The sequence below is a fragment of the Nocardia halotolerans genome (genome assembly GCF_042650145.1).
GTDB lineage: Bacteria > Actinomycetota > Actinomycetes > Mycobacteriales > Mycobacteriaceae > Nocardia > Nocardia halotolerans.
This window is the reverse complement of sequence record NZ_JBHSDL010000030.1, coordinates 225,330-278,170: the sequence shown is the minus strand read 5'-3', so window position 1 is coordinate 278,170 and position 52,841 is coordinate 225,330. Positions and strand designations below refer to the sequence as shown.

Annotated in this window: 53 protein-coding genes and 1 pseudogene; 31 read left to right on the top strand and 23 right to left on the bottom strand. The window is 68.7% G+C overall.

Translation table 11 applies throughout. The features are described from left to right. Positions 1-367: 367 nt before the first annotated feature. The 3 genes from ACFO5K_RS24725 to ACFO5K_RS24715 all read left to right on the top strand — a co-directional run bounded on the left by ACFO5K_RS24725 (position 368) and on the right by ACFO5K_RS24715 (position 4,066). Positions 368-2,476 (top strand): ABC transporter ATP-binding protein, encoded by a 2,109-nt coding sequence (locus tag ACFO5K_RS24725; RefSeq protein ID WP_378567713.1) that lies wholly within the window; start codon positions 368-370, stop codon positions 2,474-2,476. Next, positions 2,473-3,219, top strand: a complete 747-nt coding sequence (locus ACFO5K_RS24720) for a CbiQ family ECF transporter T component (RefSeq protein WP_378567710.1) — start codon at positions 2,473-2,475, stop codon at positions 3,217-3,219. Before ACFO5K_RS24725 ends, ACFO5K_RS24720 begins: the two co-directional genes overlap by 4 nt. Positions 3,220-3,430: 211 nt before the next feature. After that, on the top strand, positions 3,431-4,066 hold the full coding sequence (locus ACFO5K_RS24715; protein WP_378567708.1) for an ammonium transporter: 636 nt from the start codon (positions 3,431-3,433) through the stop codon (positions 4,064-4,066). Between the two features lie 74 nt (positions 4,067-4,140). On the opposite strand, the gene ACFO5K_RS24710 is transcribed toward ACFO5K_RS24715, so the two are convergent. From ACFO5K_RS24710 to ACFO5K_RS24690, 5 genes are all read right to left on the bottom strand, one after another. Continuing rightward, positions 4,141-4,320: an antitoxin gene (locus ACFO5K_RS24710; protein ID WP_378567705.1), complete on the bottom strand. Its 180-nt coding sequence runs from the start codon at positions 4,318-4,320 to the stop codon at positions 4,141-4,143. 75 nt (positions 4,321-4,395) lie between these two features. Further along, positions 4,396-6,660, bottom strand: coding sequence for an ATP-dependent DNA ligase (locus ACFO5K_RS24705; RefSeq protein WP_378567702.1), 2,265 nt, complete (start codon positions 6,658-6,660; stop codon positions 4,396-4,398). 51 nt (positions 6,661-6,711) lie between these two features. Beyond that, positions 6,712-7,002: an antitoxin gene (locus ACFO5K_RS24700; RefSeq protein WP_378567699.1), complete on the bottom strand. Its 291-nt coding sequence runs from the start codon at positions 7,000-7,002 to the stop codon at positions 6,712-6,714. A 60-nt stretch (positions 7,003-7,062) separates the two neighbouring features. Next, entirely contained in the window at positions 7,063-8,196 is a 1,134-nt protein-coding gene (locus ACFO5K_RS24695) for an MBL fold metallo-hydrolase (RefSeq protein WP_378567697.1), read from the bottom strand. Continuing rightward, complete coding sequence (locus ACFO5K_RS24690) at positions 8,196-8,924, bottom strand: enoyl-CoA hydratase (protein ID WP_378567694.1); 729 nt, start codon at positions 8,922-8,924, stop codon at positions 8,196-8,198. Before ACFO5K_RS24690 ends, ACFO5K_RS24695 begins: the two co-directional genes overlap by 1 nt. Positions 8,925-9,015: 91 nt before the next feature. Between ACFO5K_RS24690 and ACFO5K_RS24685 the strand changes: the two genes are divergently transcribed. Continuing rightward, a complete protein-coding gene (locus tag ACFO5K_RS24685) occupies positions 9,016-10,134 on the top strand; it encodes an NAD(P)-binding domain-containing protein (RefSeq protein WP_378567691.1) in 1,119 nt (372 codons plus the stop codon). On the opposite strand, the gene ACFO5K_RS24680 is transcribed toward ACFO5K_RS24685, so the two are convergent. The 6 genes from ACFO5K_RS24680 to ACFO5K_RS24655 form a co-directional block, all read right to left on the bottom strand. Continuing rightward, on the bottom strand, positions 10,115-10,969 hold the full coding sequence (locus ACFO5K_RS24680; RefSeq protein ID WP_378567688.1) for an aldo/keto reductase: 855 nt from the start codon (positions 10,967-10,969) through the stop codon (positions 10,115-10,117). The two genes, ACFO5K_RS24685 and ACFO5K_RS24680, sit on opposite strands and share 20 nt — an antisense overlap. 79 nt (positions 10,970-11,048) lie before the next feature. Next, positions 11,049-12,560 carry a carboxyl transferase domain-containing protein gene (locus ACFO5K_RS24675; protein WP_378568315.1) on the bottom strand — a complete coding sequence of 504 codons (1,512 nt, stop codon included), beginning with the start codon at positions 12,558-12,560 and terminating at the stop codon, positions 11,049-11,051. A gap of 97 nt (positions 12,561-12,657) precedes the next feature. After that, positions 12,658-13,260, bottom strand: a complete 603-nt coding sequence (locus ACFO5K_RS24670) for a GTP-binding protein (RefSeq protein WP_378567685.1) — start codon at positions 13,258-13,260, stop codon at positions 12,658-12,660. Next, positions 13,241-13,615, bottom strand: a complete 375-nt coding sequence (locus ACFO5K_RS24665) for a DUF742 domain-containing protein (protein ID WP_378567682.1) — start codon at positions 13,613-13,615, stop codon at positions 13,241-13,243. The genes ACFO5K_RS24670 and ACFO5K_RS24665 overlap by 20 nt, the downstream gene beginning before the upstream one ends. Before the next feature lie 7 nt (positions 13,616-13,622). Next, a complete protein-coding gene (locus tag ACFO5K_RS24660) occupies positions 13,623-14,036 on the bottom strand; it encodes a roadblock/LC7 domain-containing protein (RefSeq protein ID WP_011207200.1) in 414 nt (137 codons plus the stop codon). Continuing rightward, positions 14,033-17,959 carry an ATP-binding protein gene (locus tag ACFO5K_RS24655; protein ID WP_378567679.1) on the bottom strand — a complete coding sequence of 1,309 codons (3,927 nt, stop codon included), beginning with the start codon at positions 17,957-17,959 and terminating at the stop codon, positions 14,033-14,035. The genes ACFO5K_RS24660 and ACFO5K_RS24655 overlap by 4 nt, the downstream gene beginning before the upstream one ends. A 318-nt stretch (positions 17,960-18,277) precedes the next feature. On the opposite strand from ACFO5K_RS24655, the gene ACFO5K_RS24650 reads away from it, so the two are divergent. From ACFO5K_RS24650 to ACFO5K_RS24595, 12 genes are all read left to right on the top strand, one after another. Further along, positions 18,278-20,329 carry an AMP-binding protein gene (locus tag ACFO5K_RS24650; protein WP_378567676.1) on the top strand — a complete coding sequence of 684 codons (2,052 nt, stop codon included), beginning with the start codon at positions 18,278-18,280 and terminating at the stop codon, positions 20,327-20,329. A gap of 36 nt (positions 20,330-20,365) precedes the next feature. Next, on the top strand, positions 20,366-21,064 hold the full coding sequence (locus tag ACFO5K_RS24645) for a response regulator transcription factor (protein ID WP_378567673.1): 699 nt from the start codon (positions 20,366-20,368) through the stop codon (positions 21,062-21,064). Continuing rightward, positions 21,061-22,428: a sensor histidine kinase gene (locus ACFO5K_RS24640; protein WP_378567670.1), complete on the top strand. Its 1,368-nt coding sequence runs from the start codon at positions 21,061-21,063 to the stop codon at positions 22,426-22,428. The genes ACFO5K_RS24645 and ACFO5K_RS24640 overlap by 4 nt, the downstream gene beginning before the upstream one ends. Positions 22,429-22,546: 118 nt before the next feature. Then, positions 22,547-23,113 carry an RNA polymerase sigma factor gene (locus ACFO5K_RS24635; RefSeq protein ID WP_378567667.1) on the top strand — a complete coding sequence of 189 codons (567 nt, stop codon included), beginning with the start codon at positions 22,547-22,549 and terminating at the stop codon, positions 23,111-23,113. Further along, positions 23,104-23,682 carry an Asp23/Gls24 family envelope stress response protein gene (locus tag ACFO5K_RS24630; RefSeq protein ID WP_378567664.1) on the top strand — a complete coding sequence of 193 codons (579 nt, stop codon included), beginning with the start codon at positions 23,104-23,106 and terminating at the stop codon, positions 23,680-23,682. Before ACFO5K_RS24635 ends, ACFO5K_RS24630 begins: the two co-directional genes overlap by 10 nt. Next, the gene (locus ACFO5K_RS24625; RefSeq protein WP_378567661.1) at positions 23,679-24,044 is read left to right on the top strand and encodes an Asp23/Gls24 family envelope stress response protein; all 366 of its coding nucleotides are present in this window, start codon (positions 23,679-23,681) and stop codon (positions 24,042-24,044) included. The genes ACFO5K_RS24630 and ACFO5K_RS24625 overlap by 4 nt, the downstream gene beginning before the upstream one ends. Continuing rightward, positions 24,041-24,367, top strand: a complete 327-nt coding sequence (locus ACFO5K_RS24620; RefSeq protein ID WP_378567658.1) for a hypothetical protein — start codon at positions 24,041-24,043, stop codon at positions 24,365-24,367. Before ACFO5K_RS24625 ends, ACFO5K_RS24620 begins: the two co-directional genes overlap by 4 nt. 77 nt (positions 24,368-24,444) lie before the next feature. After that, positions 24,445-24,918: an Asp23/Gls24 family envelope stress response protein gene (locus ACFO5K_RS24615; protein WP_378567655.1), complete on the top strand. Its 474-nt coding sequence runs from the start codon at positions 24,445-24,447 to the stop codon at positions 24,916-24,918. 1 nt (position 24,919) lies between these two features. Further along, on the top strand, positions 24,920-25,108 hold the full coding sequence (locus ACFO5K_RS24610) for a hypothetical protein (RefSeq protein ID WP_378567652.1): 189 nt from the start codon (positions 24,920-24,922) through the stop codon (positions 25,106-25,108). Continuing rightward, positions 25,105-25,440, top strand: coding sequence for an Asp23/Gls24 family envelope stress response protein (locus ACFO5K_RS24605; protein ID WP_378567649.1), 336 nt, complete (start codon positions 25,105-25,107; stop codon positions 25,438-25,440). The genes ACFO5K_RS24610 and ACFO5K_RS24605 overlap by 4 nt, the downstream gene beginning before the upstream one ends. Further along, positions 25,437-25,973, top strand: coding sequence for a DUF6286 domain-containing protein (locus tag ACFO5K_RS24600; RefSeq protein ID WP_378567646.1), 537 nt, complete (start codon positions 25,437-25,439; stop codon positions 25,971-25,973). Before ACFO5K_RS24605 ends, ACFO5K_RS24600 begins: the two co-directional genes overlap by 4 nt. Next, complete coding sequence (locus ACFO5K_RS24595) at positions 25,970-26,545, top strand: alkaline shock response membrane anchor protein AmaP (protein ID WP_378567643.1); 576 nt, start codon at positions 25,970-25,972, stop codon at positions 26,543-26,545. The genes ACFO5K_RS24600 and ACFO5K_RS24595 overlap by 4 nt, the downstream gene beginning before the upstream one ends. A gap of 66 nt (positions 26,546-26,611) precedes the next feature. Here the strand turns inward: ACFO5K_RS24595 and ACFO5K_RS24590 are convergent, their stop codons facing one another. Further along, positions 26,612-27,274: a hypothetical protein gene (locus ACFO5K_RS24590; RefSeq protein WP_378567640.1), complete on the bottom strand. Its 663-nt coding sequence runs from the start codon at positions 27,272-27,274 to the stop codon at positions 26,612-26,614. Positions 27,275-27,552: 278 nt separating this feature from the next. Here ACFO5K_RS24590 and ACFO5K_RS24585 point away from each other — a divergent pair, with 278 nt between their 5' ends. Then, on the top strand, positions 27,553-28,713 hold the full coding sequence (locus ACFO5K_RS24585) for a hypothetical protein (protein WP_378567637.1): 1,161 nt from the start codon (positions 27,553-27,555) through the stop codon (positions 28,711-28,713). Between the two features lie 224 nt (positions 28,714-28,937). Then, positions 28,938-29,669, top strand: coding sequence for a dienelactone hydrolase family protein (locus ACFO5K_RS24580; RefSeq protein WP_378567634.1), 732 nt, complete (start codon positions 28,938-28,940; stop codon positions 29,667-29,669). Between the two features lie 64 nt (positions 29,670-29,733). Here the strand turns inward: ACFO5K_RS24580 and ACFO5K_RS24575 are convergent, their stop codons facing one another. From ACFO5K_RS24575 to pdxH, 4 genes are all read right to left on the bottom strand, one after another. Then, positions 29,734-30,360 carry a hypothetical protein gene (locus ACFO5K_RS24575; RefSeq protein ID WP_378567631.1) on the bottom strand — a complete coding sequence of 209 codons (627 nt, stop codon included), beginning with the start codon at positions 30,358-30,360 and terminating at the stop codon, positions 29,734-29,736. A gap of 260 nt (positions 30,361-30,620) precedes the next feature. Continuing rightward, positions 30,621-30,980: an FKBP-type peptidyl-prolyl cis-trans isomerase gene (locus ACFO5K_RS24570; RefSeq protein WP_378567628.1), complete on the bottom strand. Its 360-nt coding sequence runs from the start codon at positions 30,978-30,980 to the stop codon at positions 30,621-30,623. A gap of 76 nt (positions 30,981-31,056) precedes the next feature. Next, positions 31,057-32,373: a citrate synthase gene (locus ACFO5K_RS24565; RefSeq protein WP_378567624.1), complete on the bottom strand. Its 1,317-nt coding sequence runs from the start codon at positions 32,371-32,373 to the stop codon at positions 31,057-31,059. Positions 32,374-32,666: 293 nt separating this feature from the next. Continuing rightward, complete coding sequence (gene pdxH, locus ACFO5K_RS24560) at positions 32,667-33,371, bottom strand: pyridoxamine 5'-phosphate oxidase (protein WP_378567621.1); 705 nt, start codon at positions 33,369-33,371, stop codon at positions 32,667-32,669. 75 nt (positions 33,372-33,446) lie between these two features. On the opposite strand from pdxH, the gene ACFO5K_RS24555 reads away from it, so the two are divergent. The 6 genes from ACFO5K_RS24555 (at position 33,447) to ACFO5K_RS24530 (ending at position 38,180) form a co-directional block, all read left to right on the top strand. Continuing rightward, complete coding sequence (locus ACFO5K_RS24555; RefSeq protein WP_378567618.1) at positions 33,447-34,571, top strand: citrate synthase 2; 1,125 nt, start codon at positions 33,447-33,449, stop codon at positions 34,569-34,571. Positions 34,572-34,972: 401 nt separating this feature from the next. Continuing rightward, the gene (locus tag ACFO5K_RS24550) at positions 34,973-35,605 is read left to right on the top strand and encodes a polysaccharide deacetylase family protein (protein WP_378567615.1); all 633 of its coding nucleotides are present in this window, start codon (positions 34,973-34,975) and stop codon (positions 35,603-35,605) included. A 276-nt stretch (positions 35,606-35,881) separates the two neighbouring features. After that, the gene (locus ACFO5K_RS24545; RefSeq protein ID WP_378567612.1) at positions 35,882-36,220 is read left to right on the top strand and encodes a WXG100 family type VII secretion target; all 339 of its coding nucleotides are present in this window, start codon (positions 35,882-35,884) and stop codon (positions 36,218-36,220) included. A gap of 1 nt (position 36,221) precedes the next feature. Then, complete coding sequence (locus tag ACFO5K_RS24540) at positions 36,222-36,521, top strand: WXG100 family type VII secretion target (RefSeq protein ID WP_378567609.1); 300 nt, start codon at positions 36,222-36,224, stop codon at positions 36,519-36,521. After that, a complete protein-coding gene (locus tag ACFO5K_RS24535; RefSeq protein WP_378567606.1) occupies positions 36,522-37,868 on the top strand; it encodes a hypothetical protein in 1,347 nt (448 codons plus the stop codon). A gap of 15 nt (positions 37,869-37,883) precedes the next feature. Beyond that, a complete protein-coding gene (locus tag ACFO5K_RS24530) occupies positions 37,884-38,180 on the top strand; it encodes a hypothetical protein (RefSeq protein ID WP_378567603.1) in 297 nt (98 codons plus the stop codon). A gap of 52 nt (positions 38,181-38,232) precedes the next feature. Here the strand turns inward: ACFO5K_RS24530 and ACFO5K_RS24525 are convergent, their stop codons facing one another. Next, a complete protein-coding gene (locus ACFO5K_RS24525) occupies positions 38,233-38,868 on the bottom strand; it encodes a hypothetical protein (protein WP_378567600.1) in 636 nt (211 codons plus the stop codon). Positions 38,869-39,005: 137 nt separating this feature from the next. On the opposite strand from ACFO5K_RS24525, the gene serC reads away from it, so the two are divergent. From serC to ACFO5K_RS24510, 3 genes are all read left to right on the top strand, one after another. Next, positions 39,006-40,127: a phosphoserine transaminase gene (gene serC, locus ACFO5K_RS24520; protein WP_378567597.1), complete on the top strand. Its 1,122-nt coding sequence runs from the start codon at positions 39,006-39,008 to the stop codon at positions 40,125-40,127. 301 nt (positions 40,128-40,428) lie between these two features. Continuing rightward, positions 40,429-41,472, top strand: coding sequence for a septation protein SepH (sepH, locus tag ACFO5K_RS24515; protein WP_378567594.1), 1,044 nt, complete (start codon positions 40,429-40,431; stop codon positions 41,470-41,472). An 81-nt stretch (positions 41,473-41,553) separates the two neighbouring features. Beyond that, positions 41,554-42,273, top strand: a complete 720-nt coding sequence (locus ACFO5K_RS24510) for a DUF6928 family protein (protein WP_378567592.1) — start codon at positions 41,554-41,556, stop codon at positions 42,271-42,273. Positions 42,274-42,281: 8 nt separating this feature from the next. Here the strand turns inward: ACFO5K_RS24510 and ACFO5K_RS24505 are convergent, their stop codons facing one another. Then, entirely contained in the window at positions 42,282-42,584 is a 303-nt protein-coding gene (locus ACFO5K_RS24505) for a DUF2537 domain-containing protein (RefSeq protein ID WP_378567589.1), read from the bottom strand. Beyond that, a complete protein-coding gene (locus ACFO5K_RS24500; RefSeq protein ID WP_378567586.1) occupies positions 42,581-43,384 on the bottom strand; it encodes a TrmH family RNA methyltransferase in 804 nt (267 codons plus the stop codon). The genes ACFO5K_RS24505 and ACFO5K_RS24500 overlap by 4 nt, the downstream gene beginning before the upstream one ends. A gap of 25 nt (positions 43,385-43,409) precedes the next feature. On the opposite strand from ACFO5K_RS24500, the gene ACFO5K_RS24495 reads away from it, so the two are divergent. Further along, positions 43,410-43,817 carry a YccF domain-containing protein gene (locus ACFO5K_RS24495; protein WP_378567583.1) on the top strand — a complete coding sequence of 136 codons (408 nt, stop codon included), beginning with the start codon at positions 43,410-43,412 and terminating at the stop codon, positions 43,815-43,817. Here the strand turns inward: ACFO5K_RS24495 and ACFO5K_RS24490 are convergent, their stop codons facing one another. Next, positions 43,818-44,255, bottom strand: a complete 438-nt coding sequence (locus tag ACFO5K_RS24490) for a MarR family winged helix-turn-helix transcriptional regulator (RefSeq protein WP_378567580.1) — start codon at positions 44,253-44,255, stop codon at positions 43,818-43,820. A 62-nt stretch (positions 44,256-44,317) separates the two neighbouring features. On the opposite strand from ACFO5K_RS24490, the gene ACFO5K_RS24485 reads away from it, so the two are divergent. Further along, positions 44,318-44,578 (top strand): DUF2530 domain-containing protein, encoded by a 261-nt coding sequence (locus ACFO5K_RS24485; protein ID WP_378567577.1) that lies wholly within the window; start codon positions 44,318-44,320, stop codon positions 44,576-44,578. Here ACFO5K_RS24485 and ACFO5K_RS24480 read toward each other — a convergent pair. Continuing rightward, a complete protein-coding gene (locus ACFO5K_RS24480) occupies positions 44,575-46,623 on the bottom strand; it encodes a neutral/alkaline non-lysosomal ceramidase N-terminal domain-containing protein (RefSeq protein WP_378567574.1) in 2,049 nt (682 codons plus the stop codon). The genes ACFO5K_RS24485 and ACFO5K_RS24480 overlap by 4 nt on opposite strands. A 118-nt stretch (positions 46,624-46,741) precedes the next feature. Here ACFO5K_RS24480 and ACFO5K_RS24475 point away from each other — a divergent pair, with 118 nt between their 5' ends. Beyond that, positions 46,742-47,374, top strand: a complete 633-nt coding sequence (locus ACFO5K_RS24475) for a TetR/AcrR family transcriptional regulator (protein ID WP_378567571.1) — start codon at positions 46,742-46,744, stop codon at positions 47,372-47,374. Positions 47,375-47,377: 3 nt separating this feature from the next. Here the strand turns inward: ACFO5K_RS24475 and ACFO5K_RS24470 are convergent, their stop codons facing one another. Both ACFO5K_RS24470 and ACFO5K_RS24465 read right to left on the bottom strand, forming a co-directional pair. Beyond that, positions 47,378-50,458 carry a sacsin N-terminal ATP-binding-like domain-containing protein gene (locus tag ACFO5K_RS24470; RefSeq protein WP_378568313.1) on the bottom strand — a complete coding sequence of 1,027 codons (3,081 nt, stop codon included), beginning with the start codon at positions 50,456-50,458 and terminating at the stop codon, positions 47,378-47,380. Between the two features lie 344 nt (positions 50,459-50,802). Continuing rightward, positions 50,803-51,756, bottom strand: a pseudogene (locus tag ACFO5K_RS24465) (DUF3027 domain-containing protein); the annotation flags it as partial. An 8-nt stretch (positions 51,757-51,764) separates the two neighbouring features. Here ACFO5K_RS24465 and ACFO5K_RS24460 point away from each other — a divergent pair. Beyond that, complete coding sequence (locus ACFO5K_RS24460) at positions 51,765-52,541, top strand: glutaminyl-peptide cyclotransferase (protein ID WP_378567569.1); 777 nt, start codon at positions 51,765-51,767, stop codon at positions 52,539-52,541. Positions 52,542-52,841 lie beyond the last annotated feature (300 nt).

Genomic DNA, 52,841 nt, shown 5'->3' with positions numbered 1-52,841 from the left:
CTCGAGGAGGGTCCGCCGCGAAGCGGCGTAGCGGCCCGGCCGCGAGTTAGCCGCCGTTGCGTCCGCGGCGCAGCCGCCAGCAACGGCGGCTAACTCGCGGCCCTTGGGGCCGCGCTCGAGCGCGCCAGCGCTCCAACAAACACAGCCCACACCGTTTCCCAACACCACACCAACCGCCGCACCGCCCCACCGCGCACCCCACCCAACCCCCACACCACCCAACCCCCACACCAGCTTCAAGCCCCCACACCAGCCTCAAGCCCTCCCACACCAGCCTCAAGCCCTCCCACACCAGCTTCAAGCCCCCCACCCGGACAACAACCCGCCACCGATCCAACCCACCAGCAACCACTGGCAGACTGGACGTGTGAAACACAAGCCCGCGGATCTCCCTCGCGGACCCCTGCGCCCCATCGAGTTGGCGACCGGCGCGGTCATGGCCGGCTTGACCGTCGGCCTCATCACGGTCGGCTCCCTGGTTCCCATGGCCGCGGCCCTTCAGCTGGTGGCCGCGGTCCCGCTGGGTTTGCTGGCGCACCGCTACCGCTTGCGCGCGCTGGTGACCGCCACCATCGCGGCGGGCTTGGTGACGTTCGTCGCCGCGGGCATCATGCCCGCGTTGGGGGTGTTGGGTGCTGCCACCCTGGCCGGCATCATCGGCATCGTCAAACGGCGTGGTGGTGGGTTGCCCACGGTGCTGGCGCTGGCGCTGGTGGCGGGGTTGGGCTGGGCATTGTTCTCGGTCGGCATGCTGCTGCTGTTCGCCCGGACCAGGCAGTTGTTCTTCGATGCGATCAACAACACCGCCGAGGGCATCCAGAATTTGGCCGCCAAGCAGGCTCAGCTCGAGCCGCTGGGCCGGGCGGCGGCCGAGGCGACCGATGCCGTGTTGCGCTGGTGGTGGCTTTATATCGGCGGGTCGGTGGCCTTGGGTGTGCTGGTGAGCGCGATCGTGTCGTGGTTCGTGCTGGGTTCGGTGCTCGACCGGTTGGCGTGGTTGCCCGGCAGTGACCGTCTCGATGCCCCCGCCGACGACCGCCCGGTGGGCCCGCTGCCGGTTTCCCTGCACGGTGTCGGCTACCGGTATTCCGGTGCCGATGCCGATGCTCTCGCCGATATCGATCTCACGATCCACGCCGGTGAGTTCGTGGCCGTGGTCGGCCACAACGGCTCGGGCAAGTCGACGCTCACCCGGGTACTGGCCGGTCGGCCGCCGACGACCGGTGCGGTGGATCGTCCCGGTTCGGCGGGGCTGGGCAGGTTGGGCGGCACCGCGCTGGTGTTGCAGCGCCCGGAGAGCCAGACCCTTGGTGTGTCGGTCGCCGACGACGTGGTGTGGGGTCTGTCGCCGGAGTTGGCCGCCGAGGTGCGGGTCGACGAGCTGCTCGCCGAGGTGGGTCTGGACGGTATGGGCCGCCGCGAAACGGCCACCCTGTCCGGTGGGCAGCAGCAGCGTTTGGCTGTGGCCGCCGCCTTGGCGCGGCGCCCGGCCTTGCTGATCGCCGACGAAGCCACCTCGATGATCGACCCCGACGGGCGCCGCGATCTGGTGGCGTTGCTGGCCGCGCTGCCACGCAGGCACGGCACCGCGGTGGTGCTGGTGACCCACCACGAGGCCGACGCCGTGGCGGCCGACCGGGTGATCCATCTCGCGAACGGCCGAATGGTCGACCGGCTGGCGAGCTGGCCGCAGCCGGCGGGCGACCGGCGCCGCAGTCCCATGGGCGCCCCGATCCTCGAACTCACCGAGGTGCGCCACACCTACAACCGCGGCACCCCGTGGGAGGCGCCCGCTCTGCACGGTGTGGACCTGTCGGTGCGCCAGGGTGAGGCGCTGCTGGTGGTCGGCGGCAACGGGTCGGGTAAGTCGACGCTGGCCTGGATCATCGCGGGCTTGATTCCGCCGAGTTCGGGTCGGTGCGAATTGCGTGGCAGGCCCGTCGACAAGCAGATCGGCCGGGTGACGCTGGCCTTCCAGCATTCGCGGCTGCAGTTGCAGAAGCAGACCGTGGGCGCCGAGATCGCCGACTGGGGTGGGCGCGCGACCGGCTCCGGCGCGGTCGGGCAGGCCCTGGACGCGGTGGGTCTGGACCGTCGCCTGGCCGCGCGTTCGGTGGAGGAACTCAGCGGCGGGCAGGCCAGGCGGGTGGTGCTGGCGGCCATGGTGGCCAGTCATCCACAGGTGGTGGTGCTCGATGAACCGCTGGCCGGCCTGGACCCGCAGGGTCGCGCCGAGATCGTGGATCTGCTTGCCCGGCTGCGGGATTCGGGTCTGACGTTGATCGTGATCTCTCATGACGTTTCCGATGTGGCCGCGGTGTGTGATCGCACGGTGCACCTGGATTCCGGGGTGGTCGCCGAGACCGCGGGCGCCCGGCGCCCGGTGGGCGCGCACGCGGCGACGACAGCCCGCACCGAGCCCGTGTGGCGCTTGGACAAGCCACGCAACGAACCGGGAAACGGAGTCGCCCGATGAGCACTGTCCTTTTGCGCGAAGTACCGGTCGACAGTGTGGTGCACCGGCTGTGGGCCGGCACCAAGATGATCGCCGCGTTCGCGATCAGTGTGCTGCTGATGTTTCTGCCCACCTGGCCCGTGCTCGGCGTGATCATCGCGTTCCTGATCGTCATCTGGGTGGCGGCCCGGCTACCGCTGGGCACCCTGCCGCGACTGCCTTTCTGGTTCTGGGGCCTGGTCGGGCTGGGTGCGTTGATCAACGCGCCGATGGGGATGCACGCGGTACTGGTCTACACACAGGTCTTCGTGTTCAGCATGACGTTGGTGGCCGCTTCGTTCCTGATCGCGTTCACCACCCCGATGGGTGAGGTGGCGCCCGCGTTGGCGAAACTCGGTGCGCCACTGCGCAAATTTAAGCTGCCGGTGGACGAGTGGGCGGTGGTCGTCGCGCTGACCCTGCGCGGACTGCCGCTGCTGCTCGACGAGATCCGGGTGCTGCGCGCGGCCCGCAAGCTGCGCCCGAAGGAGAGCTTGCTGCACCGCGCGGCCGACGCCAATCCGCTCATCGACATCCTCACCGCGTGCATGGCGGTGTCGAGCAGGCGAGCCGGTGAGCTGGGCGAGGCGATCACCGCCCGCGGCGGCACCGGCATGCTCACTGCCCAGCCGAGCAGCCCCGCCCGGCGCGACGCGGTGGCACTGGGGGTCGTCCTCGTGGTGTGCGTGGGCGCGGTGGTGTTGAGCACGGTGCTCGGTTCCTGAGTCACCCGCCGGACAGACATAGCTGATAACTATGAAAGAAATCCGGTTTAAAACTGGAATTCACTGAACAGCAGGTGGCGGCAGTACTAGAGTTCAGACCGTATCGAGCTGAACCGCATCACAGGTGCCGTTGGGGAGCTTCTCGGGGGAGCGATGATCACGGCGCATTCGTTTGGCATATCACCTGATGAACCCAGATGGGAATGTTCACATGATCATCCGCAAGATCGCCGCCGCCGCGATTCCGCTGCTCGCGGTCGCGCTCGTCGGCACCGGTGTGGCCAAGGCCGAGCCGGTCACTCCGAACGTGGAATACCGCACCGAACTCGTCGGCAATACGGTCGTCACCACCCTCACCAATGGCAGCTTCGCCCTCACCGGCGGCGCGGTCGACATCCGCGACGCGACGGGCGCGACGCTGGTCTCCCTGCCGCTGTCGGTACGCGACGGCAGCTTCGAATACTCACTGCCGCACGCGGTCAGCCAGGACAACCGAGTGCTCGAACTGACAGCGGTGAAGGACCTCGCCACCGCGCGACCCAACTTGACGCCGGTGGCTTCGCCCGCGGAAAACTATGCCGCACAGGCTAATTTCGCCACGACATTCGGAATGGCCACCGCCATCGGCAGCTTCGTCGGCATGGCCATCGGCGCGGTGATCGGCTTCGTGATCGGTGCGGCAGCCGGCGGGGTGAACGCGCTGCCCGGCCTCATCACCGGCGCTTCCGTCGGCGCGATCATCGGCACCCTGGTCGCGGGCGGCCCCACCCTGATCATCGCCGGCATGGACCTGATCCAGACCTGGCACGCCCCGCCCGGTACCACCCAGTGGGCCCAGTCCAACTGAGCCGGAAACTCAGCAAACCCCCAGCGTGACAATCGGCGGACCGGTGACAACCGGTCCGCCGCACGCACCTCAGCTCAGGCCTTGTCGCGCAGGGCCTGCTTGGCCGCTTCCTGAGCGGAATCCACCTGACCCGCGAACTTGTCGCCGGTCTTGGCGTCGACCACGTCACCGGCCTTGTCGATCACATTGTCGACCTTGTCGGCATGCTGAGAGGCCAGGTCCATCGCCTTGCCTGCCAGGTTCTTGAAATCCACCGCGCACTCCTCGTTGATTCGAAACCGGGTACAACGCGATCACCCTAGCAACGTCACAGCTTTCGCGCGTGGGCGTCATCGTGGTGAACGCGTCACACCGTCCCACACCGGGTGCCAGAGCCGCCCGGTGTCGGTCCAGGCCTGGAATCGCACCGTGCCGTGCACACTCGGCGTGACCCAGCGGGCATCCTTGCGCTCCTCGGCGGTCATTTCACTGGTGAACGGGGATGTCTTGCGGCCCAGGCGATGTAGCTCCTCGGCGATGCGGCGCTGCTGGTTGGTGTCGAAGCCGGTGCCGACCCGGCCGACGTAGACCAGTTCGTCTTCGTGCGGGATGCCGAGCAACAGCGACTTGAACGGGCGCGCGGTGCTGGGCCGCCAGCCGCCGATCACCACTTCCCTGGATCGCCAGTTGCGCTGCTTGATCCAGGTCTGGGCGCGTTTGCCCGGCTGATACACCGAGTCGACACGTTTGGCGATCACGCCTTCCTGCCCCTGCTCCCGGCTGAGTTCCATGGCCGCGCCGCCCGGCCCCTCCAGCAGTGCCGACACATTCATCGACGGGGCGAGTTCGCCGAGCGCCTCGAGCACCGCCCGCCGATCGGTGTACTTCTTGCGCAGCAGCGAGGTGCCGTCGAGGTAGAGGACGTCGAAGGCGATGAAGACCGCGCGGGCCGAATCCGCTTGCAACGCCGAGATATCCGACAGACCCGCCGCGTCGAGTACCACCGCTTCGCCGTCGAGCACCACGCGGTGCCCGGCCAGTTCCTCGGCCAGTGCGGCGAAACGCGGGTAGCGGGCGGTCACGAGGTTGCCCGCGCGACTGCGCACGGTGACCGCATCGTCGACCTCGACGATCACCCGGAACCCGTCCCATTTCGTTTCGAACGCCCAGTCGGGGGGTCGCAGCGGTTCCACTTCACCGGCGGTGGCCAGCATCGGCGAAAGGCCACGCGGAAACGATCGGGAACCGGTGTCGGAGACGGGTTCTCGCTTCACCTGGTCGCGCATGTAGTGCATCAGCCACTGGTCGCCCTTGGTCTGGATGAAGGCGTAGCGGCCCTGTAGACGTTTGCCGTCGAATTCGACGATCACCTCGTCGTCGCGCCACTTCTCGCTGCGGTAGGTGCCCGAATCCCAGATGCTCATCTCCCCCGCGCCGTACTCGCCCTTGGGGATGGTGCCGTGGAAGTCCAGGTATTCGAGGGGATGGTCCTCGGTGCGGACGGCGAGACGGTTGTGTTTGGGCTCGGTCGGCGGGCCCTTCGGCACGGCCCAGGAGGCCAGCACACCGTCGCGCTCCAGCCGCACATCCCAGTGCAGACGCCGGGCATGATGCTCCTGCACGACATAGCGGTCACCCGGGCCGGGCGGGGGCCGGTCGGCGGGCACCGGTTCGGGTGTGCGACGCGCGTCGCGCATGCTGCGGTACTTCGTCAGCGAATCGGGGTGCGCGGGCAGTGGTGGGTCGAGGTCGGCCAACAGGTCGCCGCCGGTCTGGCAGCGGGCCAGCACCTCGTCGAACCGTAACTGGCGCAAGTCTTTCGCGTTCTCGATCTCGGACCAGTCGCGCGGTGCGGCGACATTGGGTTCGGCGCGTCCGCGCAGCGAGTACGGGGCGATGGTGGTCTTGGCGGCGTTGTTCTGGCTCCAATCCAGGAACACCTTGTCGGCGCGGGCGGATTTGGCCATCGTCGCTGTCACCAGGTCGGGATGCAGCTTCTCCAGATTGGTGGCCACCTGCTTGGCCACGGTGGAGGCACCACGCGAGCTCACCGGCCGGTCGAGCGGCACGTAGACGTGAATTCCCTTGCTGCCGCTGGTCACCGGGAACGCCCGCATGCCGATGTCGGCGACCATGTCGCGCACGGCGAGCGCGACGCGCGCGCATTCGGCCAGCCCCGCACCGGGACCGGGGTCGAGATCGAAGACGATGCGGGTGGCCGGGCCACGCTCGGCACCGTCGAAACGCCATTGCGGCACATGGATTTCCAGCGCCGCCTGCTGACCCAGCCACGCCATCCCCGCCTCGGAGCCGATCAGCGGGTACACCACCCGGCGGCTGGAATGTTGGATCGCGGCGCGGTGAATCCAGGCAGGGGCGTGCTCGGGCAGGTTCTTCTCGAAGAAGTCGGGGTGATCGACCCCGTTCGGCCACCGTTTCCTGGTGACCGGGCGACCCGCGATATGCGGACCGATGGCCTCGGTGATCGCCGAATAGTAGGCGATCACCTCACCCTTGGTGGTTCCGGTGTCGGGGTACAGGATCTTGTCGAGGTTGCTGAGCTCAACCTCGATATCCGGTTCACCCGGTGCGCCCCGGAACTCCCGGCGGACCATCGACGCTCTCCGGCAGCGGGGACCGATGCCAGCCGGTCCCCGCGCACCGAATCAGGCCTTCGGTCCCGGATCGGTCGGGGTGGGACCGCCCGGAGCGGTGCCGGGATCGGTGGGCTTGGGGCCGCCGGTGGGGCCACCGGAACCGGTGCCCGGCTCCTGCGGCGGGACGGCCTTCTTCGCCGCTTCGGTGCCCTTCGCGATCTTGTCGCTGTACTTGCCGCCGGTCTTGCCGTCGACGAAGGAACCGGCCTTGTCCACCGCGTCATGGATCTTGTCCGCGTTCTGCGCGGCCGCCTCCTTGCCCTTACCGAGCAAGCCTTTCAAACTGTTCACGAGACTCATCGAACGATGTTCCTTCCCGTATTGGCGCATTTACCCGGTCGCTGGACGAAGCCGAGCGGGTCACTCCACATCTTCCCACCACGAAACCCGTGGTGGGAGGTCATTCGGAACCACCCGCTGGCCCGGCTTGGGCACCACCGTTCGGGTACCCGTTTCCGCGGCGGCCGACACCAGCCGCCGTACCGGCTCCGACCACCCGTGGAAGGCCAGGTTGAACGTGGCCCAGTGGATCGGCACCAGCACGCCGTAGCCGGGATCGCCGAGGCACAGGTCGGCGTGCGCGCGCACCGCCTCCTCGGGATTCATGTGCACATCGGCCCAGCGTGGGTCATAGGCGCCGATCGGCAGCAGCGTGAGATCGAAGGGCCCCAGCACGGCCCCGGCCTGCGCGAATGCCTTCGTGTAGCCGGTGTCGCCGCCGAAGTACACGCGGTTGGCCGGGCCCGCCAGGGCCCAGGACGCCCACAATGTGGTGTTGCGCCGCAGACCGCGACCGGAGAAGTGCCTGGCCTCGGCGCAGGTGATGGTGAGACCGCGATCGCCGGCGTCGTGGCCCAGCGACACCGAACCACCCCAGTCCAGCTCCACGATCCGGTCCGCCGGCACACCCCAGTGCCGCAAGTGGGCGCCGATGCCGGTGGGCACGACGAACGGGGCGAGCTGGGCGCGCACCAGTTCGTCGACGGTGGCCTTGTCGAGGTGGTCGTAGTGATCGTGGGAGATGATCACCGCGTCGACGACGGGCAGCTCCGACAGCGCGCCGGGCACCGGATGCAACCGGGCCGGGCCGACCAGCCCCGACGGCGAGACCCGTTCGCTCCACACCGGGTCGGCCAGCACCCGGTAGCCGTCGACTTCGATCAGGGCGCTGGCGTGCCCGTACCAGGTGACGGCCAGCGACGCGGCCTCGGCGGGCACGGCGGGCGCGACCAGCGGGACCGGGCCCGCCGGGCGACCGACCCGTCCCTTGGTGATTCCCGACCACAGCAGCGACGGCGCGGCACCCGGCTCGATCATCGCGCTGGGCTCGGTGTTGTGAAAGCGCCCGTCCCGGTAGGAGGACTTGCCCAGCGCGCCCGCCTCGATCGCCGACGCACCGGCGCCCAGGGCGGTGGGCAGGCCCCACACCGCACGCGCCACCCAGGCGAGCCCGAGGGTGCTCGCCACCGACCCCGCAACGCGTGCCAGGCCCATCAGCGGCCCACGAACTTCGCCGGTCGCTTCTCCTGCCGGGCCAGCCGGCCTTCCTTGGCGTCATCGCTGCTCCACGCAGCTTCCAGCGCGGCCCGCTGCTGTGCGCTGGCCGGGGTGCGGGTGCCGTCGTCGTTGAGCATCAGCTTCATCGCCTGCAGCGACAGCGGTGCCAGCGCGGCGATCGACTTCGCCCAGTCCTTGGCGTCGTCGACGGTACCGATCCGGTTGGCGAAACCGAAGGCGTAAGCGTCGGCGGCCGAGACGGTTTCGGCGCCGAGCAGGATGGTGCGGGCCGGGCCGCCACCGATCAGCGAGGCCAGCCGGGCCACGGTCCAGCGGTCCACCGAGATACCCAGCTTGGCGGCGGGCACCGCGATGTAGGCGTCGGGGTCCATCACCCGCAGATCCGAGGCCAGCGCCAACTGCACACCCGCGCCGAGCGCACCACCGTTGATCGCCGAGATCACCGGCACCGGCAGCGATTCGATGGTGTGCAACATGTCGAGCAGGCCGGTGAGGAACGACTCGGAGTACACACCGGACAGGTCGGCGCCCGCGCTGAAGACCGTCCCACGGCCGGTGAGCACGATGGCCCTGGCGCCCTGGTCCACCGCATCGAGCATCGCGGCCCGCAGGTGGCCCACCAGTTCCTCGTTGAGCGCGTTGCGCCGTTGTTCGCGCTGCAATTCGATGGTGATCACGTCACCATCGCGGGTCACGCCGAGCATGCATCCTCCACAGAAGTACCGGATCACGTGGTTGTCTTCACTCTGCCACAGCCAGCCCCCGACCTCCGGTAAGGCGATAGCATCGGCGGCTGTGGCGACCGACTTCGACATCGTGGTGATCGGCGCGGGCCAAGCGGGGCTCTCGGCGGGCTATCACCTGCGGCGGTTGGGGTTGACGCCCGAACGCGACTTCCTGATCGTCGACCACGCGCCCGGGCCGGGTGGGGCATGGCAGTTCCGGTGGCCGTCGCTGACCTTGACCACGGTGAACCGGGTGCACGATCTGCCGGGGATGTCGTTCGCCGAAACGCTGCCACCCGGCTCGGCTTCGGCACCGGCCGCCACCGCGGTGCCGCACTACTACGAGCTCTACGAGAAACGCTTCGACCTGCGGGTGCACCGGCCGGTCTCGGTGCGGGTGGTCTGCGATCGGACCGCCGACGGGCACAGTTGCGCGGGCCGCGGCGAGGTGCTGCGGATCGAGACAGAGGGTGCGGGTGCCCTGCGCACGCGCGGGCTGATCAACGGCACCGGCACCTGGGAGCACCCCTTCGTCCCCCGCTACCCCGGCGCCGACACCTTCGCCGGTCGTCAACTGCACACCCGCGACTACCGCACGGCCGCGGAGTTCGCCGGCCGGCACGTGGTGGTCGTCGGCGGTGGCATCTCCGCGGTGCAACTGCTCGACGAGATCTCACAGGTGACCTCCACCACATGGGTGACCAGGAGCGAACCCCGCTGGCGGGAGACTCCGTTCGCCGAACAGGACGGACGCGATGCGGTGGCCCTCGTCGAGGACCGGGTGCGGCACGGTCTGCCGCCCGGCTCGGTGGTGTCGGTGACCGGGTTGCCGCTCGACGACCGGTTACGGGCCGCCCGCGCCCGGGGCGCACTGGATCGGCTACCCATGTTCGAACGGATCGAGCGGAACGGGGTGCGCTGGGCCGACGGCAGCTTCCGGGAAGCGCAGGTGATTCTGTGGGCCACGGGCTTCCGCAGCGCCCTGGACCACCTGGCGCCGCTGCGGCTGCGCGGACCCGGCGGCGGCATCACCATGACCGGACAGCTGGCGACGCGGGTGGCCGACGACCCGCGGGTGCACCTGATCGGTTACGGCCCCTCGGCCAGCACGATCGGCGCCAACCGCGCCGGGCGCGCCGCCGCCCGCGAACTGACCGATTACCTCGGGATCAGTCCAGACCGGCGCTGAAAGTGGCCGGGTCGGGGCCGATGCGCGCGCCGGTGTCGAGACGGTTGATCGCCTCCATCGACTGCCCGTCGAGTTCGAAGGTGAACACGTCGAAGTTCTCGGCGATCCGCGTGGAGGTGACCGATTTGGGAATCACGATATTGCCCAGCTGCAGGTGCCACCGGATGATCACCTGTGCCGGGGTGCGGTCGAGTTCCTTCGCGATGGACACGATGGTGGGATTGTCGAGCAGCGTGCCCTGCCCCAGCGGGCTCCACGCCTCGGTGGCGATCGCGTGATTGGCGTCGTAGCCACGCAGATCACGCTGCGACAGGGTGGGATGCAATTCGATCTGGTTCACCGCCGGGATCTCGCCCGCCTCGGCGATCAGGGTCTCCAGGTCGGCGATCCGGAAATTCGAGACCCCGATCGAACGGATCCGGCCCTGGGACTTCAGTGCCTGGAACGCGCGGAACGTGTCGACGAATCGGCCGGCGGCCGGTGCCGGCCAGTGGATCAGATACAGGTCGAGATAGTCCAGGCCCAGCCGCCGCATGCTCTCGTCGAACGCGCGCAACGTGCTGTCGTAACCCTGCTCGCTGTTCCACAGTTTGGTGGTGATGTAGAGCTCGTCACGCGCGATCCCCGACGCACGGAGCGCGCGGCCTACGCCTTCCTCGTTTCCGTAGACCGCGGCCGTGTCGATACTGCGGTAGCCGACTCGCAACGCCTCGGACACCACTGCAGTGACATCTTCCTCGGGCACCTGGAACACACCGAAGCCGAGCTGCGGGATCACGTTCCCGTCATTGAGCACGAAGGTGGGGACAGAGCTGCTCTCACTACGGAAGGTCACCCTCCGACCGTAGAAGTGGTTCGGGGTGGCGTCAACGACAGGACCTGGTGTGTTTCCGGCCGAGGTTGCCTCCGCGGACTCAGTACACGGCTCCGGCGAGTCCGATCCGCCGGTATCGCGCCTGCCGCAGGCCGCGCAGTTCCGCCGGGTCGCAGGCGCGCAGACTTGCCAGTTCGGCGGCGATCGCGAGCACCGTGCGGCGGGCGAAGGCGACCGGCTCGTCGGCGGCGTCGGGGTATTCCTCGACGATCCGGTCGACCACCCCGTCGGCGCGCAGGTCTTGCGAGCGGATGCCCTGTGCGGCGGCCAGCTCCGGCGCGTGGTCGGTGTCGCGGAAGACGATGGCGCTGGCGCCCTCCGGCGGCAGGGGCGCGAGCCAGCCGTGCCGGGCCGCCAGCACACGGTCGGCGGGCAGCAGGGCCAGCGCGCCGCCGCCGGTGCCCTGGCCGAGCAGCACGGACACGGTCGGGGTGTCGAGGGTGACGAGGTCGGCCAGGCAGCGGGCGATCTCCGGGGCCAGCCCACGTTCCTCGGCCTCCTTGGACAGCGCCGCGCCGACGGTGTCGATGACCAGCACCAGCGGCAGTCGCAGCTCGGAGGCCAGCGCCATCGCCCGGCGTGCCTCGCGCAGGGCAGCCGGGCCCATCGTGTGCTCGCCGAACTGGCCCGCCCGGTCGTGGCCGAACACCACACAGGGCTGACCACCGAACCGGGCCAGTGCCAGCAGCACGGTGTGGTCGGTCTCGCCCCGGCCGGTCCCGCTCAGCGGAACCCGTTGCGTCACATGCCGAAGCAGGGCACGGATGCCCGGTCTTTCCGGACGCCGGGTGCTGAGCACCGAATCCCAGGCACCGGCTGCCGAATTCGCCCCGACTGCCGGATTACGCACGGGCGCAGCCCAACCCGGCTCATGTGCGACGGCGAGCACCGCGCCGGTCGCCACACTCAGCGCGCGATGAGCGATGCGGCGGAACACCGCCACCGTCACCACACCATCGATCACGCCGTTGCGGTACAGGTTCTCGGCGGTCTGCACACCGGTCGGAAACGGCTTGCCGTACAACGCTTCATAGACCCGTGGCCCGAGGAACCCGATCATCGCGCCCGGTTCGGCGAAAGTGATGTGCCCGAGCGAACCCCACGACGCGAACACCCCGCCCATCGTCGGATTACGCAGGTACACCAGATACGGATGCCCCGCCGCCTTGTGCACCGCGACCGCACCCGCGATCTTGATCATCTGCACGAAAGCGACTGTGCCCTCCTGCATCCGGGTACCGCCGGAAGTGGGTGAGGCGATCAGCGGCAAGCCCGACTCGGTGGCGCGCTCCACGGCCGAGACGATCCGCTCAGCCGCGGCTACACCGATCGACCCGGCCAGAAACCCGAACTCACAGGCGATCACCGCCACCCGGCGGCCGCGCAACAAACCCTCACCGGTGAGCACCGACTCATCGGCACCCGAACGCTGCGCCGCGGCCACCAGCTCGCGGCGGTACCGCGGCGAAATCGCGGGCTCGACCGGCCGTCGATCCCAACTCACGAACGATCCGGAATCGAGCAACTGGCCGATCAGATCCCGCGCCGACATGTGCACACGACGAGCCTAGTGGGCACACCGCCGAGCCGGGCGACCTCAGTCGGGTGTGCGGGGTTGCGGCCTTCATCGCGGCAACCCCGTCACCGGCTCAGTGGCCCTGCATCACCTTGCGCAGCGCGTACTCGGTCAGCGAGACCAGAGCCTGCTTGGCCGGTTCCCTGCGCCGCGCGTCGAGCGACAGGATCGGCACGTCGGCGGGCACCGCCAGCGCCTGGCGGATGTCTTCGAGGGGGTACTTCGGGGCGTCGTCGAATTCGTTGAGCGCCACCAGGAACGGCAGGCCACGAGCTTCGAAGTAGTCGACCGCCGCGAAGCTGTCCTCGAGCCTGCGGGTGTCGACCAGCACCACCGCGCCGATGGCGCCGCGGATCAGGTCGTCCCACATGAACCAGAACCGGTACTGGCCCGGCGTACCGAACAGGTACAGGACCAAGTCGTCGGCGAGGCTGATCCGGCCGAAGTCCATCGCCACCGTGGTGGTCGACTTCTGCGGGATGCCGGTCAGGTTGTCGATTCCGGTGCTGGCGTTGGTGACCAACGCCTCGGTACGCAGCGGAACGATCTCCGACACCGCGCCGACCATCGTGGTCTTTCCGACACCGAAGCCACCGGCGACAACGATCTTCGCCGAGGTCGGCTTGGTCGTGCGGGTGTCGACCTGCGCCGTCGAATCAAATACGCCGGAGTCCACTGAGAACCCTTTCGATCAGCTCGCGACGTTCATCGTCGCTGGAATCGTCTTTCAAAGTTGCCGAAACCCGGACATGACCGGCTTCGATCAGGTCGGCTACGAGTACCCGAGCCACCCCGATCGGGATGTACAGCTGGGCAGCTATCTCGGCAACGGACGGCGATTGCCTGCACAACTCCACGATGGACGTTTCGAGGTTGTTCAGTTCGAACTGCCGCTCCATGGCGACCGGATGCGATGCGACGAGTGCCTCCAGCGCCAACTCGACCGCCGGCCTGGTACGGCCGGCAGTCAAGGAGTACGGGCGGACGAGACTGGGCTCGGCGCTTCCCATGCGGTGATCGTCTATGTCCATCCCACCATCAGGAACCCATCGTGACGCGTGGCGTGGCCTGAACTGTCTGGCCCACACGCTCGACCAACAAAGCCATTTCGTATCCGACCTGACCGATGTCGCACGACGTGTTGGTCAGGACCGCCAGATACGAGCCGTCGCCCACTGCCATCAGCAATAGGTAACCGTGCTCCATCTCGACGACGGATTGCAGTACCGTACCGCCTTCGAACAGATTCGACACGCCGACGGAAAGACTTGCCAGACCGGCGGTCACAGCGGAGAGCTGTTCTGCGCGGTCCACCGGCAGCTGGGCACTCGCGGCCATCAGCAGGCCGTCGGCCGAAACCAGCACGGCATGGGCTACGCCAGGAACCTCGTTGGCGAAGTTCGAAACCAGCCAATCCAGCTGACGGTTAGTACCACCTAGATCGGGGTTCATCGGTCTCCTTTGTCTCCGGTTAGGTTCATTGCCTTCATTGCGCGGCCATCCCGGACGCCCTGCTGGTGACGACTCAAGCTGGACCTGATCGTGTCGGGATCACGTTGTGGTGTGCGATGGGCCGCGCCGTTCACGCCACCCGGCACGAGCCTTCCGCCCGGATTGCGCTGTGGCAAACCGGCGGCGGTACGTGCCGCGGGCTTGGCTTCGCTGGCCCGGCGCGCAGCCTGCCAACCTTCGTCACCCGGAGATTCGAAGGCGGCGGCCGCCTGGGACCGATCGGAATTCTCATCCGTGAGCCACGCCGACATCATCTCCGCGAAAATCGGCGTTCCGCCCATCACGGAATCGCCTTCCGGTGCCGGCTGCAACCTGGTCTGGAAGAACGACGCAGCCTTGGCCGGATTCGACTTGAAGCTGTGCCGACCCGGATCACGCCCTGCCGACGCAGCGTTCTCCGGCTCCGCAGGATCCCGATCCCGTTGCGGCAGAGCCACTCCTGGCCCGGCGTTCGCCTGCGGTACCACAGTAGCGCCGGGAGCGCGCTGAGGCAGCCCATTCGCCGCACCGGGGCGTTCCGGTGCGGACTGGTTCGGGTCCCGCTGCGGAAGACCGTTCGCGGGGTTGCGCTGCGGCAGACCGTGCGCACCGGAATCACGCTGGGGGGTAGCGGCATTCGGGGCGTCCTGGGGCGGGCGGCCGCTGGGCTGTGCACGCTGGGGCAGGCCGTTGGCGGGATCGCGCTGCGGGAGGCCGCTGGACGGATCACGCTGCGGCAAACCACCAGTGGGCTCACGCTGCGGCAAACCGCCCGACGGGTCGCGCTGCGGCAGACCGCCCGAGGGGTCACGCTGCGGCATGCCACCAGTGGGCTCACGCTGCGGCAGACCGCCCGACGGATCGCGCTGGGGCAAGCCACCGGACTGGTCGCGGTGCGGCAGTCGTGGTGTCGGTTCGCGCTTCGGCAGGCTGCCCGACGGATCACGCTGCGGCAAGCCACCCGAAGGGTCACGCTGCGGCAAGCCGCCCGAGGGATCACGCTGCGGCAAGCCAGTCGAGGGGTCACGCTGCGGCAGACCGCCCGAGGGATCACGCTGCGGCAAGCCAGTCGAGGGGTCACGCTGCGGCATGCCGCCCGACGGATCACGCTGCGGCAAACCACCCGACGGATCACGCTGCGGCAAACCACCCGACGGATCACGCTGCGGCAAGCCAGTCGAGGGGTCACGCTGAACAGCACCCGAGTCTCGCTGTGGACCGCCGCTACCTGCGGCACCGCCACGCTGTGGCAGGCCGGTCGAAGGATCGCGTGGCACATTCCCGGACCCACGCTGCGGCAGACCGGTGGACGGATCGCGCTGCGGCATGCCACCTGAAGGGTCACGCTGCGGCATACCACCCGACGGATCACGCTGCGGCATGCCACCCGACGGATCACGCTGCGGCAAGCCGGTCGACGGATCACGCTGCGGCGCGCCGTTGGCACCCGGCGACCGCTGCGGCAGACCGCCTGCGGCACTCTGCTGCGGCTTCGCCGGATCGCGCGGCGGCTGGGCCGAGTCGCGCGAGGGCGCGCCATTGGCACCGGGCTGCCGCACCGGCAGACCACCGGCCGACTGTTGCGGGCCGGCGGGCTTGGGCTCCCCCTGCTGGGCGGGAGCGGGCGGACGCGGGGTGGCGCCGGATGCGAGGTTGCGCTTGGGCAGCGCGGCCGCGGCGAGCTTGCCGCGCTGGGGCACGTTGCCCTGGCCGGGCACCGGCGGGCGCAGGGTGGGCGAGGACTGCGCGTCCGCGTCCTGACCCTGGGCCATCGCATTGCCCGGCTGACGCTGCGGCAGGCCGCCGGGTCCGGTCGGGAGTGGCCCGCTGCCGGGGTCGACGGTGACCATCACGTTGCCACCCGGGGTGCGGGTGATCGCGCGGGTCTGCATGGTGCTCTGCTGGTTCTGCGGCTGGTTCTGCGGGTTGGGCCGCTGCTGCTGTTGCTGCGGTGCCGGGGTCACCGGCAGCTGCTGCTGTTGCGGTGCCAGCACCGGGCCGCCGCCCGCGCCGGACACGATCAGCCCGACGGGGACGTGCACGGTGACGGTGACGCCGGGGTCGCGCGCGGTGTCGAAGGTCGGTCGCAGCCGTACGACGAGTCCGTGGCGTTCGGCCAGGCGGCCGACCACGAACAGACCCATGTGGCGTGCGGTGTCGGGGCCGGGCTCGGCGGCCTGGCCGAGCCTGCGGTTGATGTCGGCCATCTCCGCGGGCGGCATACCGATGCCGCGGTCGGCGACCTCGATCAGCAGCCCCTGGTCGTGGGCCTGGGCGAAGGTGAACTTGACGTCGGTCTCGGGCGGGGAGGCCCGCAGCGCGTTGTCGAGCAGCTCGGCGAACAGGTGTGCCAGGTCGGAGGCGGCCGGTTCGACCAGTGAGCCGCGCGGGGTGGCGCCGAGCTTGACGCGCTCGTAGTCCTCGACCTCGGAGATCGCGGCACGCAGTACGTCGGCGATCTCGACCGGGGCCGACTTGGACCGGCGCTGTTTGGTGCCGGCGAGGATGAGCAGGTTGTCACCGTTGCGGCGCATACGCGCGGCGAGGTGGTCGAGGCGGAAGAGGTTCTCGAGCAGGCGCGGGTCCTTCTCGTCGTACTCCATCGCCTCGATGAGGGTGAGCTGATGGTCGACGAGCGACTTGGAGCGCCGGGCCAGGGTCTCGAACATGTCGTTGACCTGCGAACGCATCTGCGCCTGATCGCTGGCCAGGCGCAGCGCCTGGCCGTGGATGTCGTCGACGGCGCGGGCCAGCTGGCCGATCTCCTCGTCGGAACGCACCGGCATCGGTTCGAGCGGCACGTCCTCGGGCGAGGCGCCGTTGCGCAGCTGGGCGACCTCGTGCGGCAGGTCGGATTCGGCCACACGCAGTGCGGCCAGACGCAGGCGGTGCAGCGGCACGATCATCGAGCGCGCGACGAACACCGCGAGCAGCAGCGCGGCGAGGATGGTCGCGATCACCACGCCGGTGTAGGTCCAGGCGCCGGTCGCCGCGGCGCTGGTGAGGTCCTCCATGGAGGTTTCGATGGCCTGGGTGGCCAGGTCGACGACGCCCTCGTAGCCGACGAGGCTGGTGTAGAGCGAGGTACGCAGCTCACCGACGGGCAGCTTGCCCGCCTGCACCTCGGGCCCGCTCACCAGGTTCTGGCGTACGTCGGCCTGGGCCTTGAGGTCGGCGATCACCTGGTCGCCGTCGGGGAAGCGGTTGGCGAGCACATCGAGCAGGTGACGCTCGGTGCTGACGCCGGTGAGGAAGGTTTGTGCGCCGGCCAGGTCGCCGCGCAGCAGCTGGGCCAGGCCGGCGAGCTCGTCGACGAGCACCGAGCGGGTGTTGAGCGAGTCGACCAGGCGCAGCTTGGCGGTGTCCATGATCGGGTCGCTCACCTGGGCGACGGTGGTCTCGACGATCGCGACACTGTCGATGCGCATCTGCTCGACGGAAGCGAGCGCGGGTTCGGCCGTGGCGGTGAGGCCCTTGCCCTGTGCGCGCACGTCCTTGGCCTTGGCGATCATCCGGTCCAGGGCCGTGTGGGCCTTGGGCAGGTCGACCAGGCGGGGCAGTGAGCCCTCCGCGGCGGTGATGGCGGTGTCCAGATCGGCGAGGTCCTGGTCGGTGACCAGGGTGACGCCCGGTCCCGCCGGCACCAACTGGCTACCGGTCACCTTCGCCGAGGTGGCACTCAGCGCGGTGACGTTCGGGATCGTGTCTACCTGCTCCTGGATACTGGAGAGCCTGCTGGCCTCCGAGAACTCCGCGGTAATTCTCGACACGCCGAGCCCGACCGCGACCGCGAGTGGCACGGCCAGTACAGCCGTAACCTTCCAACGCAGGTCCCAGTTGCCGAGCGCCCAGCGCTTGCTGCCGGACCTAGCGGCGTCACGCATCTCCCACTCACTTTCCAAACTGGCCTCGTACCGTGCGCCATCACGAACCTCCACAGGCGCAATGGTGGCTCGCCAGTGGGTGCTGGCCGAGAACTGCGGCTGGCCGAGAAATTGCGTCTACGACTGCCCGAATAAGTGACATCAGATTCTAACGGATCAATAACTTCTTGGCCGACACCCGGTAGCGGTCCGTGCGATGACCTGCCCGTTCCAGGCAAAACCAAAGGTCGCGGCACCGCGTCAGGTGTCGCGTGAAGTCTGCCACAATCATCAGGATCTATCGAGCGGACATCGAAGCGAGGCTAGGGAGTCACGGGTTTGGACACCGAACACGAGTACCGGCCGGTCTATCAGACCAGCCTGGTCGACCCGGCTCACTTCTGGTCCGATGCAGCTCAGGGCATCGAGTGGGATGTCGAACCGCAACAGGTGGTCGATGCCGCCGACAAGCGCTCGGCGCGCTGGTTTCCCGACGGCCGGCTCAACACCTGTGTGAACGCGCTCGACCGCCATGTGCGGGCCGGAACCGTGGCCGAAGGTGGGCACGCGGATCAACCCGCTCTCATATATGTCTCGGCTATGACGGAGAAGACCACCGTCTATACCTATGCCGAATTACTCGACGAGGTAGCGCGTTTCGCCGGTGCCATGCGTGAGCTCGGGGTGGGCGCCGGTGATCGGGTGGTGATCTATCTGCCGATGATTCCCGAAGCCGTGATCTCGATGCTGGCGTGCGCGCGTATCGGCGCGGTCCATTCGGTGGTGTTCGGCGGATTCGCGGCCCCCGAGTTGGCCGCCCGCATCGACGACGCCGAGCCGGTACTGGTGATCACCGCGTCGGGCGGGATCGAACCGGGCAGGCGCATCGAGTACCCGCCGATCGTGTTGCAGGCCCTGGAGCTGACCGAGACCACGTCGGTGCGCACGGTGCTGGTGAAGCAGCGACGCCCGTTCCCGACGATCGAGTTCGCCGCCCCGCAGCCCGCCACCGACGTGCTGCCCGCCTCGGAGCAGACCGTGGCCGCCCGCTGGATGGACTGGGACGACACCGTCGCCGGTGCGAACCACGCCGACCCGGTCTCGATGGCCGCGACCGATCCGCTCTACATCCTCTACACCTCCGGCACCACCGGGAAGCCCAAGGGCGTGGTCCGTGACAACGGTGGGCACGCGGTGGCGCTGGCCTGGTCGATGCGCAACATCTACGACGTGGGCCCCGGTCAGGTGTTCTGGGCGGCCTCGGATGTGGGCTGGGTGGTCGGGCACTCCTATATCGTCTACGCGCCCCTGCTAGTCGGTGCCACCACTGTGCTCTACGAGGGCAAACCGGTCGGCACCCCCGACGCGGGTGTGTTCTGGCGCATCGTCGACGAGCACGACGTGCGGGTGCTGTTCACCGCTCCCACCGCGCTGCGCGCGATCCGCCGGGCCGACCCCGAGGCCACCGCCGCGCACCGCCACGACCTGTCGCGGTTGCGCGCGCTGTTCTGCGCCGGCGAGCGCCTCGACCCGGCCACCTTCGAATGGGCCTCCGACACCCTGCTGGCCGAGCATCCCGACACTCCCGTGGTGGATCACTGGTGGCAGACCGAGACCGGCTGGCCGATCTGCGCCGATCCGCTCGGCCTGCAGGAACTACCGGTCAAGTCCGGTTCGGCCGGGGTGCCGGTGCCCGGTTACCGGTTGCGCGTGCTCGATGCGAACGGCAACCCCGTGCCCACCGGAACCGAGGGCAACATCGTGATCGGGCTGCCGCTGCCACCCGGGTGCCTGACCGGGCTGTGGCGCGACCGGGAGCGGTTCATCCGCTCGTACCTGTCGGCGTTCCCCGGGCACTACCTCACCGGCGACTCCGGTTACTTCGACGAGGACGGCTACCTCTACGTGATGGGCCGCAGCGACGACGTGATCAACATCGCCGGGCACCGCCTCTCGGCGGGCAGCATCGAGGCCGCGATCGCCGGGCACGACGCCATCGCCGAGTGCGCGGTGATCGGCATGCCCGACGAGCTCAAGGGCAGCCTGCCGCTGGCCTATGTGGTGCTCAAGCAGGGCGTCGAGATCGATCCGGAACAGTTGCGCGCCGAGCTCATGGACCGGGTCCGCTCCCAGATCGGGGCGATCGCCACCCTGCACGACGCGATCATCGTCTCCGGCCTGCCCAAGACCCGTTCGGGCAAGATCCTGCGCAAGACAATCCGCCAGCTCACCGCGGGCGAGCACGTGGAGACCCCGGCCACCATCGAGGATCCCGCGGTGCTCACCGCGCTGGCCGACCGCATCCTCGCCAATCCCCCACTGGGCAATCCCCCGATCACCGACGCCTCGGCGCCCGATCACGACGGCGACCCGGTGGCACCCGGTTCCTGAACCCGCCCGCCGCCGGGCGCCACCTAGGATTGCCGCGTGACTGCTACCGCAACTGTGCTGGTCGTCGACGACGACGAGGATGTCCTCGCTTCGGTCGAACGTGGCCTGCGTCTGTCCGGCTTCCAGGTGCTGGTGGCCCGCGACGGCGGCGCCGCCCTGCGCGCGGTGTCCGAGCACGCGCCCGACGCGGTGGTTCTCGACATGAACATGCCGGTGCTCGACGGCGCCGGGGTGGTGACGGCGCTGCGGGCGATGGGCAATGACGTCCCGATCTGTGTGCTCAGTGCCCGCGCCTCGGTGGACGACCGGATCTCGGGGCTGGAGTCGGGTGCCGACGACTACCTGGTGAAGCCGTTCGAACTGGCCGAGCTGGTGGCCCGGATCCGCGCCCTGCTGCGCCGCCGCACCGACGCACTCGATTCGGGCACGCCGGGTGCGATCACGGTCGGCCCGTTGCAGGTCGATGTCGCCGGGTATCGCGCACTGTTGCACGGACGCGAAATCGAGCTCACCAAACGGGAATTCGAATTGCTGTCGACGCTGGCCAGGAATGCGGGGGTGGTGCTCACCCGCGAGCGGTTGCTCGAATTGGTGTGGGGATACGATTTCGTCGCCGACACGAATGTGGTCGACGTGTTCGTCGGATACTTGCGGCGCAAGCTCGAAATCGATGACACCCCCAGGCTTTTGCACACGATTCGTGGAGTGGGGTTCGTGCTGCGGGAATCGAAATGATCGAAGCTCCGCCGAAACGCCGCCGCAGGCAATCGTTTTCGTTGCGAACGCGAGTCGCGGCGGCGGCGGCGGCCGGAGCTGTCATCATCGTCACGATCGCCGCATTCGTGGGTTTCCAGGCGATCGAACGCAACAATGTGACCCAAACCGATCAGCAGCTCGAAATCGCTTCGCGGATCGTGTTGATCGAACCGGTGCTGGCGACCGGATTCGTCAATCTCACCGGATTGCAGAACACCATGGCGCTCACCGTGCGTGACAACGGCAAGGTGACCGCGTCCAGCTCCACCCAGTTGCCGAATCTGGTGCCGGGTTCCCGGACGGTCGAGGTGAACGATCAGCCCTACCGGGTGCTCACCACCACCGAGAACCAGCCGGCCGGGCGCACGGTGTCGCTGGCCATCCCGACCACCGAAGCCACCAAGGCGACCGCCGAACAGCAACGCTGGGTACTCGCGGGCGCGGCGATCGCGGTGGCCGCCGCCGCGGCGCTGGGCTGGTTGCTGGCCGGTGGCGCGGTGGGCCCGATCGTGAAACTCACCCGGCAGGTCTCGGCGCGCAGCGCCTTCCCCGACCCGGACAACCCGGCCCAGCCGGTCGACGGTTCCGGTGTCGACGAGGCGGTGAAGCTGGCCGAGGCGGTGAACACCATGCTCGCGCGCGTCGACCAGGCTCAGGCCGAAACCGCGGCCGCGCTCGAGACCGCACGCGACTTCGCCGCGGTGTCCGCGCACGAACTGCGCACCCCGCTCACCGCGATGCGCACCGACCTCGAGGTCCTGCGCACGCTCGACCTCACCGACGAGCAACGCCGCGAGATCCTCGACGACCTGGCCCGCAGCGAAACCCGCGTCGAGACCACGCTGTCGGCGCTCGAGCGGCTGGCCCGCGGCGACCTCACCGCCGAGGCCGACCACGTCGCCACCGATGTGGCCGATCTGTGCGACCAGGCCGCCCACGACGCGGTGCGCCACCACCCCGGCCTGTCGGTCGACATCGATGCCGACGCCGAACTCGTCACTCGCGGCCTGCCCGCCGGTCTGCGCCTGGCCGTGGACAACGCGCTCACCAACTCGGTGCGCCACGGCGGGGCCACCCACGCCGTCGTCTCCGCTCACCGCACCGCCGACGAGCGGATCGTGATCGCCGTCGACGACAACGGAACCGGTGTGCCGGTCGCCGAACGGGGCACGGTGTTCGCCCGGTTCTCGCGCGGTTCCAACGCCACCAAGGGCGGCTCCGGTCTCGGCCTGGCCCTGGTGGCCCAGCAGGCCCAGCTCCACGGTGGCCGCGCCTACTTCGAGGACAGCCGGCTCGGTGGCGCCCGCCTGGTGCTGGAACTGCCCATCCGCCCGGCCACCTGACCCCGCGACACCCCCGGACCCCACATCCGCGCCCGGTGAGACGTCGATCACCCATAATTCGCCGTGACGATGTCCTGCGCGTCGGTGTCCATCACAGGAGCAGCGGAGGAGGTGCCGCGTGACTTCGACGTCACCCGCAACCGAGCCAGAGCTGGATGACGCGACCCTCGCAGGTCGGGCGCGTGACGGCGATGTCCGGGCATACGAGCAGCTGGTGCTGCGCTACCAAGGACCGATGTTCCGCCTGGCCGCCAGGATGCTGGCCGACCGGGCCGAGGCCGAGGACGTTACCCAGGAGGTGTTCCTCAAAGCCTGGCGCACCATCGCCCGCCTGCACGACGACGCCGCGTTCGCCGGCTGGCTCTACCGGATGACCACCAACCGGTGTCTCAATGTGCTGCGCGCCCGGCGCCCGGCCACCGAGGTGGACCCCGAGACCACCGTGTCCACCCACCTCGACACCCGGCCCGACCACGCGACCGAGGTGAGCACTCAGATGGCGGCGCTGTCCGACGCGCTGCAAACGCTCACGCCCGAACAACGGGCCTGCTGGCTGCTGCGTGAAGTGCACGGCCGGTCCTACGACGAGATCGCCGAGATCGTCGGCGCCAACCGCACAGCGGTGCGCGGGCGGATCGCGCGTGCCCGAGCTCAACTGGCAGAGGTGATGAAGCCATGGCGGTGACCCACAGCACCACCGACAACGACTACCTGCTCCCGTGCGGACGGGGGCTCGAACAGGTGTGGGACAGCCTCGACGACAGCGAAGCCGACGCCCACGAATCGTCGTGCCCGCACTGCGCCGCGGCCAGGGAAAGCCTGCTCACGCTGCGCAACGCCACCCGCGAACTCGTCGACGAACCCGACCCGCCCCCACCGGATCTGTTCGGGCGCATCATGTCGGCCGTGCGCGCCGATGTGCGCCGCGGGCGCACCCTCACCCTCGACACGCCCCATCCCGGCGCCATCCAGGTGAGCGAACAGGCCATCGCCGTGGTGTTGCGCTTCGCCGCCGACACCGTCGACGGGGTCCGCGCACGCGGTTGCCGCGTGCACAGCAGCGAACCCGGCGACGACGGTGAACTCGTGATCGCCGTGGAGATGTCGATCGCCGTGCGCCACGACGTGCCCGACATCGACGACGTGGTCACGCTGGTGCGGGAGCGGGTGCGCGCGGCGGCCTCGGCTCGCGTCGGCGTGCGGTTGGGCACCCTGGATCTCGTCGTCGCCGACCTCTACGAGGAGCAGCGATGACCGAGACCGAACTCGTCGTCGGCGACCCCGTGATCGCCGGTGTCGCCGCCTTCGCCGCGGCCCGGGTGCCGGGGGTGGCGCGGCTCGAGCCCGGCGTGCTCGGCCTCGTCGGCCACCTCGCCCGCACCGGACGCCAGCTCTGGGTGGGGCAGGAACCGGTCGCCTCGGCCGGTGTCCGGGTGCGCCGCGCGGGCGGGCTGCTCGCCATCCAGGTCGATCTGGCGCTGACCTCGGCCGGGCACGTGGGTGAGGTGGGCCGGGCGGTGCAGCGAGCTGTCGCCGCGGCGGTCACCGAACACACCGGCACCGAGGTCGACGAGGTGTCGGTGTATGTGCTCGATATCGAACCGAGGCGAACGTGATCAGCGAAACCGAAATGATCGACCGGATCGTGGCCGCGATCGATGCCGTCGACGACGTGCATCCCGCGGTCCCGATGGGTCTGCAGAACACCCGGTGGCTGCCGTGGAACGCGGGCCGCGCCGCCGTCGACCTCACCGACGCGGTGGTGGAGATCCGCGTCGTCGCCGCGAGTTTGCCGCTACACCCCCTGCTCGACGAGCTCGACGCCGCCGTGCGACCGCTGCTGGCCGGTACCCCTTGGGCCGCCGCGCGATTGCGCGTGCACGTCGTGGACCTGCACACCGAGACCTTCAGCGACCCAGATCACGATCCCGGGCCGTGACGATTCACCGTTCACGGTGTCCTACCAGTGTTAGTTCGATCGACAACTGTTGGCACACAACACCATCGGGAGTGGACATGACGAACACCAGCACCGACACCACCAAGGCCGGCGACAAGACCGCCGCCGAGGGCGGCAACCGCCCCAGCGCCCTGGTGACCGACCAGGGCACCACCACCATCGCCGACACCGTGGTCCAGAAGATCGCGGGCCTGGCCGCGCGTGAGGTACGCGGCGTGCACGAACTGGGCGGCGGCACCGCCCGCGCCATCAGCGCCCTGCGCGACCGCATTCCGGGCGCGTCCGCCAGCACCGGTCAAGGCGTGGCGGTCGAGGTCGGCGAGAAGCAGGCCGCGGTCGATCTCGACATCGTCGTCGAATACGGCGTCGCCATCGCCGAACTGGCCCGCGCGGTGCGCCGCAACGTGATCACCGCGATCGAACAGATGACCGGGCTGGAGGTCGTCGAGGTGAACATCAACGTCAACGACGTCTACATCGAAGACGACTCCGAGCAGGAGCAGCAGCCGACTCGCGACCGGGTGCAGTGACATGAACGCCACCACGATCTGCCTCGTCATGGGTCTGTCCCTCGGATTCGCCGCCGCTTTCGGTGGGCTGGGCGCTTTCGCCATCGTGCTGATCTTCGGTGGCCTCGGCCTGCTGATCGGGCGCTGGCTCGACGGTGAGGTCGACCTGTCCGGGCTGCTGCGGTCCGCGCAGGATCGGAGCGGGCGATGACCACCGCCGCCGCGCGGCCGCGCGGTGACGCCGAACTTCCCGGGGCCACCACGATCGACGATCGCGTCGTGCGGCGCATCGCCGCTCGCGCCGCGACCGAGGTGGCCGGGGTCGAGCCGGATGTGCAGGTGAGCGCGGAGGTCGTCGGGGCCGGCGCCACCCTGCGCGTGCGGTTGCCGGTTCGGTATCCGTTGCCGGTCGCGCGCGTCACCGACGAGTGCCGCGCGCATCTGATCGCCCGGACCGAGGCCCTGACCGGGCTCGCCGTGCCACGGGTCGACATCGAGGTGTCGGCCATGGTGCGCGAACCACCGGAGAGGAGAGTTCGATGACACGTCGTCCGCGCCGGGTGGTCCCGGCCGTCGTCGTCGCGCTCGTGCTCTGTGTCCTCGCCGTGCTCGTCGTGGTGTCGCTGATCCAGCGGCTCACCGGCGCCAGGGAGTGGGTCTCCTACGACAGCATCGCCACCCGGCTGCACGACACCACGTGGGGCAGTGTGTGGGTGCTGGGCGTGGGCGTCGTGATCATTGTGCTCGGCCTGGTTCTGCTCGCGGCGGCGGCGCTGCCGGGCAAGCCGGTGGTACTCGCACTGGAGTCCGGCGATGGCATCGAGGCCGGGATCACCCGGCGCAGTCTGCGGCACGCACTGGCCGACGCGGCCGGTCGGGTAGAGGGCCTGGACAAGACCCGGGTGCGCCTGCGTAGCAAGAAGATCCACGTCGCCGGGCACACCCGTCACGGCATCGAGCGGACCGCGCAGGAGGTGGGCGAGGCCGTGGCCGACCGCCTCGACCGCATCAAGCCGGCCACCGTGCCGCGCCTGCGCACCAGCCTGCGCCCGATCGGTCACGGAGGTGAGCGATGACCACCGCCAACCGGCCCGCCCGGCTCAACCGTGGCCTGCTCGGCGGGCTCGGCGTGCTGCTCGCCGTGGCGGGTGCGCTGCTCATCGCCGCGCACCTCGGCGCTTTCTCCCGGATCTCGCGGGAATCGCCGCTGGTGCCCGGCACGGCCGAACCACACCCGGTGGTGTTCTACCTCGCGGTCGCCGGCGCCGTCGTACTCGCGTTGGCCGCGCTGCGCTGGCTGGCCGCCCAGTTCACCCGCATGCCCAAACGCACTGTGTGGAACCTGGGCGACACCGGCGAGCACGGACGCACCCAACTCGCGTCCAGCACGGCCGCCGAACCGGTGGCCGCCGACATCGAGAGCTACGACGGGGTCCGTTCGGTCTCCGCCCGGCTCTCGGGCAGCGGGCTCGCACCCGAGCTGCACCTGCTGGTCGGGACCGATCCCGATGCCGACCTGACCGCACTGCGTGGCCGGATCCTCGAACACGCGGTTCCCCGGCTGCGAACGGCCCTGGAGCTCAGCGCGATTCCGGTGGCGGTCGAATTCCGCATCGCCGATCGGGGACGGGTGCAGCGCACAAAATAGGTACAACGCGCGAAAGCCCGCGCTCACCGTCACGGTGAGCGCGGGCTTTCGCGTAGAGCTAGCCGATCAGGGCAGGACCTGCGGGATCGACTCCGGGATGACCAAACCCATCACGGCGCCGATCACGGCACCGGTCAGCGCGGTGGAGACCACGCCGGGGATGGCGCAGAAGACGTAGCCGATGATGAAGGCGGCCAGCGCGGGGATGCACAGGATCGCCGCGGCGATCGCCCCGACCGTGGCGCCGGCGGCGGCACCGTTCTGGACCGGGTCGTGGTTCATCGCGGCGGGATCGGTGGCGATGTTCTTCAGCTCGGCGGTGGTGTCGGCCGAGATCTGCGGCGCCACCTGGAGCGAACGGCCGTCTTCGGAGATCACCGAGGCCAGCGCGATGGCATTGCCGCCGACGGTGTTCAGGGTCAGCGGCAGCTGGCCCACGGTGTCACCGGCGTCGGAGATCACCGAGACCGAGGTGGCGTCGGGGGTGAGCACGAAGCGGGCGTTGTCGACCGAGGCGGAGATGGTGCGCAGGTCGGGCGAGACGACGGTGTCGTAGCCGACGCCCTCGGAGGTACCAGCACCCGACAGCGAACCGGCGATCTGCGCCTGACGCTCGGCATGGGCGTCGGCCGAGGCGGTGCCCGTGGTGACCAGCGTCGCGGCGACGGCCAGCGGCAGCGCCGAGAAGACGGCACGGCGGCCTGCGCGAGTGATGGTGCGGTGGAACATATTCGATGATCTCCCTCCCGAAACCCCCGAAGAATCCTCCGAACTCCCGGACGAATCGAAAAAACTCAATGACAATTGTCCCGAGATTTGTACCAAATGGGAGTGAGCGATGGAAGTCGTTGTGACACAACGAATACTGACCTCGGCTAACTATGAAACAGCGACTGGTCAGTTATGTTCGCCAGCATACCGGCGGCTACCGCCCCCGCCCGCTTCCTCACCGAACTCTCAGACAACCCCCACGACCGGCACCGAAGTCCCCCGATACCGTCGCCACCGTGATCCACACACGCGCCCGCCTGCTCTGCCTCACCACCGCCGTCCTGCTCACCGGCGGCACCCTCGCCGCCTGCGCGGGCCAGGATTCGGCACCCACTGGCATCGCCCTGATCAACGCCGACACCGGCCCCACCGGGGAACGAGTGGCCCGAGCCGTGCAGGACGCGGGCGGCTACGAATGGACCGTCGCCGAGCCCGGCGAGATCGACGCGGGCGACTACGCCGCGGTGATCACCCTGCCCGCCGACCTCACTACCGCCATGGCCACCCTGGCCACCCCGCAACCGCAGCGGGCCGAGCTCACCGTCACCACCCACGAGGACGCCGACACCGACACCGTGAACGGCGCGGTCGACGTGGTGACGCACCGGATCGGTGCCTCGGGTGTGGACGCGGCACTGTCGGCGGTGTCGCAGGCACGCAACCAGATGACCTCGGTGCAGTTCACCGCGCAACTGCTGAGCGCGGGCGTGAACGCGGCGGCCGACGGCGCCGACCAGTTCAGCGGCGGCGCCGAGGAGATGCTCGGCTTCCTCGACCACGCGAAACAGGGTGCGGGCCAGCTCACTTCGGCCATCGAGTTGCTGAATCAAACAGTCGACGGCGCGGCCGCGCAGGCCGACCAGCTGGCCGACGCGCTCGGCGCCACCGGCTTGACCATCGCGCAGGTGGAGCAAAGCGCCACCAACCTCGGCTCGGGCCTGGACCAGATCCTGCCGCTGCTGCGTTCACTGCCCTTCGCCGGTGACCCGCAACTGGCCGACATCATCACCAAACTCGAAGCACTGCAAGGCGTGTCGAACCAGGCAGGCACCCAGCTGGCCGGCCTGAGCGCACTGACCGGCGCCGCGGTCGACCCCGACACCGACCTCGGCACCCTGCTGCGCACGGTCGTGGCCCGCCTCCACAGCGCCCGCGACCAGCTCACCCAGGGCGCCGAACTGGCCAAGGACCTACCCACCCTCGCCGAACAGGGCGGCGCCCAACTCCTCTCGGCCATGGAACAACTCACCGGCGGCGTCGGCGCCCTGCAGAACATCGTCGGCAACCTCAACACCCAAACCGGCAAAGCCCTGGAGGCCCTTCCACCCCGCGGCCAGTCCCAGCAAACCGCCCTCGCCCTCGCCCTCACCGACCCGGTCGAGGTCGTCCACGAGTAACCCGTTCGATGACATCCGGGATGAATCACCGCCCCGGCTACAGTGGACGGCGATGACTCCCGGGACGGCCTTGCGCCACACACAGATCGGTGACCCGGTGCGCTGCTGAGCGCCGGTCGGGCCGCCGCGGGCCCACCGCCCGATCGAGAATCACGCGCCGTCGCGCGCGCGCCGCCTCCTTCGCGTTGAACACGACTCGAACAGCAACTGCGACAGGAGCATTCATGACCACAAAGTCTTTGGAGATCCCCACCCCCGACGGTACGGCCGACGCGTTCGCCGCCTTCCCCGACCACGGCGAACATCCGGGGGTGCTGATGTATCCGGACGGCTTCGGCATCCGTCCGGCGCTTCGGGAAATGGCCGAAGAACTCGCGGGGCACGGGTACTACGTCCTGGTTCCCAACCTCTTCTACCGGCACGGCCGGGCACCGGTGATCGATCTGCCGGATCACATCGACGAAGACCTGCGACCCGCGATCTTCGCGCAGCTGATGCCATTGATCGAAGCCCACACCCCCGAACGAGTCCGGCGCGACGCCGACGCCTACCTTCGGTTCCTCACCACGCAGCCCGAAGTGCGCGTCGGACCGGTCGCGGTCACCGGCTACTGCATCGGCGGTCTGCTGGCGACGCGCACCGCCGCGGCCCACCCCGCCCTGGTGGCCGCCCTCGCGGCCTTCCATGCCCCGGTGGGGGCCGACGGCCCGGAGGCGCTGGCCGCCATCACCGCCGAGATCCACTTCGGCCACGCGGAAAGCGACCTGACACCCGAGACGCTGGGCGAGCTCAACCGGGCCATGGAGGCCGCGGGACTGGACTACACCTCCGAAATCTACCCGGGCACGGTGCACGGCTTCACCATGCCCGACACCTCGACCTTCGACGCCGCCGGGCGGCAACGGCATTGGGACCGTCTGGTCCCGCTGCTGCGCGATGCCCTGGTCCAGAGCTGAGGCTGTACCCGCGTGCCCTGCGGCTCGGGCCGTATCCAGCCCGAGCCGCAGGGTGTTTCGGTTGTCAGGGCAGGACCTGGGGGATCACTTCCGGGGCGACAGCACCGACGATGGCGCCGATCAGCGCACCGACCAGGGCATTCGGCAAACCGACCAGGCCCACGCAGGGCAGGTAGAGGATCATGGTGGTGATCGCCGGGATGCAGACGACGGCCGCGGCGATCACGCCGATACCCGCACCGATCGCGGCGGCGTTCTGGACCGGGTCGGGAAACTGGGCGGTGGGGTTCGTTGCGATGGAGCGCAGTTCGGCGGTGGCGGCCGGGGTGGGCTTCGGGGTCACCGTGAGACTGCGGCCGTCGGCGGCGATCTCGGTGGCGAGCGTGATCAGATTGCCACCCGCCGTCGTGAACGAGGTCGGGATTTCCTCGGCCGGGCTCCCGGTCGCCGACTCGACGACCACACCCTGCGGGGCGAGCACGAAACGGCCCTCTTCGAGCGAAGCGGACACAGTACGCAGATCAGGGGCGACCGCGGTGCTGTACCCCTGCCCGGTGCTCGCCAACCCCTGCGCGTACCGGCCCTGCTCATCGGCATCGGCCGAGGCCGTCCCGGCACCGACCAGGCTCACCGCCACGGCAACGGGTAGCGCGGCGGCCAGCGCGTGGTGAACAACCCTGTGTTGGAACATGATCGAGAATCTCCCTCCCGAATCCCCCGGAAAATCGAAGCCCGGGCGAATCGAACAAGTCACTGTCATGGACAACGCATTGGAAAACGAGACACACGGGAGCGATGGCTCCGGTCACACCCGCCGCACATTACCCGCCTTCTACACCGGTCTGTGTCACGGGTCACTCGAGCACGAGAATCGGTGGGCCCCGGTCGGCCTCGTAGGAAACGGCAGCGGCCCGTGTCCCCTGAGGGAACACGGGCCGCTGGTAGCTCAGGTCAGTTCGCGTCGAGCAGGTCGATCACGAAGACCAGGGTCTTGCCGGACAGGCCGTGGCCGGAACCGGCGGGGCCGTAGGCCAGCTCCGGCGGGATGATCAGCTGACGGCGGCCACCGACCTTCATGCCGGGGATACCTTCCTGCCAGCCCTCGATCAGGCCGCGCAGCGGGAAGGTGATGGATTCGCCGCGGTCCCAGGAGGAGTCGAACTGCTCGCCGGTCTCGAACTCGACACCGACGTAGTGCACCTCGACAGTGCCACCGGGCACGGCTTCGGCGCCCTCACCTTCGACGATGTCCTTGATGACGAGCTCGGTGGGCGCGGGGCCCTGCTGCGATTCGATCTCCGGCTTGGTCATGCGGGCTATCCCCTTCGATAGTGGCTCATCCCCACGTACGCGGGGATCAATGTGGGCGACTGGCAGTCGAGGCCGGTCAGCGATTCCCGATGTCATGGTAATCACGCTCACCGTAACCGGTGTAGATCTGGCGCGGACGGCCGATCTTGAGCGGCTCGGAGTGCATTTCCCGCCAGTGCGCGATCCAGCCGGGCAGCCGGCCCATCGCGAACAGCACGGTGAACATGCGGGTCGGGAAGCCCATGGCCCGGTAGATGACGCCGGTGTAGAAGTCGACGTTCGGGTACAGGCGACGCGACACGAAGTAGTCGTCGGTCAGCGCGGCCTCTTCGAGCTGCTTGGCGATGTCGAGGAGCTGGTCGTCGCCGCCGATCTTCGACAGGATCTTGTCGGCGGCCTGCTTGACCAGGGTGGCGCGCGGGTCGTAGTTGCGGTAGACGCGGTGCCCGAAACCCATGAGCTTCACGCCGTCTTCCTTGTTCTTGACCTTGCGGATGAACTCCTTGACATCGCCACCGTTGGCCTTGATGTCGTCGAGCATCTCGAGCACGGCCTGGTTGGCGCCGCCGTGCAGCGGGCCCCACAGCGCGTTGATGCCACCGGACACCGAGGTGAACAGGTTGGCGTCGGAAGATCCGACCAGGCGCACGGTGGAGGTGGAGCAGTTCTGCTCGTGGTCGGCGTGCAGGATAAGCAGCATGTCGAGGGCGGCGGCGACCTCGGGGTCGACCTCGTAGGGCTCGGCCGGGAAACCGAAGGTCATCCGCAGGAAGTTCTCGACCAGCGACAGCGAGTTGTCGGGGTAGAGGAACGGCTGACCGACCGACTTCTTGTACGAGTAGGCCGCGATGGTCGGCAGCTTGGCCAGCAGGCGGATGGTCGAGAGCTCGACCTGCTCCGGGTCGCGCGGGTCCAGCGAATCCTGGTAGTAGGCGGACAGCGCGTTCACCGCGGAGGACAGCACCGGCATGGGGTGCGCGTTGCGCGGGAACCCGTCGAAGAACCGCTTGAGGTCTTCGTGCAGCAGCGTGTGGCGGCGGATGCGATCGGTGAACTCGTCGAGCTGGGCCTGCGTCGGCAGCTCGCCGTAGATGAGCAGGTAGCTCACCTCGATGAACGTCGAGCGGCCCGCCAGCTGGTCGATCGGGTAACCGCGGTAGCGCAGAATGCCCGCTTCACCATCGATGTAGGTGATGGCCGACTTGGTCGAGGCGGTGTTCATGAAGCCGGGGTCGTAGGTGACGTAACCGGTGCTGGCGAGCAGCTTGCCCAGGTCGAGTCCGTCATTGCCCTCTGCGGCTTTGGTGACCGAGATCGGGAACTCGCCACCGGGGTACTGCAGTACCGCCTTCTTGGCGTCTTCGGCGACGTTGGTGATGTTCTCAGCGGGCACGGAAGGATCCCTCTCAGGCTAGTTGAGATTCTCGCCGAGCCCTGAAACCCGGCGCCGAACCGTGCGCCGTTGCTCTCGGCTGACGGCGCGCTTGGTGTAACGCTAACTGTTGTTCGGTAAGGAGCAGCAATCAGGGGTTGTCCTGCGCTGTTCTCACACCGGAGCCGTCGCGCAGTGAGGTGGCGCACCTGAGCAGGCACCTGCGCATCCCGTCCCGCGGCAGCCATAGCTGTACCCATGTTCGGGCCCCACGAAACCACGCGAACAACACGGATCGATGGGTGAGCCGGTGTCTACGGCTGTAACCGTTCGACCGTCGCGTCGGCACCATCGATCCGCACGACGACGCGGTTGTGCAGCCGTCCGTGCCTGCCCTGCCAGAACTCCACCTCGTCGGGGCGCAGCAGGTAACCGCCCCAATGTGGGGGCACCGGAATGTCGTCGACCTCGGCGAAGCGAGCCGTGGTCTCGGCCAGCGCCCGGTCCAGTTCGGCGCGCGAGGACACCGGCCGCGACTGCTGCGAGGCCCAGGCGCCCAGCCGGGACTCACGCGGGCGCGCCTGCCAGTAGGCGGCGGTCACCTCGGCGGGCACCCGCTCGGTCACACCGCGCACGTGCACCTGGCGGGCCAGTGCGGGCCAGACGAAACTCGCCGCCGCGTAGGGGTTCGCGGCGAGCTGCTCGCCCTTGGCCGAGTCGTAGTTCGTATAGAAGGTGACACCGTCGGGCGAAAGTCCCTTGCACAGGACCGTGCGCGCCACCGGGCGCGGCGCCGGACCCACCAGTGAGACGGTGGCCAGCACCATCGCATTGGGTTCGGCGATACCCAGGCCACGCGCCTGCTCGATCCAGCGGCGCAGCAACGGTTCCCAGCCGCCGGCCAGCCACGACTCGTCGAGGTCGGGTTCGGCGGCGGGCACCGTGAGCGGGTCGCCGTAGTCCACGCGCATCGCGGCCAGATCGGGGACTACCGCCGCAGAGGGGTCCAGGTCACGCATAGGGGTGACGTTACTCCTGAGTACCGACGGGTCTATCGTTCAGAAAGATCGGCATCCCCTGCAAGGAGAGTCACCATGACGGCCAGCTCGGTACCACAGGATTTTGTCAGCGGATTGGAAGGCGTGGTGGCCTTCACCACCGACATCGCCGAGCCGGACAAGGACGGTGGCGCCCTCCGATATCGCGGCGTCGACATCGAGGACCTGGTCACCAACCAGGTCACCTTCGGTGACGTGTGGGCGCTGCTCGTCGACGGCCAGTTCGGCCGCGGCCTGCCCCCCGCCGAACCCTTCCCGCTGCCGGTGCACACCGGTGACGTGCGCGTCGACGTGCAGGCCGGGCTGGCCATGCTCGCCCCCATCTGGGGTTACGAGCCGCTGCTCGACATCGACGACGAGACCGCCCGCGAGAACCTGGCGCGCGCCTCGGTGATGGCGCTGTCGTATGTGGCGCAGTCCGCACGCGGCATCTACCAGCCCGCCGTCCCGCAGCGCAAGATCGACGAATGCGGCACCGTCACCGAGCGGTTCATGACCCGCTGGAAGGGTGACCCGGACCCGCGCCACACCGAGGCGATCGACGCCTACTGGGTCTCGGCCGCCGAACACGGCATGAACGCGTCCACCTTCACCGCCCGCGTCATCGCCTCCACCGGCGCCGACGTGGCGGCGTCACTGTCGGGCGCGATCGGCGCCATGTCCGGCCCGCTGCACGGCGGCGCACCGGCCCGCGTGCTGCCGATGATCGAAGCGGTCGAGCAGTCCGGCGACGCACGCGCCCTGGTCAAGGGCATCCTGGACCGCAAAGAGAAGCTGATGGGCTTCGGTCACCGTGTCTACCGCGCCGAGGACCCCCGCGCCCGCGTGCTGCGCGCCACCGCCAAGCGCCTCGACGCCCCCCGCTACGAGGTGGCCGCCGCCCTCGAACAGGCCGCCCTCGCCGAACTGCGCGAACGCCGCCCCGACCGCGCCATCGAAACCAACGTCGAATTCTGGGCCGCGGTCATCCTCGACTTCGCCGAGGTCCCCGCCCACATGATGCCGGCCATGTTCACCTGTGGCCGCACCGCCGGCTGGTGCGCCCATATCCTGGAACAGAAGCAGCTGGGCAAGCTCGTCCGCCCCGCCGCCATCTACACCGGCCCCGGCCCGCGCACCCCCGAAGAGGTCACCGGCTGGTCCACCATCGCCCGCGACTGACCCACCACCTGCGCTGGACCGTGTGCTGAACTACCGGCACACGGTCCATTTAGCTGTTCATACCGCTTCACCCGCCACGAACAGGCCGCTACCGGCATAGAATCCGAACGGATTTCGGACGAGGGGTGGGGCCTGTGGGTGGGTTGTCGCGGCGGACGTTCATACGCGGGTCTACCGCTGTGGCCACCGGGCTGGTAGCAGGTTGCGGAGTGCCGCAAAGCCATTCGACCCCAGGAAGAGTTGCCGGTTCGAGCGGGGTAGCCGCCGATGCGGTGGCGACTTTCGCCGGACCAGCACCGACGGTCACCGCGGCACCTATTTCCGGGGCGCCCGCTGTTCCGACGCCGTTTTCGGTCGCGGCACGGTTCGCGGATGCGGTGCCACAGCGATGGGGTACCGAAATGGCCGGGATCACCAGTAGTTTCGCGCCGACGGGCAAACAGATCGCGCTCACTTTCGACGCCTGCGGCGGTCCCGGCAACAATGGCATCGACCAGGCGCTGATCGACCTACTGATCGCCGAACACGTCCCGGCCACCTTGTTCCTCAACAAACGCTGGGTCGACGCCGACCCCGTCCGCGTACGCCTACTGGCTGCCAACCCCCTGTTCGAACTCGCCAATCACGGTGTCGCGCACAAACCCCTGTCGGTGACCGGCCGCACCGCCTACCGAATCGCAGGCACCGCCTCCCCCATGGAGGCGGCCGAAGAAATGTGGGCCAATCACGAACGCCTCACCGAACTCGCCGGCCACCCACCCCGCTTCTTCCGCCCCGGCACCGCCCACTACGACGACATCGCCGTCACCATCGTCAACGAGCTGGGCGCCACCCCCCTGGGCTTCACGATCAACGCCGACTTCGGCGCCACCGCGTCGGCCACCCAGGTGCGGCACGCGATGAACACAGCCCAGCCAGGCGATATAACACTCGCCCATATGCACCGACCGAACTCCGGCACCGCAACAGGCATGACTTCCGCAATCCCAGCCCTACGCGCGAACGGCTTGACCTTCATCCACGTGCCGCCGTAACAACCCGCGACCCCGCCTCAAAACTCCGACCCCGAGCCGCTCCGCAACCCTACGAGTAGCACCCTCGGTGGCATCAAGATCATCAGGCTCTGGTGGTTTCCCCTTCTCGGACGATGCCTACTTGATTGCCTGGTGGTCAATCGTCCAACTGGTGACAGACGCGGCGAGTTCGCGCGGGGTGGTGGGCGGCCAGTGACGTCCGGACCCTGGCGCTCCTGGAGGCTGTCGTCAACAGCATCCAGTCACTCGAGCCGGTACCCGGCTAGGATCGAATTCATGAGTAGCACTGGGGGGGAAGGGCAGTCGTTGACTGTCGTCCCGGAGAAGGTTCGTGAAGTCGGGAACTATGTGTTCGGTCTCGCCGATACCCTGCGCCAGGCGCTGGACTCGGCCGCTCGTGAGGTCGACGCCTGCGCAGGCACGAGTTGGACTGGGGACTCCGCCAGCAACTTCGCAACAGGCTGGTCTGAAACCCGAAATGGCGGAACGGCGATCATCACAGCATTGACCGACATGGCCGAAAAGCTCGGCGTAACTGCCGACACTTACGCTCAACGCGACGAAACGAGCGCCGCAGCTCTCGGGTCCTTCAGCCTCGACCTACCCGGTTTGTGAGATGGCATCCGATTTCAAGGTCGACCTCGATCATCTCGACCAGATTGTCACGAAGCTCGTTGGGCTGGCAGGGTTCATCGGCGACCACCTCGACGAGATAGACGATCAGGTTGCCACGTTGATCGGCACGGGCTGGGAAGGTATCGCCGGCGACGCGTACCAGGTTGCCCATCAACAGTGGGCGGTCGGCGCCCGCGAGTTCGTCGAAGGTATCCGCGACATGAGCGATGCAGCCAAGGCCGCCCACGAGCGCTACACCAACGCCATTGATATTAATCTCCGCATGTTGCAGGGCGGGTAAGTGTACGTCGACTGGGTTTCCTATTATGACGCGGCCAAGAAGTGTCATGACTTGGCGAATGATTTGCGAGCCGCGGACAAGCCAGTACACACAGCCGTCAAAGACCAGGGTGCGGGAATGGCCGGCGACGCACCAGGATGCGTCGAATGGGCGAAAGCTTACGACTCAGTTGCCCAACGCACCCTCCAAACGTGCACAAACCTCTCCGACGCCTTGACGAACTTCGGCAATGTCCTCTATGCATCGGGATACAACTACGGAACCAGCAACAACAGCGACCCGGCGCCGCCACGCCCAACCATCACCGCGATGGCCGAACACAAGGTCACAATCCCGTCGGCGACTACCGCCACATCCGGAGTAGGGGTGAAGAAGGACGGTGAGGGCCAGTTCTTCGATGACCTCCTCAGTGATATCACCAATGAATTCAAGAAGCTACCCAACGCGGACATCGACGCGCTGGCCGCCGTGACAGCCGCCTGGTCTACGTTCGCGGCAAGCGAAGCACTATCCGGCGCGAAAGCACGTATCGCAACGATCTCGCAGATGTTCGACGACATGGATCAGATCAAGAACCGCGAACTGATCCAGCAACACCTCAACACCATAGGCAGTGCGGCCGATACAATTGTGCTGGCCGCTCAGCATATCGCTGCTCCTGTCGGCGAGTTCAACACTGGTATACACAGCGCCAGCCAGCAGATCGACACCGAGATGACCGACCTCAAGATCGAGGCCGGATTCACCATCGGCCTCGCTGCGGTCGGTTCCATCTTCTCGCTGGGCGGCACAGCGGTAGCGGCAGCGGTCCGGGTCGGTGCACTCGTCCTCAGCGCCATGACGAAGATCCGCAAAGTACTCAACTCCGCCGACCTGCTGAAGATCCTCGGATTTGCAGGCGTGTTCGGCGGAGCGGTTACGGCGATCACAGCGTTCGATAAAGTGCCCGATACCGAGAAAGTCGCCATCGCGCTCGCGGAAATTATCGCGATGAAGGTACTTATCGATGACTCTCAGCTGTACGAGAACCTACCTGTGGCGTCAGCGATCCCACTTGGCGGACTAACCGATATAGCTGAAGAATACATTCGCAGAAAGCATGTCGAGGGTGGTGCGATAGCAGATGCGGATCCCGACAAGAGCACTTTCAATAAAGATCAGAACTTGGATGACCTCATAGACGGCGCGGAGGATGAGGCGGCACGCGGTCCAAACAAATACGGGAATTACGAACGCGACGTGGATGCGGGCACTACAATAGGCCAGTCCGGCGGAAAGCCAACCAGCAGATACAAGGTGATCACAGACAAGTGGGGTACAGTGACAAATATGTTCCCCATTCCGTAGGAGGATTTATCTATCATGGGCATCTCGATAGTTGTTCAGAATCAGATTCATGACCAGGTCGATATTTATTACGAACGCGTGGCGCCGACGCTATCCAAGATGGCGCTCGCGGCACCTTCCGGAACAATGCTCGGAGAAATACACGCATACGCGGACACGATGTTCAATTCGTTTCAATTGAATTTGTTCCTTGTCGAGTTGGCAACCATGACTCCGCAGGACGAACACGAAAAGGAAGTAGTCGACACCCTTCAACGAGCCGCGGAGGACGCGATCCGACACAATGGATACCTTTGGTTCAGTGGTGACTGAGCTGCAGGGGCTCCTCGATATCCGGACGACGGCGCACCCGACGGCGTAGGTCTCAGCGCAGTGCGGTGAAGTCGAGGGCTACCGAGGTTCCTCGGTCGAGGGTGAGGTAGGCGGCTTCGAGGTGGGTGCCGAGTTCTATGTGGCCGACGGCGGCCAGGGGGACGGGTTGGATCAAGCGGACTCGCCAGGGGGTGGGTTCGTCGGGGGCTCGCATTTCCAGGTCGAGGCGCAGGACGGGGTCTTCGTGGCCGGTGTAGTCGGCGGCGATGGGGGCGACGGCGAGGACGATCGCTTCGGCTCGGCGGCCGGTGGCCAGGATCTTGGCGGTTGCCTTGTGGCCGGGTTGGGCGGTTTCGGGGAGGAACAGGGCCACGCGGTCGGGATTGCCGGGGTCGACGCGGCAGCCCACCACGTCGCCGGGCTGCATCCACTCCACGTCTTGGCTACGGATCCGCTGGCGGACACGGGCGTCGTAGGCGAGTTCGCCGGGGCGCTGGACTCGTACCGAGAAGCGGTAGCCGACTTCGCCGCGGCGGGTGCGGGCCGACAGTATCGTGGCGGTGGCGGGGAACCCTCTGATCAGCAGTTCCCGCCGTGCGCCCTCCGACAGCAGTCCGGGTCGCCTCCCGAACGCCCAGGCACACCGGTCGAGCAGGGTCCGACCCGAGTCGGCCACGGCGAGGCTCATGAAATGAGCGTAAACGGAAGTTTCACACCGCAAGGGCAAATTCCCCGCACCCGTCACAGTGGGCGCCCGATCTCGCGCCGGCGGCGACAAGGGGGGTACCAGCAGGCGCGCGGCGGTGCGCCAATAAACTCTCCCGCATGACCAGTGCGTTCCCGACCATTCCAGCCGACCTCAAGCCCGCCGACGGACGGTTCGGCTGCGGCCCGTCCAAGGTCCGCCCGGAGCAGCTGCAGTCGCTGGTGACTGTCGGCGCCTCGGTGTTCGGCACCTCGCATCGCCAGAAGCCGGTCAAGGACGTGGTCGCGCGCGTGCGCAACGGCCTGCGTGAGCTGTTCAACCTGCCCGAGGGCTACGAAGTGGTGCTCGGCAACGGTGGCACCACCGCGTTCTGGGACGCCGCCGCCTTCGGCCTGATCCGTGAGCGTTCGCTGCACCTGACCAACGGCGAGTTCTCCTCGAAGTTCGCTTCGGTCGCCAAGGCCAACCCGTTCATCGGTGACCCGATCGTCGTCTCCGCCGAGCCGGGCAGCGCCCCCGAGCCCGTGGCCGACCCCTCGGCCGACCTCATCGGCTGGGCCCAGAACGAGACCTCCACCGGTGTCTCCATCCCGGTGTCGCGTCCGGCCGGTTCCGAGAACGCCCTGATCGCCATCGACGCCACCTCCGGTGCGGGCGGTCTGCCGGTGAACATCGCCGATTCCGACGTGTACTACTTCGCGCCGCAGAAGTGCTTCGCCGCCGACGGTGGCCTGTGGGTCGCGATCATGAGCCCGGCCGCGCTGGCCCGCGTCGCCGAGATCAAGGCCTCGGGCCGCTGGACCCCGGACTTCCTGTCGCTGCCGATCGCGATCGACAACTCGTCCAAGGACCAGACCTACAACACCCCGGCGCTGGCCACCCTGCTGCTGTTCGCCGACCAGATCGAGTGGATGAACGCCAACGGCGGCCTGGACTGGACCGTGAAGCGCACCCTGGATTCGTCCTCGCGCCTCTACACCTGGGCCGAGTCGAGCTCGTTCGCCACCCCGTTCGTCACCGACCCGGCGCACCGTTCGCAGGTCGTGGGCACCATCGACTTCGATGACTCGGTGGACGCCGCCCAGGTCGCGAAGATTCTGCGGGCCAACGGCATCGTCGACACCGATCCGTACCGGAAGCTGGGCCGCAACCAGCTGCGCGTCGGTATGTTCCCGGCAATCGATCCCGAAGATGTTTCGCAGCTGACCCGTTCGATCGACTGGGTCGTCGGCCAGCTCTGAGATAAGACCGCAATCAGCGCCGGTGCGCGGCGAACCTTTTCCGGTTCGACACGCACCGGCGCTTTGCATGTTCGCAACATTTGCATTGATCGCGGGGTTCCGCGGTACGGCAATTGATGTTGATCTGTCACCAAAACCCCTGTACACGACCAGGATTCGTGTAACGAGCCGATCAGATTAGCGGTATGGGGTGCCTCCGTGCGCGATTTGCGTCGTGCGTGTCTGCTGCCACGGCCAAGTAATGTGCACTACTGTCTAGGAAAGTGGGCGGTGTCGTAGCCGACGCGATAGGGAGGTAACGGTGCGTGAACTTCGAGTGATCGGGGTAACGCCCGACTCCACGCACATCGTGTGCAGTGACACCGAGTCCGGCACCAAGTTCCGGTTGCCCGCCGACGACAAGCTCCGCGCGGCTGCGCGCGGCGACCTCGCACGATTCGGCCAGATCCAGATCGAAACGGAGGCGTCGATGCGTCCTCGCGATATTCAGGCCCGTATTCGAGCCGGAGCGTCTGTGGAGCAGGTCACGGCCGAGTCCGGTATGCCCGAAAGCAAAGTGGAGCGTTTCGCCTACCCGGTGTTGCTCGAGCGTGCTCGCGCCGCCGAACTGGCACAGAAGGCGCACCCGGTGCGCCCCGACGGCCCGGCGCTGGAAACGCTGCACGAGATCGTCACCGCGGCCTTCTCCGAACGCGGGCACACCATCGAACACGCCGAATGGGATGCCTGGAAGGACGAGAAGGGCTTCTGGGTGGCGCAATTGCAGTGGCGCCACGGTCACTCCGAGATCGCCGCGCACTGGCGTTTCCAGCCCGACGCGCACGGCGGCTCGGTGTCCCCGCTCGACGACCCCGCCAACGACCTGATCGACCCCGATTTCGGTCGCGCGCTGCGCGGGCTGGCCACGCCCGCGCCCGCCGCCCCGCCGGTCATCGAACCGCCCGTACCGGTGGAGCCGCGGCCGCGCGAACAGGTCACCCCGACCGCGCGTCCGCAGGCCCGGCCGGCGCAGCCGTCGCTGGACGAGTACTACGGGCGCAGGCAGGTCGCGGCCGGTGGTGGGACGGCGGCGATTCCGGCCGCACCAGCGCCTTCGGCGCCGATCCCGGCTCCGCCGGCGCCCATCCCGGCGGCTCCGGCACCGGCGGCACAGATGCCGGCGGCTCCGGTTCCGGCCACGCCGAGCCAGCCCACCGAGGCGAATCCGCCCGCGGCGCAGCAGGACAGCCCCGAGGAACCGGCCGCGGACAAGCCCGCACCCAAGCCCGCTCGGAACAAGCGCGGTAAGGCGCCCATGCCGTCTTGGGAAGACGTGCTGCTCGGCGTGCGCAGCTCCGGGAACTGAACAACCCGCCAGGCTCGGCTGCGCGGACCTGACTGCCGGGTCACTGCCTGGTGATCTGGTGCTTCGGTTTGGAGGTGGCTCATGTTGTCCGCATCCACTCTCTGGTACGTCGACACGGCTGATCCGGTCGCGGTCCTACGTGGGCACCCGGCGTCCGATCCCGTCGCCGCCGCCGCGCTGGCCGGGCAGTTGTACGCCGAACACGACGTGCGACCGATCACCGTGGGGACCCTGGCCGGGTGTGCCGGGCCGGACCGGGACGAGGTCTATCTCGGTTGCTATCCGGGATTGACCGTGGTGTGTACCGCCGAGGCTGCCCTGGTGCGGCCGACGAAATTGCCGGATCTGCTGGTACGTCCGCTGGCCTCCGAGCACACCTATCTGGTCTCGTTCGACACTCAGCTGCACTGGGGTGCGTTCGCGCACTGGGAGCGTGGGGAATTCCGGCGCTCGTTCAGTTCCACCAGGGTCGACATCCTGGAGAACGAAGGGCTGCCGATGGTGTGGGAGCGCGCGTACTGGGCTGGTGATCATCCGGTGCCCTGGCACCGCGACGACCGGCCCGCGCCGCAGTCACTGCCGTTCGATCCGCCCGCCTTCGCCGATGCCGCCGCGCTCGAATGGCTCGGATTCGGTTATCGCGACACCGTGCCCGGTGGGCTCACGCCCGGCGACATCGCCGTCTGCGGGTTCACGCTGTATCCGAAGGGCGGTGCGCCCGTGGCGGCCGGGCCGGGAGCGGCCACCCGGCGCGGGCGCGGGTTCTTCAGCCGGCTACGCGGACCCGACCGGGTGCGGTGAGCCTCGGTTCACCCGCTGATCTCCTCGATGAGCACCGCCAGCCACCCGAGCAGCACGCCGAGCGCGGCACCGGCGAGCACCCAGCGCACCACCGGCGTGTAGCGCCAGCGCCAGGCCGTCGGCGCCACTCCCGCCGCGGCCACCAGGTTCACCGCCACCGCGAGCAGCGGGTGCACCGCCGCGAGTGCTGCGCCGAAGGCGTAGACCGCGGTCGCGCCGAGCGACGCGACCAGCACGACGACGGTGATGCCCGCGGCCCAGGGGACCGAATCGGGCTGGGCCCGGTAGGGGCCGTCGTGCTCGGGGCTCATGACGTGCGCACCCGTTCGTAGAACGCCATCGCGGCGGCGGTCGCGACATTGAGCGAGTCCGTCCCCGGCGACATCGGGATGCGGGCGCGTACGTCGGTGGCGCGCATGGCCGCTTCGGTCAGACCGGGGCCTTCGGCACCGAGCAGCAGCGCCACCCGCTCCCCCGTCATCGCGGTCGCCAGGTTCAGCGCGGCCGGGTCCGGGGTGAGCGCGATGATCTGGAACCCGCGCGCCCGCAGCGAGTCCAGCCCACCGGGCCACTGCGGTAGCGACGCGAACGGCACCCGCAGCACGTGCCCCATCGACACGCGCACCGACCGCCGGTAGAGCGGGTCGGCGCAGCGTTCGCCGAACAGCACCGCGTCGGCGCCCAGGCCGGCCGCGTTGCGGAACATCGAGCCGAGGTTCTCGTGATCGTTGACGCCCTCGAGGACGGCCACGGTGCGCGCGCCGTCGAGTACCTGTTCGACGGTGAGTTCGGCGGGGCGCGGGGCGACGGCGAGCACGCCGCGATTGAGGTGAAAGCCCACCACTTCGGCCATCACCTCGGCGTCGGCCTGGTAGTACGGGACATCGACGCCGGTCAGGTCCGCGGCGAGGGCCGCGTAGCGTTTCTCGACGCCGAGCAGGGCGCTCGGGGCGAAGCGTGAATCGAGCATGCGCTGCACCACCACCACGCCCTCGGCGATGACGAGTCCGCTACGGCCCGGCAGGTCGGGTCGGCGGTCGGCGTTGGACAGGTCGCGGAAGTCGTCGACGCGCGGGTCGGCGGGGTCGTCGATGGGAATCACTTCGGCCACCGGCCCATCCTGGCATGCTGGAAGCATGAAGCTGGTCCAGTTGATCTTGAACATCCTGTGGGTGGTGCTGTGCGGATTCTGGATGGCGCTGGGCTACCTGCTCGCGGCGCTGATCTGTTTCGTGCTGATCATCACCATCCCCTTCGGCATCGCCTCGCTGCGGCTGGCCGGTTACGTGCTGTGGCCGTTCGGTCGCACCGTGGTCGACAAGCCGAACGCGGGCGCGGCGTCACTCGTCGGCAATGTGATCTGGTTCGTCTTCGCGGGGTGGTGGCTGGCGTTGGGCCATGTGTTCACCAGCATCGCGCTGGCGGTGACGATCATCGGCCTGCCGTTCGCCTGGGCGAACCTGAAGCTGGTGCCGCTGTCGCTGTTCCCGCTGGGCCACGATGTGGTGCCCGCGGATGCCGCGCACCGGCCTACGGTCGGGTGATCACTCGGATCCGACGATGATCTGATTCATGATCTCCACCGCCTGGTCCAGTACCGCGAGCTGATCGGCGGTCAGACCGGCCAGCTGGTCGGTCATCCAGGCCTCCCTGGCATGGGTTTCGTCGGCGATCAGGGCGCGACCGGCCGGTGACAGCGAGACGATGATCTGGCGGCCGTCGGTGGGGTGCGGCCTGCGCTGCACGAGGTCGAGGTCCGAGAGCGAGGCGATCACGCGCGTCATCGACGGCGGCTGCACTCGTTCCTTGTGTGCCAGGGTGCCCGGAGTCATCGCGCCGTCGCGGGCCAGCGTCGCCAGCGCGGAGAGCTGGGTGAGCGAGATCTGCGCGTCGGCCCGGCGGCCGCGCAGGTGGCGCGTGAGCCGCACGACGGCCAGGGAAAGGTCGCCGGCCAGGGCTCGGACGTCCGATGGCGTTGTCACAGTGCAGAACTCTACGGTACGTCACGGCGACCGCACTGGTTTCACGCCGCTACTCTTTGGGTATGGATGCCGGACCCGCCAGTCGGGAGATACCCCAGCTGCCCCGGGGCCTGGTCGACCCACGCCCGGTGGTGTTGGCCGGTTTCGCGGCCTGGGCGGTCGCGGCCATCCTGACCTGGCTGATTCCCGCGTGGGCTGATGCGCGCCCGGTGTGCCTGATGGGGCTTCTCGTCGGGGTGCTGGGGTCGGCCATCTACCTGGCGCAGCGACGTTCGGCCCGGCGTGGGGACAAGGGAGCGCAGGTGGGTCTCTCCGGCGATTAGGCGGTCACCGTGAACTCCGCGCTGGTCCCGGTGACCGGACGTAGCGTGCCGTCGGGGCCGAACACGTCGGCGTAGTGCACGAAGCGGTGGGTGCCCGGTTCAGCGGTGGTGGGGATATCCCAGGTGAAGCGTGCGATCGAAACCGCCTCGCCCTCCTTGCGCCAGTGGAATCGCACGTCCCACTCCCCCTCGTTGGCCACCCGCGCCCAGCCCGTGCCGCTGCGGCGCTGTACCTCGAGGAAGGTCGCGCCGCGACGCGGATTGTGTTTGGGGTGGGCCGAGACGAATTCGACGGCCACCCGCTCGCCGCGCGCGCAGTGCGCGGGCGGCTGCACGACGACATCACCGAAGCCGCGGCCCGGCGGTGTCGCGTCGGGGCCGGGTGCGGCGGCGAAGCCGGGTTGCAGCGCGGAGACATCGCGGGGCGCGGGTCCACGGCCGGGGTCGGCGCCGGCGGCGAAGGACTCGGCGAGGCGGGTGAATTCCTGCACGTAGCCGCACAGGGTGTAGCGGCCGAACAGCGTCGAGGCGCCCTCGTACTGCTGGGCGTCGTACTCCTCCGGGGTGGTCACGTACTGGTGATAGGCGTTCGCGTACCCCTGCAGCAGCACCTGATCCACCTCGACACCGAGGACCCCCGCCACCGCGCGGCGCACCCGTAGCCCGGCCACGATGGTGAATTCCGCGCCCGCCGCGGCCAGATACAGCTCACCGAGGCGGACCAACTGGATGGGCACCACATTCGGCACCCATGGCACGGGCGGGAGCAGGCCGAGCGGGGCGAAGATCGCCTTGGGCGCCTGGGCGTCGGCCAGCCACGCCGGGTGCGGATGGTCGATGCCGCCGAGGAACTCGATCATCGGGTTGCGCACGCCCTCCGGGATCGGCCCGCCGGGCAGACCTGGACCGTCCTCGACGCTGCCCGCGATCAGTGACACCCCGGCCGCCGCCGGTGCGGTGCGGCGCGGTTCGCCATCGGGGGTGAAGCGGCCGTCGATACTGAGGGCGGCCAGGTCGATGTAGCACAGCATCGACGCGATCGAACCCCGCATCGAAACCGATCCGCGCGCCGCGGTCTCGGAGGCCGCGTATTGGCGTTCGCCGAGAATTCTGGTGTTCTCGAATTCGTCGGTGGTCGGGCCGTTTCCGGGGCTGAGCGCCAGGTTCGGCGACATGTCACCGGCATTGGTCTGGGCGAAAGCCGCGAGGAAATCCGGTGCGCCGTCGAGATAACGCACGCCGTGTTCGCGGTGCTCGGCGGCGAAACTGGCGTAGCCCTTGTTGTCGGAGCTGATCAGCCGGTTCTTGTTGGTCATGGAGGTGTTGTGGGTGGCGAACCAGGTGAGGGTGCCGACCCGGGCGCCCGCGCGGCTGAAGACCAATGTGGTGACCGCGGGGTCGATGGCGTCGGGGAACACGGCCCGGTCGGCGGCCGGATTGCGGTCGAAGGCCGACCGGGAGCGGTTCACGCTCGCGTCGCGCAGTTCGGCGCGGCCGAGGGCGATGGTGCCGGGGGCGACATCGGCGTCGGCCGCGACGACGGCCTCGACGATGGCGTCGACTTCGGTGTCGTACACCTGTCGCTGAAATCCCAGTGTCGCCAATGTATACGCGTAGTCGTGTGCCGAACCGCCGCAGCCGGCATGGGTGTGGGTGGAAGTGAGGACGACATTTCGTTCGGTGTACCGATCACCGAAACGCCGCGCCAGCGCGAGCAGTACACCGCGGTGCACCGATTGGAACAACGCGCCGTTCTCCACCGCGGCGAACACCACGCGATCGGTTTCCGAACCGATCACGAATGCGCGCACCCGGGGGCGCAGATGAATTCCCGCCGTGGTCTGTTCGAGTTGCGAGTAGCCCATCATGCCGCATTCGGCGGCGGGTCCGGTGAGGTCGGCGATTCCGAGTCCGAATTCGAATACGTCGGGTTTCAGATCCGCGTGCGCGCGGGGCAGCCCCGCGGCCGTCAGGGCCGAAACCACGGGCACGGCCGGGATACCCAGCGCCGAGGCGGCGAGTACGGTACGGCGGGACAGGGGCATCAGTGGACTCCTTCGCGACTTCCATTCGGAGACAACCACACAAACTGGTCGAATGTCCAGGTTTTTCTCGCGGACCGGCGAATTGACTGTTCGCGACGTGCGCGCTTAACTCGCACACGTGTCCTTCCGATTGAGCGTCGAAGAACGACGAGCCCACCTGATCGAGGCAGCGATCGGTCTCGCCGAGAAAAAGGGCGTGGCGGGCGTGACCACGCGCGACGTGGCCCAAGCGGCCGGTGTGTCGCTCGGTGTGGTGCATTACTGTTTCGAAAACAAGGACGCGCTGATGACCGAGCTGGTCAAAGCGCTCTCGATGGAATTACGCGATTCCGTCGATGCCGACGAATCGGTATGGGCCGACGCAGGAACAGGAAAAGAAGCACTTCAGAAATTGGTGCGGCGCAGCCTGGAGCTACTGTGGCGCAACGTCGAAGCCACACCCGAACGTCAGCTGCTCACCTATGAAACCACCACCTACGCGCTGCGCGAGGGCGAATCGACGCCGGCCAAGATCGCGATCGCGCGCGAGCAGTACGCGTTCAACGACAGCACCGTCGCCGACGTGATGGACCATTTCCGCGAGGCGACGAGCACCACCTGGAACACCCCGGTGGCCGAGCTCAGCCGGTTCATCCTCAGCGTCATCGACGGCATCGTGCTGCGCTGGCTGGTGGACGACGACAGCGAGAGCGTGCAGACCCAGCTCGACATGCTCGCCGAAATGGTCACCTCGCACGCCAGCTCGGCCTAACTGTCACACCACCGGCACCTGGACGTGCACGTCGTCGTCCACGCACCACCACGGCACCCGCACGGTCCCCGAGACCGCCCCGCGCAGCCGCACTTCCAGGGTCTCGTGCAGCACCAGATCGCCGGTGGTGTCGCTGGGCGACCACAGTTGACGCAGCACCACACCCAAGGGGTCGGCCCAGGTGGTTCGGCGGCCCGCGCCCAGCACTTCTGCACCGACCTCCTCAGAGACCAGCGGCAGATCCAGCAGGGTGGCCAGGGCTTCGGCGTGTGCGCCGGCCACCAAGCGCTGCGCCGGCACCACCAAGCCGAAGCAGGGTTGGTCCAGGATCATCGCGGTGCCCGCGTCGACAACGGTGCCGGACAGCGCACGAACCTGGTCGGGCAGGTCGAGGTCGGCGGGGTCGAGGGTGCCCACGGCGACCGCTTCGGCCAGCCGCGCGTGGGTGTTCGCGACCACATCGGGGGCGGGGTTCCTCGCGGGATCGGCCAGGGCGTCGAGAAGTTCTTCGGCGAGGTCGGCCGTCAGCACGTCGGGATCGACCAGGACGGAGCGCAGGGCGTCCGGGTTGCCGATGTCCTCGGCGGGGAAAGCCGGTAGCAGGCCCGCGAATTCGGTGTCGTCGGGATGACGGAACTTGCCCAGCGCGACGCCGTCGAGGTGAGCGTGGCGGTGCAGCCACCAGGCGGTGTAGCCGTGCCGGTCGGCGAGCAGGGCACGGGTGCGCGGCTCGGCGAGCAGGTGACGCAGAGCCAGGGGCCAGCGGTCGTCGTCGACGAGGTCGAGATCGCGCACGGCGACGAGTTCGGGCGGGTCCTCGGAAAGGGTGTTCCACCAGTCTTGTTCGTCGTCGAGGTCGTGGTCGGGGGCGATCGGATCGGGGTCGGTGAGTACCGCGAAATCCCAGCCGACACCGATCGCGCGCAGGGCCCGCGCACCGAACTCGGCGACAGTGGAGTCGGCCACAGTGCAGAAGGGCGAATCCTCGACCAGCACTTCGGCGAGCGGGGCGCCGGGTAGCAGCAGTTCGTCGGCGGGGCGCAGTTCACCGGTGTCGGTGGGCAGTTCGAGCAGGCCGAGCCAGACGGGCAGGGCCTCGGTGGCGGCGAACGGGGCCAGGTGCAGTACCGCGGTGACGGTATCGGGGTCGGCCGGGTCGTATTCGAGCAGCTCGCGCAGAGCGGGGTCGGTGAGCAGGTCGTCGGCGGAGGCGCTGCGGGCACCCAGACGGCCCAGCAGCGGGTGGGTGGCCTCCGGGTGCGCCAGGCGGGCCCAGTGCACCGGCACGGCGACGGTGAGCTGATCGTCGAGCACGACGGTACGCGGGCCGGTCACCACGCGGCCGTCGGCCAGCGGGACGGCCAGGGCACCGAGCTCCTCGGCCGTCCTGGTGTCCACCACGAAGGGTTCCAGTGCGGTGTAGAGCCGTTGCCACCAGTGCGGTTCACGGTCGAGGCCGCTCGACAGGTCGGCCAGGGCGGCCAGATCCAGGCGTGGGACATCGAGGACGGTGAGCTTGTCCAGATGCGCGCGGCCGGAGAGTTCCGGGATCACCAGCGGGCCGGTGAATTCGGTGATCAGCCGGGCCAATTCCGGTGTCAGATCGGGGAACACGTGTGCGCGGGACGGAGCACTGGTCGGGGTGCGCACGCCCGAGTCCGAGATCGATACGTTCGGGCCCGACTCGTCGCGCCGGTGGTCCTGCTCGAACAGGGAGTCCTGGGCCAACGGATCCGGCGCCTCGGAACGCGATCCCGAGCGCAACAGAGGATCCGCTGTCTGCGCGCGGGGTTCCCCGTCGGGCAGGGGGTCCGCCGTCTGGGTGCTGGGCTCCCAGTCGGGCAGGGGGTCCGCTGTTTGGGCGCTGGGCTCCCAGTCAGGCAGGGGGTCCGCCGTCTGAGCACTGGGCTCCCAGTCAGGCAGGGGGTCCGTCGTCTGGGTGCTGGGCTCCCAGTCGGGCAGGGAACCCGCGCGATCCGGCCGGGTTGCTTGGGCCGTGGGTGCGAGACCACCGGTGGGCGAGCCGACGGGTAGCCACGAGTGCGTACGCAATTCGGCGGTGAGGGCTTCGCGCAGGAGTGTGTCGGTCTCGCTGCGGGCGAAGCCGGGCGCGGGCACGAGGGCGAGGCGATCTCCGGGTGGGAGGGCGCGGGCGAAATCGGCGTAACCGACGGCGATTTCGCGCAGGTCGGCGCCGGGGAGCAGGCGGCGGCGATCCGGTTGCATGGGGAGGTCGGCGACCAGGATGGCGGGGAGGGAGAGCTCCTCATCGGAGCGAGTGGGGGCGCGCAGCACGTCGGGAGATGTGGCGACGGGGCGGCCGCCGCGCAGTGGGAGCAGCCAGCGGGCGCGGGGAGCGCGGTACTGCCACCATTGTTCGGTAGCACCCGACGGCAGGGTGATGGTGAGCTCGGTGAGGTTCTCGGCATCGAGCTCGCGGACGGTGCTGGTGAATTCGTCGGCGCCGATGCGGATGCGGCGCAGGGCCGGGAGTTCCAGCAGCAGGTCCGGGGCCTCGGTGCGCATGGCGTCGAGCAGCGCTTCGGGATCCAGGCCGTCGCGCAGGTGTACGACGACCTCGGTGTCGGCACCCGCCGACGGGGTGGTCGGCATCGGCCAGGCCAGTCGCAGGACCGGTGGGGCGGTGTCGGCGAGGTCGGCGGGGATCGTGATGCCGGTGTCGTGCAGGGCGTTCAGTGTCGCGATCCGGGAGAAGCGGATCGACCCGGTCGTGGAACGGATTTCCACCTCGTCACCAACCGAGCGGACCGCGGTGAAACCGACACCGAAACGGCCCACCTGGGCGGTGTCGGCCTTCGCGGAAGCACGCAGCGCCGTCAGGGCGTGTACGCCCGAAACAGTCAGGGGCGCACCGGTGTTCGCGATGTGCAACCGCGCGTCGAGCACCCGGACGGTCAGCTCACCCGCGACACCGGCCTTCGTCGCGGCATCGGCCGCGTTCTGCGCCAGCTCGGTGAGCAGCCGGTCGCGGTAGCCCGCGGCGACCAGATCCGCCTCACTGGCACTGTCCTCGCGCAGCCGGGTCGGCGAATCCCGCCAGGCGGCGAGTACTCCGGCACGCAGCTGCGCGGTGCCGAAGGGATCCGCCCCTGCGTTCAGCGCGCCACCGGCGATCCGTGCTCGGCCGAGCCCCGCACCTCGGCTGCGTCGCGACCCTCAGCCTGTGCCTCGGCTGCGTCGCGACCCTCAGCCTGTGCCTCGGAAGCGTCGCCCACATCAGCCCGGGCCTCGGAAGCGTCGCCCACATCAGCCCGGGCCTCGGACGTGTCGCGCACACCAGCCTGGGCTTCGGTCCCGGATCGTGTTTCCGTCGAAAGCGCCGCCTGGGCACTCGTGGCGGCATCCGTGCTCGAAGTCGGCTCCGCTGGTGTGGCGGAGGCGGTCTCGACGATCTCGATTGCCTGTTCCTCGGAACCCGCCTCAGGCGCGGGCGCCACCTCGGCGTCGGCGATCTCGGCCGCGATGACTTCCTCCGCCGGCTCCGGCAACGCCCCTTCGGCGAGTGCGTTGCGTACGGCGGTAGCGGCTTCCACGGCTTCGGCCTCGGCGGTCTCCTGCAGTTCGGCGGTGAGCGCCGAGTCCTGCCGGCCGCTCGGGTCGGGGGTGCGGGGAATGTCGACGTAGTCGACGGCGTGGTCGTCGAAGGCTTCGTAGCGAGGGGAACCGTTGCCGCTGGGGGCGACCACGTCGGAGTGGGCGCCACAGCCGTATTCGACGTGGACGACGGAACCGTCGGCGCCCATCGCGTTGGCGCAGACACCGAAGGACTCGCGCAGGGCCCCGGCCAGCGGCACGTAGAAACCGCACAGACCACAGGTGGAGGGGGCCGCCTTGGCCATCTCGGTGTCGGGGCCGCGCTCGGTGTACCAGCGTTGCGCCGCGTCGATCCGGCCCTCGAGGCTGAGCACCTGGACGCGACCGAGACCGACCTCGCGGGCCACCTCGTCGACCGCCGGGTCGCCGGTGGCCACATAGCCGGGCACCAGCCGCGGGTCGCCGGCGGGCGGGGCCAGCAGGTCGCCGGGGCCGAGGTCGCCGGGGCGCACCCGCTGCTCCCAGGGCACGAACTCGGGGGCGATCAGCGCGTCGGGCCCGGGCAGCAGGGCCGACTCGCTGACGGTGGCGTGGTCGGCGCCTGGCGGCGCGGCGACCACGACAGCCCACTGCCAGCCGCGGTAGCCGGGCAGCGTCGCCTCGAACCGGTGGGTAGCTGCCGTGTCGTCCTCGGCTGTCACCCCCAGATGGACTCCTACCCCGTCGGGCTCCAACGCGACGAGCGCACGATGTGCGACTTCGGCCGCGTCGGCCAGAACGGTACGCACGCCGGACTCCGAAACAGATACTGCGCTCACGACATACATTTTGCCGTATGAAGTGCAATCGGAGTTCGTTGGCCGTCACAGTGCTGGTCAGCCTGCTCGGCGCGAGCGGTTGTGGCGCCGCTGAGCAGGCAGGCCTGCCCCGGTGGCGAGTGGAGGTCCTCGCCTCGTCACCGCACGATCCGGGTGCCTTCACTCAGGGCCTCGAGGTGGTCGACGGCATCCGCTACGAGGGCACCGGGATGTGGGGCGTGTCGACGGCGCGGGCGATCGAGCACGACACGGGCACCGAGCTGGCACGCGTGGACCTGCCGGAGCACATGTTCGGGGAGGGGCTGACCAAGGCGGGCGACATCGTCTGGCAGTTGACCTGGAAGGAAGGTGTCGCCTTCGCCCGCGACCCGCGGACTCTCGCCGAGACCGGCCGGGTCCGGTACGAGGGCGAGGGCTGGGGCCTGTGCGCCCAACCGGACCGGCTGGTGATGAGCGACGGCACCGGCACCCTCACCTTCCGCGACCCGGTGACCTTCGCCGAGACCGGTTCGGTGACCCTGACCGGCTACGACGACCCGCGGCCGAACGAACTGGACTGCGCCGCCGACGGCACCGTGTACGCCAACCACTTCCCCTCCGACGAGATCCTGCGCATCGACCCCGACAGCGGGCGGATCACCGCGGTGATCGAAGCGGGCGGGCTGCTCAGTCCCGCCGAACGTCCCGGCACCGATGTGCTCAACGGCATCGCGCAGCTACCGGACACCGACCGGTTCCTGCTCACCGGGAAATATTGGCCGCGACTGTTCGAGGTCCGGTTCGTCCGGAAATAGCGTGGTGTGGCCGACACTGCTCGGCCGCAAGTGAACATGGTGGGCCCGCGTACGCCAGAATTGGACTGTGACTACGCCCCGCGATCCAACCGGTCCTGACCGTGGTCGCCGGGACGGCAGTGCCGCGGGCGACCGGTCCGGTCGCCATCCCGGCTTCGGGCAGTACCCGCCACGGTCGGGCCGTCGGCCCCGCAAGGTCTTTCCGCGCGTCGACCCGCCGGTCTCGGACCCGCCGACCATCCGCTCGCGCCTGTTCGGCCGGCGCCCGGTCGACCCCGGCGCCGCGACCAGCCCGCTGCC

Excerpts from the sequence above, each read along its gene's own strand:
- ACFO5K_RS24720 (WP_378567710.1), top strand. The coding sequence starts at position 2,473 with ATGAGCACTGTCCTTTTGCGCGAAGTACCGGTCGACAGTGTGGTGCAC.
- ACFO5K_RS24715 (WP_378567708.1), top strand. The coding sequence starts at position 3,431 with ATGATCATCCGCAAGATCGCCGCCGCCGCGATTCCGCTGCTCGCGGTC.
- ACFO5K_RS24705 (WP_378567702.1), bottom strand. The coding sequence starts at position 6,660 with ATGGTCCGCCGGGAGTTCCGGGGCGCACCGGGTGAACCGGATATCGAG.
- ACFO5K_RS24700 (WP_378567699.1), bottom strand. The coding sequence starts at position 7,002 with ATGAGTCTCGTGAACAGTTTGAAAGGCTTGCTCGGTAAGGGCAAGGAG.
- ACFO5K_RS24695 (WP_378567697.1), bottom strand. The coding sequence starts at position 8,196 with ATGGGCCTGGCACGCGTTGCGGGGTCGGTGGCGAGCACCCTCGGGCTC.
- ACFO5K_RS24690 (WP_378567694.1), bottom strand. The coding sequence starts at position 8,924 with ATGCTCGGCGTGACCCGCGATGGTGACGTGATCACCATCGAATTGCAG.
- ACFO5K_RS24675 (WP_378568315.1), bottom strand. The coding sequence starts at position 12,560 with ATGTCGGCGCGGGATCTGATCGGCCAGTTGCTCGATTCCGGATCGTTC.
- ACFO5K_RS24665 (WP_378567682.1), bottom strand. The coding sequence starts at position 13,615 with ATGGACATAGACGATCACCGCATGGGAAGCGCCGAGCCCAGTCTCGTC.
- ACFO5K_RS24660 (WP_011207200.1), bottom strand. The coding sequence starts at position 14,036 with ATGAACCCCGATCTAGGTGGTACTAACCGTCAGCTGGATTGGCTGGTT.
- ACFO5K_RS24655 (WP_378567679.1), bottom strand. The coding sequence starts at position 17,959 with ATGCGTGACGCCGCTAGGTCCGGCAGCAAGCGCTGGGCGCTCGGCAAC.
- ACFO5K_RS24640 (WP_378567670.1), top strand. The coding sequence starts at position 21,061 with ATGATCGAAGCTCCGCCGAAACGCCGCCGCAGGCAATCGTTTTCGTTG.
- ACFO5K_RS24630 (WP_378567664.1), top strand. The coding sequence starts at position 23,104 with ATGGCGGTGACCCACAGCACCACCGACAACGACTACCTGCTCCCGTGC.
- ACFO5K_RS24625 (WP_378567661.1), top strand. The coding sequence starts at position 23,679 with ATGACCGAGACCGAACTCGTCGTCGGCGACCCCGTGATCGCCGGTGTC.
- ACFO5K_RS24615 (WP_378567655.1), top strand. The coding sequence starts at position 24,445 with ATGACGAACACCAGCACCGACACCACCAAGGCCGGCGACAAGACCGCC.
- ACFO5K_RS24610 (WP_378567652.1), top strand. The coding sequence starts at position 24,920 with ATGAACGCCACCACGATCTGCCTCGTCATGGGTCTGTCCCTCGGATTC.
- ACFO5K_RS24605 (WP_378567649.1), top strand. The coding sequence starts at position 25,105 with ATGACCACCGCCGCCGCGCGGCCGCGCGGTGACGCCGAACTTCCCGGG.
- ACFO5K_RS24600 (WP_378567646.1), top strand. The coding sequence starts at position 25,437 with ATGACACGTCGTCCGCGCCGGGTGGTCCCGGCCGTCGTCGTCGCGCTC.
- ACFO5K_RS24595 (WP_378567643.1), top strand. The coding sequence starts at position 25,970 with ATGACCACCGCCAACCGGCCCGCCCGGCTCAACCGTGGCCTGCTCGGC.
- ACFO5K_RS24590 (WP_378567640.1), bottom strand. The coding sequence starts at position 27,274 with ATGTTCCACCGCACCATCACTCGCGCAGGCCGCCGTGCCGTCTTCTCG.
- ACFO5K_RS24580 (WP_378567634.1), top strand. The coding sequence starts at position 28,938 with ATGACCACAAAGTCTTTGGAGATCCCCACCCCCGACGGTACGGCCGAC.
- ACFO5K_RS24575 (WP_378567631.1), bottom strand. The coding sequence starts at position 30,360 with ATGTTCCAACACAGGGTTGTTCACCACGCGCTGGCCGCCGCGCTACCC.
- ACFO5K_RS24570 (WP_378567628.1), bottom strand. The coding sequence starts at position 30,980 with ATGACCAAGCCGGAGATCGAATCGCAGCAGGGCCCCGCGCCCACCGAG.
- pdxH (WP_378567621.1), bottom strand. The coding sequence starts at position 33,371 with ATGCGTGACCTGGACCCCTCTGCGGCGGTAGTCCCCGATCTGGCCGCG.
- ACFO5K_RS24555 (WP_378567618.1), top strand. The coding sequence starts at position 33,447 with ATGACGGCCAGCTCGGTACCACAGGATTTTGTCAGCGGATTGGAAGGC.
- ACFO5K_RS24550 (WP_378567615.1), top strand. The coding sequence starts at position 34,973 with ATGGCCGGGATCACCAGTAGTTTCGCGCCGACGGGCAAACAGATCGCG.
- ACFO5K_RS24545 (WP_378567612.1), top strand. The coding sequence starts at position 35,882 with ATGAGTAGCACTGGGGGGGAAGGGCAGTCGTTGACTGTCGTCCCGGAG.
- ACFO5K_RS24540 (WP_378567609.1), top strand. The coding sequence starts at position 36,222 with ATGGCATCCGATTTCAAGGTCGACCTCGATCATCTCGACCAGATTGTC.
- ACFO5K_RS24530 (WP_378567603.1), top strand. The coding sequence starts at position 37,884 with ATGGGCATCTCGATAGTTGTTCAGAATCAGATTCATGACCAGGTCGAT.
- ACFO5K_RS24525 (WP_378567600.1), bottom strand. The coding sequence starts at position 38,868 with ATGAGCCTCGCCGTGGCCGACTCGGGTCGGACCCTGCTCGACCGGTGT.
- serC (WP_378567597.1), top strand. The coding sequence starts at position 39,006 with ATGACCAGTGCGTTCCCGACCATTCCAGCCGACCTCAAGCCCGCCGAC.
- ACFO5K_RS24510 (WP_378567592.1), top strand. The coding sequence starts at position 41,554 with ATGTTGTCCGCATCCACTCTCTGGTACGTCGACACGGCTGATCCGGTC.
- ACFO5K_RS24505 (WP_378567589.1), bottom strand. The coding sequence starts at position 42,584 with ATGAGCCCCGAGCACGACGGCCCCTACCGGGCCCAGCCCGATTCGGTC.
- ACFO5K_RS24495 (WP_378567583.1), top strand. The coding sequence starts at position 43,410 with ATGAAGCTGGTCCAGTTGATCTTGAACATCCTGTGGGTGGTGCTGTGC.
- ACFO5K_RS24485 (WP_378567577.1), top strand. The coding sequence starts at position 44,318 with ATGGATGCCGGACCCGCCAGTCGGGAGATACCCCAGCTGCCCCGGGGC.
- ACFO5K_RS24480 (WP_378567574.1), bottom strand. The coding sequence starts at position 46,623 with ATGCCCCTGTCCCGCCGTACCGTACTCGCCGCCTCGGCGCTGGGTATC.
- ACFO5K_RS24460 (WP_378567569.1), top strand. The coding sequence starts at position 51,765 with ATGAAGTGCAATCGGAGTTCGTTGGCCGTCACAGTGCTGGTCAGCCTG.